The following is a 56,260-nucleotide window of genomic DNA, read 5'->3' on the forward strand; positions in this document are numbered from 1 at the left end:
ACGAAGAACTCCATCTCCATCTGCTCGAACTCGCGGGTGCGGAAGATGAAGTTGCCCGGCGTGATCTCGTTGCGGAAGCTCTTGCCGATCTGGCCGATGCCGAACGGCGGCTTCTTGCGCGACGTGGTCAGCACGTTCGCGAAGTTCACGAAGATGCCCTGCGCGGTCTCGGGGCGCAGGTAGTGCAGGCCGGTCTCGCTGTCGACCGGGCCGAGGTAGGTCTTGAGCAGACCCGAGAACGCCTTGGGCTCGGTCCACTGCCCCTTGGTGCCGCAGTCCGGGCAGACGATCTCGGTCATCGCCACGGCGTCGGGATCGTCGAGCTTGTGCTTCTCCGCGTACGCCTCCTGCAGGTGGTCCTGGCGGTGGCGCTTGTGGCAGTTGAGGCACTCGACGAGGGGGTCGGTGAACACCTCGACGTGGCCCGACGCCTCCCACACCTGGCGGGGCAGGATCACCGACGAGTCGAGGCCGACGACGTCCTCGCGGCTGGTGACCATGTTCCGCCACCACTGCTTCTTGATGTTCTCCTTCAGTTCCACGCCGAGCGGACCGTAGTCCCAGGCCGACTTGGTACCGCCGTAGATCTCACCGCATGGGTAGACGAGGCCACGGCGCTTGGCGAGGTTGGCGACGGTATCGATCTTGGACTTGGGTGCCACTTGGCTGCTCTCCATCTGGGTAATAGATGCGTGGTTCACGTGCGGATTTCGCCCGTCCAGCCTATCGGTAGCGACGGAGGCGTCCCACGTGCCCGGTTGACATGCATATTCATGCATATCAAAATGGAATTGATTTGCAATAAGGTGGCATGTCCGGGCCCGATCGGTGCCCGTCCGATCGCATGGGAGGAGGCGCACGTGAGTGTCGCCGACGCGGGCCACCTGCACCCCGGAACCGCCGATCACGGCGCCTGCTCCGAGACGGCCCCGGCACCGCTGCCGCCCAAGGAGACGCTCACCGCCGCCGGTGAGATCCTGCGGGCCCTCGCCGCGCCGGTCCGTATCGCGATCGTGCTGCAGCTACGGGAGTCGCAGCGCTGCGTCCACGAACTCGTCGCCGCACTCGGGGTCACCCAGCCACTGATCAGCCAGCACTTACGCGTACTCAAAGCCGCCGGCGTCGTGCACGGCGAGCGCAACGGACGTGAAGTGATGTACCGGCTCGTCGACGACCACCTCGCCCACATCGTCGTCGACGCCGTCGCCCACGCGGAGGAAGCATGACCGATAACGTGACCGACCCGACCGATCAGCGCGAGCGGGCCGGCCGGGCCGTGGTCGGCGTGCGCTCGACCAAGCAGCGCAGCGCCATCTCCGCGCTACTCGACGACATCACCGAGTTCCGTTCGGCCCAGGAACTGCACGACGAACTGCGCCGACGCGGCCAGGGCATCGGGCTCACCACCGTGTACCGAACGCTGCAGACCCTCGCGGAGGCCGGCACCGTCGACGTGCTCCGCACCGACACCGGCGAGTCCGTGTACCGACGCTGCTCCTCCGGGCACCACCACCATCTCGTCTGCCGCGCCTGCGGATTCACCGTGGAGGTCGACGGGCCCGCCGTCGAACAGTGGTCGCAGACCATCGCCGACACCAACGGCTTCACCGACGTCAGCCACACGGTCGAGATCTTCGGTACCTGTCGGGACTGCGCGCAAGCTCGCTGACCGCGGCACTCCGCCGACCGACCGAACCTTCACGGCGCGGCCCTCCGACACGTCGATCGGTGTAGCCCCTCACCTCGTGGCCACCTCGAGGTACTCGCACTGCGCTGAGCGCTGTCGAATCCGATTCGACGAAAGCGTGCATACCAAACAACTGGTTTGGGTACGTAGTCCACAACAGCGCTCGATCGCCAATCGTCGGGGCGGAGCGCGGAGGGGAGGACACCATGAATCGGAAAGCAAAGGCCGCGTTGGCCGCCGGAGCCGCTGCCATACTGCTGCTGGGTGGTGCCGGAACGTTCGCCTTCTGGCAGGACCAGACAGAATCGGGCGGCGGCACGATCACCTCGGGCACGCTGGCACTCAGTGAGTGCACCCCTACGTCGGGCTCGGGCTGGCGCGACGTCACCGGTGGCCGGTCCGTCGCTGTCGACCTACCGGATTTCCGGATCGTTCCGGGCGACACACTCGAGTACTCGTGCACCAGCACGGTCACGGCCAGCGGCACGAATCTGTCGGCGACGCTGGCCGCCGACACCTCCGAAATGTTCTCCGAAATCAGCGATCCGGCGCTGCAGGCGCAGCTGATCGACACATCTCTGACCGCCACCACGAACAGCGGAGCCGTGCTACCCGATGCGCAGGTGACCGACCAGAACGACGGGGAAACCCTCACCATCGCAGCCCGACTCACCTTCGACCCGGAAACCTCGGGCACGATTGCCCAGGGCACCAGCGTCACCCTGAACAACGTGCTGATCACGCTCACACAGAACTTGAACCCCGCGTAGTAACCAGTCGAATCGCAGTGGGGGTGAAGAGTGCGCAGCTTCAGGTGGCTCGCCGCCGCCAGTGCGGCGGTGGCGATCGTGGCGTTCGGGGCAGCCGAGCAGACGGGTGCGCTCTGGCGCGGTGAGACGCGGATCGACGGCGGCATCATCCGGTCCGGCACGCTCGCGTTACGGGTCGGTGGTGCGGCTCTACCGACGCAGGTTCAGAACTACCAGTTCACCAGTTTCGGGGGCACCGACCTTGGGCCGGGATCGGTGGTGCAGCGCGCCTTGACCGTTCGTAATGCCGGTGACGTCGATCTGCAGTATCGATTGCAGTCGGCACGGCAGAGCTCGGCGTCGCTACCGCTCACACTCGGGGTGTGGACGGTGGCGAGCGAGAGCGGTTGTCCCGCATCGTCACCGCCCGTCGGTGCCTCGCTCTACGAGGGGCCGCTCCCCTCCGCCCAGGCGCCACCCGCGCCGCAGTGGGCGCCGGTACTGCGACCGCAGGAGACGATGGTCTGGTGCCTGCGCGCCACGGTGGGTGCGGACGCCTCACCCAACGTGTCCACCGCGGTGTCCTTCGATTTCGCAGCGAGCTCGGTATGAGCGCGTCGGCGTCGGTCGACACCGACGAAAGTCGCACCCGGTGGCTGCGGAGCGTCCTCGGGTGGGTAGTCGCGCTGGCAATGTTCGCGCTGCTGGCGGCCACCGTCCTGGTCCCGGCCGTGGCGGGAGCGGAGCGGTTCACGGTCCTCACCGGATCGATGCGCCCGACGTATCCGCCCGGCACACTTGTGATCGTGCGGCCCTCCGAGGTCGACGGACTGGCCGTCGGAACTCCGATCACCTATCAACTGGAATCGGGTCGACCCGATGTCGTGACGCACCGCATCATATCGGTGCGCCACAATCCGAAAGGCGAGGTCTCGTTCCGCACCCAGGGCGACGCCAACGACAGCCCGGACCCGAAACCGGTACGGACCGAACAGATCCGCGGACAGGTCTGGTACAGCATCCCGTATCTCGGCTACGTCAACAACTGGCTCTCCGGGCAGAAGCGCGCCGTCACCGTTGCGGGCGCCATCGTCGTGCTCGTCGCCTACGCCCTGTTCAATCTCGTCCGAGACATCCAAGTCCGCCGGAAGGGGTGACCGGTGCGCCTCTTCCCCGCTCCGCGCAGGCACCGGATCGGCATCCGGGTGCGCGCACTGCTCTGTCTCGGCGGGCTTCTCGGGATCGGTGCGGTGGGCACCCTGGCCGCGTGGAGCGACAAGGCGACAGCCACGTCCGGCACGTTCGCCACCGGCACGATCAACCTTCAACTCGACAACACGAAGACCCTGGCGTTGAACACACTCGCCGCGCTCAACCTGCTGCCGGGTGAGAGCGTCGCGGCCGCCGTGACCGTGCAGAACAGGGGCACTCTGCCGCTCACCTACACGATGGCGGCGACCACCCCCACAGGGAGCTCGGAGGTCGCCGCGCACGTTGTGGTGGCCGCGTACTCCGGCGGTGCGGCGACCAACGGCGCCACCAACGGTTTACGCGCCGGTTCCTGCAGCGGCACCAAGATCGCGGAGTCCGCGCTCACGGCCGGCGGTTCCGCGCCGATGGTGTCCACGCCACGCCCCGTCGCCGCGCGCACCGGCACGGAAGCGCTGTGCGTGACCGTCCGGCTGGCGCCGTCCGCACCGGTGAGTGTGCAGAACCAAATGCTCAACACAGTGCGCCTGGTGTTCACGGCCGCCGCCGGGAGGCAATCATGAGACGGGTGATCCGCATAGCGCTGTGGGTGGGCGCGGTAGTCGGCAGCCTCTGCATCGTCGCCGCGGTGGCGGCGCTGGCGTTCGGGATCAAGCCACTGATCTTCCGCTCCGGCTCCATGGAACCCGAGATCGGCACCGGTGCACTCGCCTTCTCGCGCACCGTGGCGGCCTCCGATCTCCACCCGGGCGACATAGCGTGCGTCGAAGACCAGGCCGGGCAGCGGATCACGCACCGCGTGGTGGCGGTGGACGCGGTTGCGGGCGACACAGCCACGTTGCGGCTGAAGGGAGATGCGAACGCAGACGAGGACGTGCAGCGGTATCACGTGGAGACCGCGGGAAGGGTCTTCCTCCACGTCGAGAAACTCGGATATGCGGTGGTGTGGTTGTCGAGCCCGCCGGCCGTGTTCGCCGGTGGGATCCTGGTGGGCCTGCTGGTCGCAGTGGCCGTCAAACCCGACTGGCTCGATCACCGCCGGGGGGCTCGGGATGAACGGGGCAGCAGCCCGGCGCTCACGGCGGGAGCCGTGCTCGCGGCGGCGACGCTGACGCTCACCGGAGTGGTGCGGGTGCCGACCACCGCCGCGGCCTATGCCGACACCGCAACGGCGGTCACCGGCGGATTCGGAACGAAGGCGGCCTTCGTGCCTCGTATTGCGGCGACGAGCGGTACCAACACCTATGTCACCTGCAGCGACAAGAGCGTCTCCGGGCCGGACCCCGTCACCCTGTCGTGGTCGCATCTGGGCGCCCCGTACCGGTACCGGATCATTCTGCGGGACCTGGACGGGATGATCTGGCGCACATGGGACGTCACCCCCGCGAGCGGCAAGACCGGTGATCCGGTGTCGTTCACCATCGACGGCGCCGGCATGCCCTCACGCGCCGCGATCTGGCAGTACAACGCCGAGATCCATACGATGCTGCCCGGCCCGCCCGTCTCCTCGGGCGCCGTCTCCACCGACTGGCGCGGAATCGGCGTCTCACAGCACCTCCAACTGGGCAACGAGGACCTGTTCTGCAGCAACCGCGGCGAGCAGTCCGGCTCGCCGGCTTACGTTCCGCCCCCGGCGTCGGTGACGTGTGTGTCCCAACCGGCCGGGGCGCAGCCGGCACGCGCGGTCCTGTCATGGCCGCACCTGGGACCGCCGTACACGTACACCGTCTCGGTACGTAACGAGAACAACCGCAACATCGTGCTCAGGCGGACGGTGACCTCGGTTCCCGCACAGCCCGGTCAACTGGTCAACACCACCGTCTCCGGTTCGGACCTGGATTCCGGGACACTCTCCGGCACCGCTGCGGTCGCGGAGATCCGGACCCTGAGCGGCTCCGCGGAATCCGCGGGGTTCGTGACGCAGCGGCTCACCGTGAGCAGGACTGCGACCGCCTGCGCCGCCGCGGCTCTCACCAGATCGGCACCCGACGCGACGACCGGGACCTCGGCCCCCGATACGACGCCCCCGAGCACTTCACAGATACGCCCGACACGGACCTCGGACGCCGAACCGACAATCGGTACGTCACAGTCTCCGGCGTCTTCGACCACGACGCCCCCTGTTCCCGCGACTCCCCCATCGGAGCCGGAGTCGACCCCGCCGCCCACCGAACCGACAGCCGAAACCACCGTGCCCCCGATGCCTTCCACCACCGAACAGGTCGGTGCCACAACCACGTCGGACAGCGGACGGCAAGCTCGGCTCGTGCACGACGACCGGTGGTGGGTCCAGGTCGTCGACGGTTCCGGCGTCGAGGTCACACGTGTCTCGGCGGAGCCGGACACCCGGATGCACTGGTTGAGGGGAACCGACCAGCTGTGGCTCTCGTCGGCCGCCGGCCCGGTCTACCTGGACGGCACCACGAGTTGGAAACCGACGCAGCCGCAGAGTCCGGTCCCCGCAGAGATCGAGGAGGCGTTCACGTGACCGGCCGGCCGTGCGGCGCGAGTAGGGGGACTTTCGGTGGGGAACAACTGCGCGGCGATCGCCGCATTCGCCGTCTCCGCAACGACGGACCCTGGCCGAGATCGGCACTCGGCCGCGGAACCCTTACGCCAGCAGTCCCCCACGCGCGTCCTCGATGCCCGACAGCACGAGCAGCAGCATCGTCGCGAGTGGTGCATCGGTCAGGCCCGTGGCTGGGAAGGTGTAGCGCAGCACGACGTCCGCCAGATTCCCGCGCGTGATCATGCTGATCGATCCGAACTGCGCCTGCGCGTTACGCTCGGCGACCCGCTCGAGCAGCGCCGCGGTGTACGTCCGGTCCCACGCCAGCACCCCGGTCAGCGACAGTACGTCCAAGCCGTCGGCGAGAGTGACGGCGCGCAGCGAGCACAACGCGCCGCCGTACTCGAACCGCAGGGAACCGTCGTCGGATTCGACGGCGACGAAACCCGCGAGCGCCGCCCGCGCCCGCTCCTGCAACGCCTCGGCCGCGTCGGGGGCGCTCACTGGTACTTCACTCCCCCGAAGCGACGATCGCGGGACGCATACTCGACGCACGCAGCCCAGAGGTCGCGGCGGTCGAAGTCCGGAAACAGCTTCTCCTGGAACACCAGTTCCGCGTACGCCGCCTGCCAGATCAGGAAGTTCGACGTCCGCTGCTCGCCGGACGGTCGCAGGAACAGGTCGACGTCGGGCATGTCCGGCTCGTCGAGATACTTCGCGAACGTGGCCTCCGAGATCTTCTCGGGATCGATCTCCCCCGCCGCGGCGCGACGGGCGATCTCCCGGGCCGCGTCGGCGATCTCGGCGCGGCCACCGTAGTTGACGCACATGGTCAGCGTCATCACGGTGTTGTCCTTGGTGAGTTCCTCGGCGATCTCGAGTTCCTTGATGACGCTGCGCCACAGCCGAGGTCGGCGCCCCGCCCACCGCACCCGCACACCCATCTCGTGCATCTCGTCGCGGCGGCGCCGGATGACGTCCCGGTTGAAGCCCATGAGGAACTTGACCTCCTCGGGACTGCGCTTCCAGTTCTCGGTCGAGAACGCGTACGCGGACAGCCACTTCACGCCGATCTCGATGCATCCGGCGACTGTGTCCATCAGGACGTCCTCGCCGCGCTCGTGTCCCGCGGTGCGTGGCAGCCCGCGATCCTGCGCCCACCTGCCGTTGCCGTCCATGACGAGCGCCACGTGGTTGGGGATCAACTCGGGCTGCAGGATGGGTGCGCGGGCACCCGAGGGGTGCGGGAACGGCGGGCGGATCTCCCGATCAGGCTGAGCTCGAGGTTCGCGTCGTCGAATCACGCTCCCCATCCTGCCTGACCGCATCATCGTCCCCGACCGCCGCATGGGGTCGGTGACGTTCGATCAGCGGAAGGGTGCGCAACTGCCGTTCGAGGTGCCATTGCAGGTGCGCGGCGATCAGTCCGCTGGCCTGGCTGCGCATCGCCGGCGTCGCGAGCTCGGTGTCCTTCCACTGCCCGTGCGCCAGGGCGTCCATGAGATCGAGCACACCGGGCGACGGCGTGGCCGCACCGGGCGGTCGACAGTGCACACAGACGGCGCCACCGGCGGCGACATGGAACGCACGGTGCGGACCGGGCGCCGCACACCGCGCGCAGTCGGTGAGCGCCGGCGCCCAGCCCGCGTAGCCCATCGCCCGCAGCAGGTAGGCGTCGAGGATCAGTTCGACGGGCCGTGTCCGGTCGCCCACCGCCCGCAGCGCTCCGACGGTGAGGCTGTGCAGCCGCGGGACCGGCGCCTTCTCCTCACCGGCCAGCCGCTCCGCGGTCTCGAGGATCGCGCACGCGGTGGTGTAGCGGCCGTAGTCGTCGACGATGTCGGCGCCGAACGCGTCGACGGTGCTCACCTGGGTGACGATGTCGAGGTTGCGCCCGGGATGCAACTGCACGTCGATGTGCGCGAACGGCTCGAGCCGGGCCCCGAACTTGGACTTGGTGCGGCGCACGCCCTTGGCGACCGCGCGGACCAGTCCGTGCTGCCGGGTCAGCAGGGTCACGATGCGGTCGGCCTCGCCCAACTTGTGCTGGCGCAGCACCACCGCATAGTCCCGGTACAACCTCACGTGCCCAGTCTCCCACGCGGCACCGACGCTCACCCACAGGCGCGTCCGCCGAAACCACCCCGCAGAAAACTGCAACGCGTTACTGTTCGTTCGAACGAACGGAAGTGGCGTGAAGGGGCGACAGTGAGCACGGAACTGCGAGAACAGTGCGTCGAGCAGCACGCGCCCGGCCTCGAAGACCAGGTCACGGCCCTGGCTACGGGCCGCGGCACATCCGTCGCCGCGGTGACCGCCGCGCTCGACCGGATCGACGCCGGTCAGACAACGCTCAACGCCTTCCGGGTCGTCCGCCGCACTGCTGCCCTCGCGGAAGCGGCCGAGGCCGACCGCCGCCTGGCCGCCGGGGAACGCCTGCCGCTGCTGGGTGTCCCGATCGCCGTCAAGGACGACGTGGACGTCACGGGTGAGCCCACTGCGTTCGGATGCCCGGGCGACTTCCCGGCCAAGACCGCCGACTCCGAGGTGGTACGACGACTGCGTGCGGCCGGTGCGGTGATCGCCGGCAAGACCAACAGCCCAGAACTGGGCCAGTGGCCGTTCACCGGCGGCGCGTTCGGTCACACCCGCAATCCGTGGGCCCGCGACCACACGCCGGGTGGGTCTTCCGGCGGCAGCGCGGCTGCGGTCGCGGCCGGCATGGTGCCCGCGGCCATCGGATCCGACGGTGCCGGTTCCGTCCGCATTCCGGCGGCGTGGACCCACCTCGTCGGCATCAAACCGCAGCGAGGCCGCATCTCGACGTGGCCCGAGCCCGAATCGTTCCACGGCATCACCGTCAACGGCCCGCTCGCCCGCACCGTCGCCGACGCCGCCCTGCTGTTCGACGTCGTCGCCGGCAACCACGACGGCGACCTGCACAAGCCACCGCCGGTCACGGTGCGCGACGCGGTCGGTCGCGATCCCGGCCGGCTGCGGATCGCGCTGTCGCTTCGCATCCCGTTCACCGCCACCCCCACCGCGTTGCACCCGGAGATCCGGACCGCAGTGGGCCGCACCGCGCACACTCTGCGCCGGCTCGGCCACGACGTCGTCGTCGACGACCCCGAGTACGGCATCCTGTTGGGCCTCAACTTTCTTCCGCGCTCCCTGGCCGGCATCGAGGTATGGCTCGACCGCCTTCCCGATCGCAGCCTGGTGGATCCGCGCACCCGCGCCAACGGGCGCACCGGGCGCCTGCTCTCCGGGTGGCCGTTGCGCGCCGCGCGGGCCGCCGAACCGCGGATGCGGCGGCGGATCGGCGCGATCTTCGACGACTACGACGTGGTCCTGGCGCCCACCACCGCCACGCCCCCGCCGCGCGTCGACGCGATGGACGGCATCGGCGGTGTCGCTACCGACAAGGTGATCACCGCGGCATGTCCGTACACGTGGCCGTGGAACATCCTCGGCTGGCCCAGTGTCAACGTCCCCGCAGGCTTCACCACCGACGGGCTGCCGATCGGGGTGCAACTGATGGGCCACGACAACACCGAACCCCTGTTGGTTTCCCTTGCCGCGCAACTCGAAACCGTCGGCCGCTGGCACGAGCACCGGCCCGCTCGGTGGTGGTGACGGATGGGGGCGACGGCGGTGCGCGACCGCATTCTCGCGGCCGCGCTGCACATCGTCGGCACCGAAGGCGTGCCGGCGCTGACGAACCGGCGCATCGCAGCCGAGGCGGGCGTGGCGCTGGGCTCGATCACCTATCACTTCGCGACGCAGTCGGAGTTGCTGCACGCCGCTCTGACAGGTTTCGTGGCCGAGGAGACCGCGCGGCTGCGTGAGATCGCGGAAAGCTACCGCGACAACGGGATCAGCCTCGAGGACGCCGCGGCCGTCACCGAACAGGTTGCGCACGATCTCGGGTTCGCCGCCGAGCGGATCGCACCGTTCGAGCTCTACATCCAGGCCGGCCGCGACCCGGCGCTGCAAGCGGCCGCGACCGCATGCTTCGCGGCCTACGACGAGCTGACCGTGACGATCCTGACCGCGCTCGGCATCCCGGACCCGCAGTCACTCGCCGCCACACTGGTGGCAGTCATCGCGGGCCTGCAGTTGCGCCGCCTCGCCACCGGCGACGGCGGACAGGAGATCTCGGTGGCGGTGCTCCAACTGATCCGGGGCGCCTTCCTCCCGGCGCCGTGACGCGGGATCACTCGCCGACGGGGCCGAGGAGCCTCACCTCGCCCCGAGACGGTCGGTACCCCGCCACAGTTGCGGATGACGTGGACCCACATGTCGCGACAGCACGAGGAAGACGACGGCGATCAGGGGCAGCAGGAAGTCCGTGGGGAGCGCCCACACGTTCATCGGTTCGGTGTTGTCGTGCGCGACCCACTGCATGATGTGGCCGATTCCGTCGCCCCAGAACGAGACGAGCAGGACGAACACGGCCGCACTCATCCAGCCGCCCCGGTTGGCCTTCCACGCGCACGCGACGCCGGCAGCGCCGATCGCGATGTCCGCCCAGCCGACCTCCCACTGGAACATCGACTGCGTGTAGCCGATGCCGTCGGCGATCTCGTCCGACGTCGGCCCGATGTGGCCGATTCCGCCGACCACGGTCCACACGCCGCCGCCGACGACCGCCCACAGCGCGACCAGCCCGCACATCCGTCTCGGGGTGCGCCGCTCCGGATGCCGGTCGAGCGCGATGTGCACCGCGGCGCCGAGGACCAGCACACCCCACTGAATCAGGAAGAACCCCATGACATCACCTTCTCGATCTGAGAGGCCTGTGCAGGTCGACGGTTCGATCGTCGCACGCGCCGGGGCACCGCCGGGCCGAAAACAGTCGTGCCGAAAACAGTCGTGTCGCTCCCCCGACCGGGAGAGCGGCACGACGAGAACCAAAGCGACGGACGCTAGAAGCCGAGGCGCCCCAACTGCTTCGGGTCGCGCTGCCAGTCCTTCGCGACCTTGACGTGCAGTTCCAGGAAGATCTTGACGCCGAGCAGCTTCTCGATCTGCTTGCGGGCCGCAGTGCCGACTTCCCGCAGCCGGGCCCCACCCTTACCGATCACGATGCCCTTCTGGCTGGGCCGCTCGACGTACAGCAGTGCGTGGACGTCGAGAAGTTCGCCCTGCTTCTCGGTGCGCCCTTCACGCTCGCGCACCTCCTCGATGACGACGGCCAGCGAGTGCGGCAATTCGTCGCCGAGACCCTCGAGCGCCGCTTCCCGGATCAGCTCGGCCATGAGCGTTTCCTCGGGCTCGTCGGTGAGCTCGCCGTCGGGGTAGAACGCCGGACCGGGCTCCATCAGACCGGCAAGGACCTTCACCAGTAGTTCGACCTGCTCGCCGGAGACCGCCGACACCGGGATCACCTCGGCTTCGGGGCCGAGAAGCTTGGAGAGCGCCATCAGCTGCGCGGCGACACCGTCCTTGCCGACCTTGTCGATCTTGGTGACGATGCCGACCAGCTTGGTCTTGGGTGCCATCTGACGGACCTGCTCGAGGATCCACCGGTCGCCGGGGCCGATCTTCTCGTCCGCCGGGATGCACAGGCAGATGACGTCGACCTCGGAGTAGGTGTCGCGCACCAGGTCGTTGAGGCGCTGACCGAGCAGCGTGCGCGGCCGGTGCAGGCCGGGGGTGTCGACCAGAATCAACTGGGCGAAGTCGCGGTGCACGATGCCGCGGATGGTGTGGCGTGTCGTCTGCGGGCGCGACGACGTGATCGCGATCTTCTCGCCGACCAGCGCGTTCGTCAGCGTCGACTTGCCCGTATTGGGTCGGCCCACGAAACAAACGAAGCCGGAACGGAATTCGTTGTCGGTCATATCACTCCTGGTTCACGTTTCCGTCTTCGTCCATCTGGCCGGTGTCGCGGTGTTCGTCCGGTATCCGTTCGACGTGCACGGTGCTGATCCGCACCCGACCCCGCACGTCCGCGCCGCCCTCACCGCGCATCCGCAGCCCGGCCGTCTCGATCTGCGAGCCGGGCAGCGGTACCCGGCCCAGTTCGTAGCCGAGCAACCCGCCCACGGTTTCGACCTCGTCGCCGGGGATCTCCACGTCGAACAGTTCACCGAGATCCTCGACCGGCAGCCGGGCCGAGACCCGGTACGTGCCGTCACCGAGATCCTCGATCGGCGGAGTCTCGTCGGTGTCGTACTCGTCGGCGATCTCACCGACGATCTCCTCGATCACGTCCTCGATCGTCACCAGCCCGGCGATGCCGCCGTATTCGTCGACCAGCACGGCCATGTGGTTGCGGTCGCGCTGCATCTCGGCGAGCAGGCTGTCGAGCGGTTTCGAATCGGGCACGAACACCGCCGGGCGCATCACCTGCGCCACCTTCACACTGCGGCCGCCGTCGGACGAATAGTACGTCTGCTGCACCAGGTCCTTGAGATACACGACGCCGAGGACGTCGTCGACGTTCTCGCCGATCACCGGGATCCGGGAGTGGCCGCTGCGGACCGCGAGCGTCGTCGCCTGCCCGGCCGTCTTGTCGGCCTCGATCCACACCATCTCGGTGCGCGGCACCATCACCTCGCGTGCCGAGGTGTCGCCGAGTTCGAACACCGACTGGATCATCCGGCGTTCCTCGTCGGCGACGACGCCGCGCTCCTGCGCCAGGTCCACCAGCTCGCGCAACTCGATCTCCGACGCGAACGGGCCGGCCCGGAATCCCCGGCCCGGGGTGAGTGCGTTACCCACCAGGATCAGCAGCCGGCTCACCGGGCTGAGCAGCGTGCCGAGCGCACCGAGCGGAACCGCCGCCGCCAACGCCAACGGGTAGGCGTGCTGCCGGCCCAGGGTGCGTGGCCCCACACCGATCGCCACGTAGTCGACGAGGACCATCGCCACGATGGTCACCGCCATACCCCACATGGGGCCGAGCAGGTCGATCAGCGCCCCCGCAAGCAGGACCGCGGCCGCGATCTCGCACAGGATCCGCAGCAGCACCATGAGGTTGACGTACCGCGGACGGTCCGAGACGATCCGGACCAGCCGCATCGCTCCCGGCCGTTCGTCCTTCGCCATCTCCTCGACGCGCGCCGGTGACAGCGTGTTCAGCGCCGCGTCGAGCGCCGCGAAGAGACCGCCGAGCGGCACCAGCACGACAGCGACGAGCACCAGGACGACTGCGTCGTTCACGTGTCGATCACCGTCCGCCGAGCGTCACTGCTCGGTGCCGTCGAAGAAACCGGCCTTGCCGAGCAGCTGCTGATCACGCGCCGCGAGTTGCGCCTCGCGCTCGGCACGTCGCAGGTCCTCGTACCAGTCGGCCAGCAACTGGTTCTGCAGGCCGAACATCTCCTTCTCCTCCTCCGGCTCGGCATGGTCGTATCCGAGGAGGTGCAGGACGCCGTGCACGGTGAGCAGCGCCAGTTCGTGATCGAGCGAGTGCCCGGCCTTCTCGGCCTGCTCGAGCGCGAACGACGGGCACAGCACGATGTCGCCGAGCATCGACGGGCCGGGTTCCGGGGCGTCCGGCCGTCCACCGGGCTCGAGTTCGTCCATCGGGAAGGACATGACGTCGGTGGGACCGGGCAGATCCATCCACCGCATGTGGAGGTCGGCCATCGTCGACGAATCCACGAGCACCATCGACAGCTCCGCCGCGGGATGCACGTCCATGCGCGCGATCACGAACCGGGCGACGCTGATCAAATCCTCGTCGGAGACTTCCATCCCCGATTCGTTGGAGATCTCGATACTCATCTACGTCGTTCCTTCGTCGGCCGCGGGCATGCGGGAGCCGTTGTTCGCGGAGACAACCCTACCGCCGGTGCGAGCGCGGCTGGACCGCCCGCCGCTGTGCCCGATTGCCCAGCGGGAGATCCCCGTTCCGGGTCGACTCGAACCGGTCGTAGGCATCGACGATGTCGGAGACCAACCGGTGCCGGACCACGTCGGAGCTGTCGAGTACCGCGAAGTGGATGCCGTCGATGTCACCCAGGATCTCGGTGGCCGCCCGCAGCCCCGACCGTGCCCCACCGGGCAGATCGACCTGGGTGATGTCGCCGGTCACGACGATCTTGGACCCGAAGCCGAGCCGGGTGAGGAACATCTTCATCTGTTCGGCGGTGGTGTTCTGCGCCTCGTCGAGAATGATGAACGCGTCGTTGAGGGTGCGACCCCGCATGTACGCCAGCGGCGCGACCTCGATGACGCCGGCCTGCATCAGCTTCGGGATCGCCTCGGGATCCATCATGTCGTGCAGCGCATCGTGCAGCGGACGCAGGTACGGGTCGATCTTCTCGTGCAGCGTGCCTGGCAGGAAGCCCAGCCGCTCACCGGCCTCGACCGCGGGACGCGTCAGGATGATCCGCGTCACCTGCTTGGTCTGCAGCGCCTGCACCGCCTTGGCCATCGCCAGATACGTCTTACCGGTACCGGCGGGCCCGACACCGAACACGATGGTGTTCTCGTCGATCGCGTCGACGTAGCGCTTCTGATTGAGCGTCTTGGGCCGGATCGTCTTGCCCCGACGGGACAGGATGTCCAGGCTCAGCACGTCGGCCGGAGAATCCGACAGCCCCTGCGTGAGCATGCCGTGGGTGCGCCGTACCACGTCCGGGGAGATCGGCTGATTGCGACGCACGAGGGACGTCAACTGCTCGAGCACCCGCTCCGCGAGCGCGACGTCCGCAGGCGTTCCGGTGAGCGTGACGGCGTTCCCCCGCACATGGATATCGGCGTCGAGCACCTGCTCGAGAGCGGTCAGATTCTCGTCGGAGGACCCGAGCAAGGGCGGGACCACCTCGGGCGGAAGTTCCATGCTCGAGCGCACATTGCGCTGAGCCGGCTGTGCGGGATCCTGCGGGGTGTCGCGCAAACGCGACCTGCCGTTCTCGACTTGTTCACTCACGTGCGCGCTATGGCCTTCTTCCAGGTCCGATGGGTCGACGACCGGGTCGTCGCGTGTGCCCAAAGTCTAGCGCCAGCCGCCGACAGCGCCCACCGAGTTACCCGCCGGCCTCCTCACCGGGTGCGTCGGCGTCCGCGAGCCAGTCCGCCGCCTCCGAGACGACGGCGACGGCGTCGTCCGGCGGCAGCCCCAGCAACACCAGCCCAGCGGTGGCGAACGTCTCACCCCGGTCGGAGATCGCACCCCGGTTCGCGTGCTCGAGGAGCGTGAGCGTCATGCCCTCGTACATCGCGACCAGGAGCTCGGCGGACAGGTACGACGAGAACATCCCCTCGCGCTGTCCACGCTCGACATTGCCCACCGAGATCGTGCGCAGCGGTTCGAGGAGGTCGTGGATGCGCTCCTCCCCGAGCTCGCGCCGGGCGAACGACAGCAGCACCCGGAACCGGTCCCCGATCGGCCAGGTCCGCAGCGCCAGCACCGCGACCGCCAGGTCGGCCCGCTCCGGTGCGGGCGGCCCGGACGCCAGGCTCGAACAGATCGCCCCGGACGCCTCGGCCACCAGACCCTCGATCAGGGCTTCCCGGTTGGGGAAGTGCGAGTACACCGTGCGGCGAACGACGCCGGCCGCCTTCGCCACGTCGTCCATGCTCGCGTCCGGATCCGCCGCGAACGCGGAGATCGCCGCCTCCAGGATGCGGGCGCGATTGGCGCGCGCCTGGGAACGGACCGGCACCGGAGACTGGGAACTCACCGAACCATCCTCCCCCGAAGGCGCCGTGTGATGTGCACCACCGCGGCATTGCACACCGGTGTGCAACTAACTAACTTGCACATCAATGTGCAACATCGCCGGCGTGCTCGCGCCGGGGCGGGAGGGAATTCGAGGATGACGATCACACTGTCTCGGCTGCCGGGAGTCGCCGGCACTCCGGTCGAACGGATGGATCAGCCGTACCCACGCCGCTGGGCCGCCCTCGGGGTGCTGTGCCTGAGCCTGCTCATCGTCGTCATGGCGAACACCGCGCTCATCGTCGCCGCGCCGGACATGACCCGCGACCTGCAGCTGACGAGCTCGGATCTCCAGTGGGTCATCGACGGTTACACCGTCCCCTACGCCGCACTGATGCTGCTGTTCGGCGTCATCGGTGACAAGTACAGCCGACGCGGGGCCCTCTTCGCCGGCCTGCTCGTCTTCGGCGGTGGCGCGGTGTTCGGAAGCCTCGCCGACAGCACCACGTCGGTGATCGCGGCCCGGATGGTCATGGGCGTCGGCGCCGCGATCATCATGCCCGCGACGCTCTCCCTCCTGGTCGCGACGTTCCCTGCCGCCGAGCGCGCCCGCGCCATCGCCGCGTGGGCGGCCACGTCCGGTCTCGCCATCGCCCTGGGACCGCTGCTGGCGGGGTGGTTGCTCGAGACCCGCTCGTGGCACTCCACCTTCCTCATCAACGTCCCGATCGCGGCTCTCGCGATCGTCGCCGCGCTGGTTCTGGTGCCGCCGTCGAAGGCCCACGGACTGGGTCGCATCGACTGGATCGGCGGATTGCTGTCGGTCGTGACGATCGGCTGCCTCGTCTTCGCGATCATCGACGGGTTCCACTTCGGCTGGGGTGCATCGGCACTCATCGCGTCGGCGATCTCGGTGGTCGGCCTGATGCTGTTCCTCGCGTGGGAACTGCGGCACCCGCAGCCACTGCTGAACGTGCGCAAGCTCGGCGAGCGGGCCGTGGGCGGCGCGTCACTGGCGGTGATGCTCGTGTTCCTGACGGCGTTCGGCGCGATGTTCTTCGTCGCCCAGCAATTCCAGTTCGTGCTCGGCTTCGGCCCCCTCGACACCGGTGTCCGGCTCCTGCCGCTGGCCGCCGCCGTCTCCGTCGGTGCCGCGGCCAGCGCCCGGCTGACGCCGCGCATCGGCGCCCGGGCCGTCGTCGCCGGCGGCATGCTCGTCGCGGCGGCGGGCGTCCTGCTGCTCGTCCGCGTCGACGGCGCCTCGACGTACCTCGACTTCGTCCCCACCCTGGTGCTCCTGGGCATCGGTGTGGGCCTGGCGGTTTCACCCGCGACCGACGCCATCATGGGGAGCTTCCCGGACAAGGACCTGGGCGCCGCCGGCGGACTCAACGACACCGCGATCGAGCTCGGCGGGTCGCTCGGCATCGCGATCCTCGGCTCGGTGCTCGCCTCCGCCTACAAGGATGGGATCGCCGGCTTCCTGGCGGCGCTACCGGTTCCGAAACTCACCGGGGCGCAGGCAGATCTGGTCGCCCAGGGGTTGCAGGCGTCGGGCGAATCGGTGGGCGGCGCAGCGATCGTCGCCGAGGAACTGGCGAAGAACCCGTTCGGCGCCGCCCAGGCACAGCCACTCATGGACGCCGCGACGGTCGCGTTCGCCGACGCGATCTCCCGGGCGAGCCTCGTCGGCGGTCTCGCCCTCGCGGTCGGCGCGGTGGTGGTCGCCGCGATCCTGCCGAGCCGAACCGCCCCGGGTCAGGACTGAGTGCCCAGCAGGACCTCGCGGGAGAGCTTCCAGCTCCGCGTGTTCGGGTCGAGGAAGGCGAAATGATCCTCGCCCTCGACCAGCGTCAGCTCCACGGGGTCGCCGGCGGCGCGGGCGGCGTCGGCGTACCGGGACGCGATCTTCGCCGGCACCTGGGCGTCCTCGGTGCCGTGGAGGACGACGACGGGAACCCCGATCGGCACGCGATGTTGCGGTGACGCCGACCGGTAGAGCTCGGGATCGACGTCGAACGGCACCCCGAACAGGTCCTCGATGTAGCTGATCCGGCGGCCGCGCTCGGCGGCCGACGCCAGATCCAGCGCACCGGCCTGCGACACGAACAGCTCCGGCCGGACCGCCGTATCACGTTGCCCGGCAAGCCACACCGCGAGCTGACCGCCCGCCGAGTGACCGACTACGCGCACGCGGTCCAGATCCAACGGCACGGGCGACGCTTCGGCGACCGGTCCGGCGATCGCGTCCAGCGCGGCCACGACGTCGGCCGACATTTCGGGCCACCGTCCGCCCGCGCCGATCCGGCGGTACTCGATGTTCCACACCGCGACGCCGCTGCGGGCCAGTTCCACCGCGAACGAGGTCCCGAGATTGAGGTGGTACTGCCCGCTCCAGTAGCCGCCGTGGATCACCATGACGACCGGCACCGGACCGTCCCCCGCGCCCTCGGGCGCGTAGAAGTGACCGAACTGCTGCGGTTCGGGTCCGTACTCGATGCGCGTCCGGGGCATGGATCTCACTCCTGTGTCGTGGGCGGCTGCGCCACCCGTGCGCCTTTTCGGTAGCGGGAGGTACCAAAAAGGCGCACGGGCACGAAGTGCCTTCAGTCGATGGGCGCGGACGACCAGCGGTCGGTGAGCACACCGATCGCCCCGAGCGCCACCGCGGCCGCCGTCGAGGTGCGGAGCACCGTCGGCCCGAGCAGGACGGCGGTGGCTCCCGCACCGGTGAGGGCGGCGATCTCGTCGTCGGACAGTCCCCCTTCGGGGCCGACCACCAGCATCACCTCGGGCGCGTCCCGCAGCGGCAGCGACGCGAACGGCGACTTCGCCGACTCGTGCAGCACTGCCACGACGCCACCGCGTCCGACGACCTCCCGCACCCGCTCCAGTACCTGCTGCGTGTGGTGCAGGTCGGCGACCTCGGGCACGAACGAGCGCCGGGCCTGCTTCGCCGCCGCGATCGCCGCGTTGCGCCAGCGGGTGACGCCCTTGTGGATCTTGGCGCCCTCCCAGCGGGCGACGCAGCGCGACGACTGCCACGGCACGACGACGTCGATCCCCGCCTCGGTGGCAAGTTCGACGGCCAGTTCGGAGCGTTCGGCCTTCGGTAGCGCCTGCACCAGGGTCACCTGCGGCGTGGGCGGCTGCTGGTCGAGTCGGGCTGTCACCTCGAGGTCGAGGCGGTCCTTCCCGGCGGCGGTGACGACGGCGTCGGCGAGACCGCCGCGACCGTCCGCGAGCAGTAGACGCTCACCCGGCTTGATGCGCCGCACTGTCGCGGCGTGCCGGCCCTCCGGCCCGTCGAGCACTGCGGGACGGCCGACGTCGGGCAGGGGGTCGAGATAGAAGACGGTCGCAGCCATCGGGTCCGACGCCGATCAGCGGCCGCTGAAGGCGTCGCGCAGCCGGGAGAACAGGCCGCCGCTGTTCTGCGATCCGGTCGAGACGACCTCGGCCTGATCGCGGTCGCGGTGATTCTTGAACTCCTGCAGCAGCTTGCTCTGCTTGCCGTCGAGCCTCGACGGGATGACCACCTCGAGATGCGCATGGACGTCGCCGCGCACCGTGGAGCGCAGCTTCGGCATGCCGTGGCCACGCAGGACCGACACCGATCCGGGCTGCGTACCCGGGTCGACGGTGATCTCGGTGGGACCGTCGATGATGGTGTCGAGCGTGACGGTGGTGCCGAGGGCCGCGTCGACCATCGGGACCCGGATGGTGCAGTGCAGATCGTCGCCGTCGCGGACGAACACCTCGTGCGGCTGCTCGATGACCTCGACGTAGAGGTCACCGGCGGGGCCGCCGCCGGGGCCGACCTCGCCCTGCGCAGCAAGGCGGATGCGCATGCCACCCGAGACACCGGCCGGGACCTTCACGGTGATGTCGCGGCGGGCGCGGACGCGGCCGTCTCCACCGCACTTGTGGCACGGATCCGGGATGGTCTCGCCGACGCCACGGCACGTCGGGCAGGGACGCGAGGTCATGACCTGGCCCAGGAACGAGCGCTGCACGGACTGGACCTCGCCGGCGCCGCCACACGTCTCGCAGCGGACCGGCTGGGAGTCGCCGTGCGTGCCCGAACCGGTGCACCCGTCGCACAGGATCGCGGTGTCGACGGTGATCGTCTTCGTCACGCCGGTGGCGCACTCGGCGAGGGTCAGCTTGGTGCGCAGCAGGGAGTCCGCGCCGGGCTGCACCCGCCCACGCGGGCCGCGCGCGGTTCCGCCGCTGCCACCGAAGAACGCCTCGAACACGTCGCCGAGACCACCGAACCCGGCCCCGCTGAAGCCGCCCGCTCCGGCCGAGGCGCCGGACTCCATCGGGTCGCCGCCGAGATCGACGATGCGGCGCTTCTCGGGATCCGAGAGCACCTCGTAGGCCGTGGAGACCTCACGGAACCTGGCCTGCGCCGTCTCGTCGGGATTGACGTCCGGATGCAGTTCACGGGCGAGCTTTCGGTATGCCCGCTTGATCTCCTGATCGCTCGCCTTCGGTCCGACGCCGAGCGTGCCGTAGTAATCCCGTGCCACTTTGGGTATCTCGTCCTTCTCTACATCGTTCGCATCAAACGGTGAGCGTCGCCCGGCACCGGTCGGTCCCGGCCCGGCCACGTGGCGCCCGTCCGCGCACTACCGCTCGGCGAGTACTTCGCCGATGTACCTGGCAACGGCAGCCACCGAGGCAATTGTTCCCGGGTAGTCCATCCGGGTGGGGCCGAGGACCCCCACACCGCCGAACACGGTACCGGCCGTGCCGTAACCCGTGGAGATCACCGAGGTGCCCCGCATCTCCTCGACCTGTGTCTCCTCACCGATACGCACGGTGACCCGGCCGGCGTCCTGCGTCGCCGCGATCAGCTTGAGGACCACCACCTGCTCCTCGAGCGCCTCGAGGACGGAACGCAGTGAGCCGGGCAGCCCCGCCTGCATGGTGAAATCGGCCGCGTTGCGTGTCAGGTTCGCGGTCCCACCCAGGACCAGGCGATCCTCGGGGTGTTCGACCAGGGTCTCTACCAGCACCGTGGCCGAGCGGATCACCGCGTCGCGCAGATTCTCGGGCGCATCCTCGGCCAGTTCGGACACCGCGATGGAAGCTGCGGCCAGCCGCTTCCCTTCGAGCGCACCGCCGAGTAGCGCCCGCAGCCGGGACAGGTCCTCGTCGTCGATCACGTCGCCGAGTTCGACGATTCGCTGGTCGACGCGTCCGGAGTCGGTGATCAGCACCATCAGCAGGCGCGCCGGCGTGAGGGCCACCACCTCGAGGTGACGCACCGACGATGCCGACAGCGTGGGGTACTGCACGACGGCGACCTGCCGGGTGAGCTGCGCGAGCAGCCGCACCCCGCGCCGAAGGACGTCGTCCAGGTCGACACCGGACTCGAGAAACTCGAGAATCGCGCGGCGCTCGGCCGCCGAGAGCGGCTTGACGTCGGCGATCCGGTCGACGAACTGGCGATAGCCCTTGTCGGTCGGTACCCGGCCCGAACTGGTGTGCGGCTGGGTGATGTACCCCTCGGCCTCGAGGGCCGCCATGTCGTTGCGGATGGTGGCACTGGAGACGCCCAGGTTGTGACGTTCGACCAGGGCCTTCGACCCGATCGGCTCCTGCGTCGAGACGTAGTCGGCGACGATCGCCCGGAGTACCTCGAATCGTCGTTCCTCCGTGCTCGCCACCGCCACCCACCTCCGTTTCGCGCTGCGGCCCGGGTTGTCCCGGAGCCGTGCATCCCGCCCTGCGCGGGATCCACCTCGGTACCCAGTCTAATGGCCCCGCCCGGACGGAACTTCGCAGGCCGCGCCGGACATTCGAGGCACACGGAACAATTGCCTCGTAGGCCGTACTGTGGTCACCGGTCGGGCCGCAGGACCCGTCCTACGGTCGAGAACTACGGGCGGTGAACATGATCTTCAAGGGTGTCAGGGAAGGCAAGCCGTATCCGGATCACGGATTGACGCTGCGCGACTGGGCCCAGATACCGCCGCGGCAGGTGCGCCTCGACGAGATCGTGACGACCACCCGGGTGTTGCAGCTGGACCGGCTGCTGGACGAGGATTCGACATTCTACGGCGACCTGTTCCCCCACGCCGTGCTGTGGGAGGGGACCATCTACCTCGAGGACGGCGTCCATCACGCCGTGCGCTCGGCCCTGCGCAACCGCGTCGTGCTGCACGCACGGGTCTACGACTACGACGCGGCACCGACCGAGTAGGTCGGCCCCGGGTCAATCCAGGATGTCCCGGACCACGGCGTCGGCGAGCAGCCGCCCACGATCGGTGAGCACCAGGTGGGCGCCCTCGACGCGCGCGAGTCCGTCCGCCACCACCCGCTCGGCGGCACCGCGTTCACTGTCGCCCAGATCCGACAGCGACAGCCCGGTGCGTAGCCGAACGGTCAGCATGACGCGTTCCACGTGCGCGTCCTCGGCGGTGAGCGTCTCGCTGCCCCCGACCGGGAGTTCCCCCGCCGACAGCCGGTCCGCGTAGCGCGCGGGATGCTTGACGTTCCACCACCGCACCCCACCGACGTGGCTGTGCGCGCCCGGGCCGGCACCCCACCAGTCGCCGCCGTCCCAGTAGCCGAGGTTGTGGCGGCAGCGCGACGCATCGTTCGCGGCCCAGTTCGACACCTCGTACCAGTGCAACCCCGCGTCGGCGAGACGCGCGTCGATCCGTTCGTAGCGGAAGGCCAGGACGTCGTCGTCGGGTGCGGGCAGTTCGCCACGGCGCACCCTGCGGGCCAGCGCGGTGCCGTCCTCGACGATCAGCGCGTACGCGGAGACGTGGTCGACGCCCGCGCCGAGGACCGCGTCCAGCGACGCATCGAGGTCGCGATCGGTCTCGCCGGGGGTGCCGTAGATGAGGTCGAGGTTGACGTGGTCGAACCCGGCGGCCCGCGCCTCACGTGCGGCGGCCACCGCCCGGCCCGGAGTGTGGGTGCGGTCGAGCACGCGCAGCACGTGCTCGGCGGCCGACTGCATGCCCAGCGAGATCCGCGTGAAGCCCGCCTCGCGCAGCCTGCTGAAGAACTCCGGCGACGTGGACTCCGGGTTGGACTCGGTGGTCACCTCTGCGCCGTCGGCGAGGCCGAAGCTCGCCTGTACCGCCCCGAGGACCTCGGCGAGGCCGTCGCCGCCGAGGAGCGAGGGCGTACCGCCGCCGACGAACACCGTGTCGACCTTCGGAGCGCCGGTGATCTCGGCCGCCGACGCGAGCTCGCGCTTCAATGCCTCGAGCCAGGACTGCGGCGACGCCGACGTGCCGAGTTCCCCCGCCGTGTAGGTGTTGAAATCGCAGTACCCGCACCGCGTGGCACAGAACGGGACGTGGACGTAGATGCCGAACGGCCGTGTCCCCACTCCTTCGAGCGCCGACACGGGAAGTTCCAGGCGTGTCGATTCGACATCGACCACTGATCCACTCACGTCTCCAGTGTCCCAGCCATCCGATCTGCCGCCACGAACGCCCGCCCATCAGGACATTTCCCGGAATTTTCGGGGAAATATGCTCCCGGTGGTCGGCAGACGGCAAATCCCGTGGCAGAATGGCCCGCATGACAGATACCGGGGTGCGATTGGTGGCGCGGCGCCACGTCGACCTCAAGCGTGTCTGTAGCTGTTGTTGTCTGTCCTGCGGCGTGTAGCGGCCAGCGTTTCCCTGCCCTGAAGCAGCGGCGCTCGCCTGCGTTCGTCTCCCCCCGTTAGGCCCGTAACCCGGCCGGCCGAGGACGACCCCGCGAGGAAGCAGCCCTCCTCTCCCTGTCTTCGACCGGTGCACCGTGAGATTCACGAAATTCAGGAGCACCCATGACGTCGACCACCGACGCCGAATCTGCCGTGAGCCCGCCGGCGCGCACCGCGCGTCCGAAAAAGCGTGTCTCCGAGGGCCAGTGGGCCCTCGGCTACCGCGAGCCGCTCAACGCGAACGAGCAGATCAAGAAGGACGACAACCCGCTCAACGTCCGCACGCGCATCGAGAACATCTACTCGAAGCAGGGTTTCGACAGCATCGACAAGGCCGACCTGCGCGGCCGCATGCGCTGGTGGGGCCTGTACACGCAGCGCGAGGAGGGCTACGACGGCACCTTCACGGGTGACGAGAACATCGACCTGCTCGAGGCGAAGTACTTCATGATGCGGGTGCGGTGCGACGCCGGCGCCCTCACCGCCGCGCAGTTGCGCACGATCGGCGAACTCTCGACCGAGTTCGCCCGCGACACCGCCGACCTCTCGGACCGCGAGAACGTCCAGTACCACTGGATCGAGATCGAGAACGTCCCCGAGATCTGGCAGCGGCTCGAGGCCGTCGGTCTCGCGACCACCGAGGCGTGCGGCGACTGCCCTCGCGTCGTGCTCGGATCCCCGCTGGCCGGCGAGTCGTTCGACGAGATCCTCGACCCGACCCCGGCGATCGACGAGATCGTCCGCCGCTACATCGGCGATCCCGAGTACTCGAACCTGCCGCGCAAGTTCAAGACCGCGATCTCCGGGCAGCAGGACGTGGTGCACGAGATCAACGACGTCGCGTTCGTGGGCGTGAACCACCCCGAGCACGGTCCGGGCCTGGACCTGTGGGTGGGCGGCGGCCTGTCGACGAATCCGATGCTGGCGCAGCGCGTCGGCGTGTGGGTGCCGCTCGACGAGGTCCCGGACGTGTGGGAGGCCGTGGTCTCGATCTTCCGCGACTACGGCTACCGCCGGCTGCGCGCGAAGGCGCGGCTGAAGTTCCTGATCAAGGACTGGGGCATCGAGAAGTTCAGGGAAGTTCTCGAACAGGAGTACCTGAAGAGGCCCCTCATCGACGGCCCCGCGCCGGAGAAGCCCGAGCGCCCGATCGACCACATCGGCGTCCAGAAGCTGCGCAACGGCCTCAACGCGATCGGGTTCTCCCCCATCGCCGGCCGCGTGTCGGGCACCATCCTGACCAAGGTCGCCGCCGCGGCCGAGGCGGTCGGCTCCGACCGCATCCGCTTCACGCCGTACCAGAAGCTGATCGTGCTCGACGTGCCCGACGACAAGGTCGAGGAACTGATCGCCGAACTGCAGCCCCTCGGCCTGCACGCCCGGCCGTCGCACTGGCGTCGGAACCTGCTGGCCTGCAGTGGTATCGAATTCTGCAAGCTGTCGTTCGTGGAGACCCGCAAGCGCTCGCAGGTGCTCGCGCCGGAACTCGAGGAGCGGCTCGCGGACATCAATGCCCAGTTGGACGTCCCGATCACGATCAACATCAACGGCTGCCCCAACTCGTGCGGCCGGTCCCAGATCGCCGATATCGGGTTCAAGGGCCAGTTGGTCGACGACGGCGAGGGCAACCAGATCGAGGGTTTCCAGGTGCACCTGGGCGGCAGCCTCGGCCTGGACAGCGCCTTCGGCCGGAAACTGCGCCAGCACAAGGTGACCAGCGCCGAACTCGGCGACTACATCGACCGGGTGGTGCGCAACTTCGTGAAGCACCGCAACGAGGGTGAACGCTTCGCACAGTGGGCAGTTCGAGCAGACGAGGGGGATTTGCGTTGACGATCGACATCACCACGGCAACCCAGGACGAACTCCGGGCACTTGCCGCGCAGGGCGCAGCGGAGCTGGACGGCGCGTCCGCGCGGGAACTGCTGCAGTGGACCGAGGACACGTTCGGGGCCGGGGCGAGCGAAGCGACGGGGTATCGCAACAGCTACATCGTCGCGTCGAACATGCAGGACGGCGTGCTCGTTCACCTTGCCGCACAGGTTCATCCGGGCGTGGACGTGCTCTTCCTCGAGACCGGATACCACTTCCCCGAGACCATCGGCACCCGTGACGCGGTGGAGCAGGTGTACGGCGTCAACGTCATCAACGCGCAGACCGACGTCTCGGTCGCCGAGCAGGACGCGGCCGAGGGCAAGGACCTGTTCGCCCGCGAGCCCAACCGCTGCTGCGCGCTGCGCAAGGTCGCGCCGCTGAAGGCGACGCTGAAGAACTACCGGGCGTGGGTCACCGGCATCCGCCGGGTCGAGGCCCCCACCCGGGCGAACGCGCCGTTGATCTCGTTCGACGAGGCGTTCGGACTGGTGAAGATCAATCCCATCGCTGCATGGTCGGACGACGACATGCAGGCGTACATCGACGAGCACTCGATCCTGGTGAATCCGCTCGTCGACGAGGGGTATCCCTCCATCGGGTGCGCTCCGTGCACCGTCAAACCTCTCCCCGGCGCCGATCCGCGCAGCGGTCGGTGGGCCGGTTCGGCCAAGACAGAATGCGGGTTGCACGCCTCATGACCATCGACATCTCCCTCCCCGAGCCGCGGCTTCAGCTCGACGGCAACAAGTTCGACACCCTCGACGCCCTCGAGTCCGAGGCCATCCACATCTTCCGTGAGGTGGCCGGCGAGTTCGAGCGGCCCGTGATCCTGTTCTCGGGCGGCAAGGACTCGACGGTGCTGCTGCACCTGGCGATCAAGGCGTTCTGGCCGGCCCCGCTGCCGTTCGCGCTGCTGCACGTCGACACCGGGCACAACCTGCCGGAGGTGCTGGACTTCCGCGACCACGTCGTCGCGAAGTACAACCTGCGCCTGCACGTGGCCAAGGTGGAGGACTACCTCGCCGACGGCCGCCTCACCGAGCGCCCCGACGGGATCCGCAACCCGCTGCAGACCGTGCCGCTGCTCGACGCGATCGCCGAGCACCGCTTCGACGCCGTGTTCGGCGGAGCGCGCCGTGACGAGGAGCGGGCCCGCGCCAAGGAGCGGATCTTCTCGCTGCGCAACGCGTTCGGGCAGTGGGACCCCAAGCGTCAGCGTCCCGAGCTGTGGAACCTGTACAACGGCCGGCATTCCCCCGGCGAGCAGGTCCGCGTCTTCCCGTTGAGCAACTTCACCGAACTCGACATCTGGCGCTACATCGCGCGGGACAACGTCGAACTGGCGAGCATCTACTACGCCCACCAGCGTCCGGTGTACCAGCGCGACGGCATGTGGATGACCCCGGGCGTGTGGGGTGGCCCGGCCGAAGGCGAAGAGCTGCAGACGCTGTCGGTCCGCTACCGCACCGTCGGTGACGGATCCACCACCGGCGCGGTGCTGTCCGAGGCCGCCGACAACGAGGCCATCCTGGCCGAGGTCGCGGCGTCCCGGCTCACCGAGCGCGGCGCCACCCGCGGCGACGACCGAGTTTCCGAAGCGGCCATGGAAGACCGCAAGCGAGAGGGCTACTTCTGATCATGAGCGACCTGCTACGACTCGCTACCGCGGGCAGCGTCGACGACGGCAAGTCCACTCTCGTGGGCCGGCTGCTGTACGACACCAAATCCGTTCTGGCCGACCAGATCGACGCCGTCACCCGCGCGTCGGTCGACAAGGGCCTGTCCACCCCCGACCTGTCGCTACTCGTCGACGGCCTGCGTGCCGAGCGCGAGCAGGGCATCACGATCGACGTCGCATATCGCTACTTCGCGACACCGCGCCGCTCGTTCGTGCTGGCCGACACCCCGGGCCACGTGCAGTACACCCGCAACACCGTGTCGGGCGCGTCCACCGCGCAGTTGGTGATCCTCCTGGTGGACGCGCGCAAGGGCGTCATCTCGCAGACCCGTAAGCACGCCGCGGTGCTGGCGCTGCTCGGAGTGCCGCGACTGGTGCTGGCGGTCAACAAGATCGACCTCGTCGAGGATCCGGCGCAGGTGTTCGCCGACATCACGGCCGAGTTCCGTTCGCTGACCGGATCTCTCGGCTGGGACGACGCCGACGTCCAGGCGATCCCGGTGTCCGCGCTACACGGCGACAACGTCGCCGTGGCGTCGGACAACACGCCGTACTACGACGGGCCGACGCTGATCGAGCATCTCGAATCGGTGCCCGTGGACAGCGACAACGAGGGCAAGCACGCCGTGGGTCTGCGGTTCCCCGTGCAGTACGTGATCCGTCCGCGCACCGCCGAGTTCCCCGACTACCGCGGCTACGCCGGTCAGGTAGCGGCCGGTTCGGTCGTTCCCGGCGACGAGGTGGTGATCCTGCCGTCCGGAACCCGGACGACGGTCACCCGCATCGACACCGCCGACGGCGAACTCGACGTCGCGCACGCGGGCCGCAGCGTGACGCTGGTGCTCGCCGACGACGTCGACGTCTCCCGCGGCGACACCATCGCGGCGCCGTCCGGCGCGCCGGAGCCGATCGACCAGTTCGACGCCACCGTGTGCTGGCTCGCCGAGAAGCCGCTTCGTCCGGGCGCACGCCTGCTGCTCAAGCACGGCACCCGCACCACGCAGGCCATCGTCGGCGCGCTCGTCGAGCGCCTCGACGAGCAGGAACTGACGTCGGAGCTGTCCCCGGAAACCCTCGAGCTCAACGAGATCGGCAAGATCTCGGTGCGTGTCGCGGAACCGATCGTGGCCGACGACTACACCGTCAACCGGCACACCGGCAGTTTCCTGCTGATCGATCCCGCCGGCGGCAACACGCTCGCGGCCGGTCTGGTGGGCGACGCCATCGCCGCGGTCGAGCTCGGTGAGCGGGTCTGACACCGTGACTCCACTGATCGCCGTCGCACACGGCAGTCGTGATCCCCGATCCGCTCGGGTGGTCACGGCTGCCGTGGCGGCGATCCGCGCGCAGCGGCCGGACGTCGACGTCCGGTTGTGCTTCCTCGACCTGAACACGCCGTCGGTGGACCAGGTCGTCGACGCCGTCGCCGCGGAGGGGCATACCGCTGCAGTGGTGGTGCCCCTGCTGCTCGGCAGCGCGTTCCATGCCCGCGTGGATCTGCCCGGGATCCTGGCCGCTGCCCGCGCACGGCACCCGCAGCTGACGCTCGTCCAGTCCGACGTCCTGGGCCACGACCGCCGCCTCGTCGACGCGGTGCGGGACCGGATCACCGAGACCGGTGTCGCCACCGACGACACCCGCGCCGGAGTCGTGCTCGCCGCGGTCGGCTCGTCCGATTCGCGGGCCAACGATCGCACCCGTGCACTGGCCGGCGTCCTCGCCGACGGCAACCTGTGGGCGACGGCCGCCTGCTTCGCAACCTCCGCCGAACCGACCGTCGGACAGGCGATCTCACAGCTGCGCTCGCGAGGGGTCGAGCGCATCGTGATCGCCCCGTGGTTCCTGGCGCCGGGACGCCTCACCGACCGTCTCGGCGCAGCCGCACTCGACGCCGCTCCCGACGTCGTGTTCGCCGAGACGATCGGCGCACACCGGAACGTCGCCGAAGTTGCGCTCGATCGGTACCGGACCGCCCTCGGCGCAGCGGACTCGTGGCGACTCTCCGCCTGACGTTTACAGTGAGTCGGTGACGACCGACAAGCACAGCGCGGCGAGTGCCGCATCGCTGCGCGGCAGGTGGAGTTCCGAGACCACAGCCCAGCTCGCGCGCCAGTTCGTCGATCAGGCCGGATTCGTCGGACGCACACACGAGATCACGTCCCCGTTCGGAACCGACGACGACGGTCGTGTGGACCTGCGCGGCGTGAAAATGGCTCGCGGATACCCGCTCTCGATCAAGTACCTCACGCTCGAGCGGCTCGACCTGAGCTACGCCCGAGGAACCCTCCACTTCGTCGAGACCGAGGTGAGCGACAGCCGCTTCGACGGAATCTCCGCGTCGGGCAGCACGTTCGACCGATTCTTCGCAAGGTGCAGTTTCAGATCGGCGCGCCTGACGCGGGCACGGATCGGGCGGCGATTGACCGACTGCGACTTCACCGGCGCATCGATGCGCAAACTCACACTCGGAGAGAACACCGTGTTCGAGCGGTGCACGTTCCGCGGAGCAGACCTCACCGACGCGAAGCTGGTGGGCGGCCGCTTCGTCGAGTGCACATTCGCCGACACCACGTTCTCGGCGCTCACGACCTTCGACCGCTGCGACTTCCGGGGCACCCTGCCCGAGCTCGGACCCGCGCGCCGAATCCGGTGCACCCACGGCGGCCGTCCCCTGTCCGACAGCTGGCCGGGTCAGGCGTACGCCGACGACCTCGAAAGTGACTACCTCGGGCGTTACGGGCGCGCAGTGCAGGCGGGGACCGCGGAGACCATGCCACTCGACCCCGAGTCACCGCCCGGGCACGCCACGCGCTAGGCGTTGTCGGTTCGGAAGCCGAGACCGCGCTCGCCCAGCGAGTCGGTCAACACCCGGAGCGCTTTGGGACCGACGCCGTGGAGCGCGAGGAGATCCTTCGCCGAGTGCTGCGCGACGGCCTCCAGCGTGGTGATGCCGGCTTGCGCGAGCGCCCGGGTAGCCGGACGCCCGATCCCGGCAGGGAGATCGCCGGTGATGTCGCTGGGTGGGGTCATGCACGTCATCGTAGGGAGCCGTACCCGTGGCGTCGACCACAATCCCTTTACCTCGAGTCAACTCGAGGTTCTAGCGTCGTCAGTGACACCCCCGCCTCGACGAAGGACCTCGCGTTGACGACCACTGCCCCGAACCCCCTGCTCGGCGAAGACTTCCGGCGCGCCTTCCGGGGTTACCCCGCGGGCGTCGCGATCATCACCGCACAGGGTGCCGCCGGCCCGGTGGGCATCACCTCGTCGTCGGTCGCGTCGATCTCCGCCGATCCCGCCGTGCTGGGCTTCTCGCTACAGGCCCTGCGGGGTTCTGCCGCCGAGATCGCGGTGGCGTCGAGCGTCCTGGTGCACCTGCTCACCGCCGACAACGTGGCGCTGGCCCGTCGGTTCGCGGCGTCCGGCAACACCCGGTTCGGCGTCGACACGGCCTGGTCGACACTGGGATCGGGTGAGCCACTCCTGCACGACACCGGCACAGTGCTGCGCTGCACCCCGCTCACGCGTACCGAGGTCGGGCAGGCACTGGTCGTCACGGCCGCTGTGACGGAGATCCACGACGCCGAGTCGCTCGCGGCTCCCCTGGTGTACCAGAACCGCTCGTACCACTGCGTGAGTGCCTGGACCGCACTCCCCTGATCCAACGTTCGTTCGGACGCAGGTCGGTCCCGACCGCTACGGGAAAAATCTGACGAAAACCATTACCTCAGATTTACTCTCGTGATCATGCAACCGACTCTCCGCCGCCCGTATCGACGGGCCGGCGCCGCCGCCCTGGCGACTGCGACATCCCTGGTGCTCGCCGCCACCCTCGCACCGACAGCCTCCGCAGCGATTCCCGTCCCGAATGCAGGGTCGTCGATCGGTGACGGGTGGGAGACGCGAGCCGTGGCCCGGGCCGCATCGAAGGTGGTCGGCCACAGTGCACCCGGCATGTCGATCGCGATCGTCAAGCGCAACCCCGACAAGCCCGACGAGGCGATCACCACCACATACCACTTCGGGTTGGCGGACAAGGAGAATCAGCGCCCGGTCGGTCCGCAGACTCAGTTCGAGATCGCCTCGGAAACCAAGACGTTCACCGCGGGACTGCTCGCGAAGCGGATCGACGAAGGCCTCTCCACTCTCGGCGATCTCGCCCAGGACTACGAGCACGACGTCACGTTCCCGACGATGGACGACACGGTCGTCACGCTCGGGGATCTCGTCACCCACCGGTCGGGGCTCACCGACGACCCGGGCAACCTGAATGCCGGCTGCCCGGGAGGCGGCGACCACGGGTGCTCGGACGCGAAGGCGCTCTACAACCGCACCCTGCTGTGGGAGGGGCTGGAGGCGCCGGGTGCGCTGGCGAGCGCACCGGGATCGGAGTGGATCTACTCGGACTTCGGTTTCGGAACCCTGGGCACCCTGATGGCCGATGCGTACGCACCGGGTCACGCCGAGCCCCGCTTCGCCGACGTGGTCCAGCGCGAGCTCACCGGTCCACTCGGCATGACCGGGACCGTCATCGAAAGCCCCACCCCGGACCTGGCCGTGCCCTACGCGAACGGCAGCCCGACCGACCTCTGGAACAACACCGGTGCGCTGGCCGGCGGCGGCGGTCTGATCAGCACGGCGGCGGACATGGCGAAGTGGGTGGCGGCCACCCTCGGCTACGGGGACGAGCCGCTGGTTCCGGTTCTGCAGTCGATGCTCGATCCGATCCCGGGCGTGGCGCCGACCAAGATGCCGAACATGCAGATGGGCATGGCCTGGCAGCTGTTCCCCCCGCAGAACGGGATCAACCGCCCGTACGCGTTCAAGGACGGTGGCGCCTCGGGAATGACCAGCGCCACCTACCTCGTGCCGTCCGAGGGATGGGGTGTGACGGTCATGGCGAACGGCGACTCGGAGCACACCGACGGGGTCGCCCTGGACCTGATGCGTGAGCTCGCCCCCGACTACCCGGCGCCGCCGGAGAGCGGCAGTGGCTCACTGTCGTTCGGCTCGCTGGGGTCCTGACCCGTCGGACGACGACGAAAGCCCAGCTCCACCTTGGCGGAGCCGGGCTTTCGTCTTTGCTCGGCGGACTAGCTTGCGATGTCGCTGGGCCGCACGTACACGGTCTCGCCCTCGCGCAGACCGAGCGCCTCGGCGTCGCTGCGGGTGATCTGCGCCGACAGCTCCTGCGCTCCGGTCTTGGGCTGCAGCTCGACGCGGACCTCGAATCCGAGGTGCACGACGCGGGAGACCGTGGCCGCGAACGACTGCGGCAGCTGGTTGCGGTCCAGGCGCAGATCGTGCGGGCGCACGAGCTGCCCGTTGAGCCGGGCGACCGGGCCGAGGAACGACATCACGAAGTCGTTGGCCGGGGTGTCGTACAGCTCCTGCGGGGTGCCGACCTGCTCGATGCGGCCCTTGTTGAGCACCGCGATCCGGTCGGCGACGTCCAGGGCCTCCTCCTGGTCGTGGGTGACCAGCACCGTGGTGACGTGCACCTCGTCGTGCAGGCGGCGCAGCCACGTCCGCAGGTCGTCACGCACCTTCGCGTCGAGCGCGCCGAACGGCTCGTCGAGCAGCAGCACCTGCGGATCGACGGCGAGCGCACGGGCGAGGGCCATGCGCTGACGCTGTCCGCCGGACAGCTGTGCGGGGTAGCGGTGCTGGAAGCCGTCCAGCCCGACGATCCCGAGCAGATCGTCGACCTTCTTGGTGATCTCCGCCTTGGGGCGCTTGCGGATCTTGAGCCCGAACGCGACGTTGTCCCGCACGGTCATGTGTTTGAACGCCGCATAGTGCTGGAACACGAAGCCGATGTCCCGCTTCTGCGGCGGCACGCCGGTGACGTCCTTGCCGGCGATCGTGATGGTGCCCGAGTCGGGATGTTCGAGGCCGGCGATCGACCGCAGCAGCGTCGACTTGCCCGAGCCGCTGGGGCCCAACAGGGCGGTCAGCGAGCCCGACGGGATGTCGAGGGTGACATCGTCGAGCGCGGCGAAGTCGCCGTAGTTCTTGCGCGCACCGGTCACGGTGATCATGTCGTGCTCCTCTTGCGGTCGAGCAGAGTCATCAGCAGCAGGGTGATCAGGGCGATACCCATCAGCAGCGTTGCCGCCGAGTAGGCCCCGAAGGTGTTGTGGTCGTCGATGTAGCGGGAGTGCACGAGCAGGGTCAGGGTCTGCGATTGGCCGGGAATGCCGGACGAGACCATGATGACCGCGCCGAACTCGCCGAGCGCGCGGGCGACGGTGAGGACGACGCCGTAGGTCAGGCCCCACCGGATGGCCGGCAAGGTGATCCGGCTGAACGTCTGCCACTTCGACGCGCCGAGCGTCGCGGCGGCCTGCTCCTGTTCCTCACCGATCTCGTGCAGCACGGGTTCCACCTCGCGCACCACGAACGGGAGGGTCACGAAGATGGTGGCGATCACCATGCCCGGCAGCCCGAAGATCACCTTGAAACCGGTCGATTCGATCCCACCGAACCAGCCGTTCGCCCCCCACAGCAGGATCAGCGAGACACCGACGACGATGGGCGAGACCGCGAACGGCAGGTCCACCACCGACTGCAGGAGACCGCGGCCCGGGAAGCGTCCGCGCACCAGCGCGAGCGCCGTCACGATGCCGAACACCACGTTCAACGGGACCACGATCGCCACGATGATCAGCGACATGTTGAGCGCCGAGATGGCGGCCGGGGTGCTGATCGCGTGGAAGAACGCGACGAAGCCGTTCTCGAACGTGCGGTACAGGATCACTGCGATGGGCAGGACCAGCAGGACGAAGAGGTAGGCGAGGACGATGGTCCGCAGACCGATCCGCGCCTTCGGGGACAGCTTCACTGGGCGTGCTCCTCTCGGCGCTGGTTACGGGCCGCGAACAGGCGCAGGACGAACAGCGTGACGAACGCGATCGCCAACAGTGCCACCGACACGGCCGCGGCGCTGACCGGACGATCGATCTCGATCTGCTGTTGGATGTACTGCGACGCCACCTGCGTCTCGCGGGGAATGTTGCCGCCGATCAGGACGACGGAGCCGTACTCGCCGATCGCCCGGGCGAACGCCAGCCCGGCACCGCTGATGACCGCCGGCGCCAGCGTCGGCAGCACCACCGAGCGGAAGATGGTCCAGTTGTTCGCACCCAACGACGCGGCCGCCTCCTCGACCTCTCGGTCGGCCTCGATCAGCACCGGCTGTACCGAGCGCACGACGAACGGCAGCGTCACGAAGGCCAGCGCGACGATCAGACCCGGCTGCGTGGCGTTGAGGTGGATACCGACGGGGCTCTGCGGCCCGTAGAGCGAGAGCAGCACGATGCTCGCGACGATCGTCGGCAGCGCGAACGGGAGATCGATGAGTGCGCCCACGATTCGCTTGCCGGGAAACTCGTCGCGCACCAGCACCCAGGCAATGGCAGTGCCCATCACGACGTTGATCACGGCGACGATCGCGGAGACCACCACCGTCACCCGCAGCGCCGCCAGCGCGCCGGGAGCGGTGACCGCGTCCCAGAAGCCGGCCCAGCCGTTCTCGAACGACGTGACCGTCAGCGCCGCCAACGGAAGGAGCACGATGACGCTGAGCCAGAGGCCGGCGATACCGATGCCGAGCGGCCCGACGGCACCGGTGACGGCAAACCTGCGCCGCGAGCGGGTCTTCGGTTTCGGTGAGGGTCTCTGCGCCGGCTGTCGGGCCGGCTGAGTCGTCACGGTCGTCATCACTTGGTCGCGTTCTCGTAGATTGCGGCGATCCGTCCCGAGTCCTGCTCGAACAGATCCTGGTCGACGGCGTCCCAACCACCGAGGTCGGCGATGGTCCACAGCTTCTGCGGCTCCGGGAAGTCCGCGGCGAACTCGGCCAGCACGGCCTGGTCGACGGGACGGAACCCGGCCTGTGCCCACTGACGTTGCGCTGCAGGGGTGTAGAGGAACTCACGGAACGTGACGGCGGTGGACGCGTTGCGGCCCGTGGAGACGACGGCAACCGGGTTCTCCACCTTGAACGTCACAGCGGGCGTGACGTGCTCCACCGGATCGCCCTTACGCTCGGTGAACAGCGCCTCGTTCTCATAGCTGAGCAGCACGTCACCGGTGCCCTGCAGGAACATCTCGGTCGCCTCGCGTCCCGACTTGGGCTGCACCTTCACGTGCTCGCTCACGAGCTTGCCGAGGTAGTCGAGTCCCGCCTGCGGGTTCCGGCCGCCCTCGCTCTCGGCGGCGTACGGCGCCAACAGGTTCCACTTCGCCGAACCCGAACTGAACGGGTTGGGGGTGACCACCTCGATCCCCGGACGCAGCAGATCGTCCCAGTCGCGGATGTTCTTCGGATTACCCTCCCGCACGACGAGAGTGACGACCGACCCGAACGGGACACCGCCGTATGCGTCCTGGTTCCAGGAATCGTCGACGAGACCTGCCTCGACGAGCCGGGTGATCTCCGGCTCGACGGAGAAGCTCACCAGATCGGCCTGCGCGCCGTCCCTGACCTTGCGGGACTGGTCGCCCGAGGCACCGTACGACGGATTGAACCGCACGCCCTGACCCTCGTCGGTCTCCGCGAACGCCGTGGTGACCTTGTCGTAGCCCGGCTTGGGGACGCCGTATGCGAACAGGTTGATCGTGCCGCCACTGCCGTCGGCACTGCCGTCGCCGCCACCCATGACGTCACTCGAACCGCCGCTACACCCGGCGAGCGCCACCGCGGCGACGGCGACGAACGCAGCCACGAGGGGGCGGGACCGATGGTTCATAGGGACTTACCTTCCTACAGTGCCGGCAGATGCAGAAGAGCTCGCAGCAGAGCGGACCGACCGGACGGTCGGGCGGCGGGAGCTATCGGGGCGCAGGGGGGCGTTCGCGGCACGCAGGGCGGCGGGGTGACTCGGGGAAGAGCTACGCGTTCGGACCGAACACGAGTGTCACGACTGGGCGAACACCGACGAGGTGATCAACAACAGTCGACGTCGGCAACTGCAAGTCGGCCGACAGCGATCAACGCCAGTTCATGGCGGACCTGGTGGGCGACGACTACAAACACGCGGCAGACTTTAGCAGAGCGCCGAACCGCCGTCCGAATCGCTTTTCTGGTGACCGGGACGGCCGTAGTCGGGCAGGCCTCAGCGGGTGAAGTACCAGGCGATGACGACCAGGACGATAAGTGCGATCAGAGCCAGGGTCACGCGTGAGCGCGGCATCAGGAACCCTCCACCTTCGAGCGCGCGTCCGCGCAGACATCCGACGCGGCCGGTTCGGCACGACCGACTGCCGCGAACACCGCGGACAACACGCGGTCGAGCATCCAGGCGATACCGAAGCAGGCCGGGATCATCACCGCGAGCACCAGGAGAACCTGGGGAATGAACGGCAGGCCGGCGATCCACAGTTCGGCGCCGTCCCACCAGTTCGCGAGTTGATCCACCCGACCACCCTAGCGGCTGGCAAGGTGCGGACCGAACGCGGCGCAATGTGCGTGCCGCGTCCGGTCCCGTGTCCTCACCGTGCCTGCGCGCGAGCTACTTGGTCGCGTTCTCGTAGATCACCGCGATGCTGCCGGTCCCCTGCTTGAACAACTCGGCATCGACGGTCTTCCAGCCCCCGAGGTCGGCGATGGTCCACAGCTTCTGCGGCTGCGGGAAGTCGGCCGCGAACTCCTGCGCCACGGCCGGGTCGACGGGACGGAAACCCGCCTCCGCCCACAGTCGCTGGGCGTCGGCGGTGTAGAGGTAGTCGCGGAACGCGGTCGCCTGGGCCGCGTTGGGGCTGTTGGAGATGACCGCGGCCGGATTTTCGATCTTGAACGTCGCGGGCGGAGTGACGTGCTCCACCGGGTCGCCGTTGCGCTCGGTGAACAGCGCCTCGTTCTCGTAGCTCAGCAGCACGTCACCGGTGCCCTGCAGGAACATCTCGGTCGCCTCGCGTCCCGACTTGGGCTGCACCTTCACGTGCTCGCTCACGAGCTTGCCGAGGTAGTCGAGTCCCGCCTGCGGGTTCTGGCCACCGTCGCTCTTCGCGGCATACGGCGCCAACAGGTTCCACTTCGCCGAACCGGAACTGAACGGGTTGGGGGTGACCACCTCGATACCCGGACGCAGCAGATCGTCCCAGTCCTGGATGTTCTTCGGATTGCCCTCGCGGACGACGATCGTGACGACCGACCCGAACGGAATTCCGTTGTAGGCGTCCTTGTTCCAGTTCTCGTCGACAAGGCCGGCGTCCACCAGTCGGGTGATGTCGGGTTCGACGGAGAAGTTCACGAAGTCGGCCTGCGCGCCGTCCTTGACCTTGCGGGACTGGTCGCCCGAGGCACCGTACGACGGATTGAACCGGACCCCCTTGCCCTCCTCGGTCTCCGCGAACGCCGCGGTGACCTTGTCGAATCCGGGCTTGGGCACCGCATACGCGAACAGGTTGATCGTGCCGCCGCTGCCGTCGGCGGTCTCGGTGCCGCCGACGACGTCACTGGAACCGCCGCTGCACGCGGACAGCGCGACCGCGCCGAGCGCGACGAGTGCGGTCAGGAACGAACGGGAACGATGCCTCATGAGGGATTGCCTTCCTACCAGGCTCACGGATGATGGTGATGACGTACGGAATCGGTCCGGCACACGCCGGACCGTACTCAGAGATCGGACGGATGTCCTGCATTGGAAGGGCGTTCGTGACGAACCGGGCGCGCAGCACGCCCCGGCCGGTCCACCGACGAAGAAGAGCGAAGCGCGCGGCCGCGGGCCGGATTCGACGGAATACGAACGCCCGGAAAGGGCGTCAGCGACAAAGAATGTCGGCAACCGCCAGATCGCCGACGGCAATCAACGCCAGTTCATGGCGGACGCGGTGGGCGATGGCAGCAGACACGCCGCAGAGAGTAACAGACACCCGCAGTCGCGGCGAGCCGCACCGCTCCGCTCCCCCGCGCGGCGCGGTCGAAACATGGACGGCGGCGTGCGCGCGGGTCGATGATGAGGAGATGACGTCGCAGGCCGAGCAGTCAGTCACCGGACCGTCGGGCGATTCGGACGAGATCGCGCCGGAGCACCGCAGCGTCTATCCGCCGATCGACGACTACGCATTCCTCTCCGATTGCGAGTCGAACTGCCTGATCGCCCGGAACGGCTCCGTCGAGTGGATGTGCATCCCGCGACCCGACTCGCCCAGCGTGTTCGGGTCCATCCTGGACCGCAGCGCCGGACACTTCCGGATCGGGCCGTACGGCCAGAACGTGCCGGCCGCGCGCCGCTACCTGCCGGGCGGGCTCATCCTGGAGACGACGTGGCAGACGCAGACCGGGTGGCTCATCGTCCGGGACGCCCTCGTGATGGGACCCTGGCACGCGAACGAGCAGCGTTCGCCGACGCGTCGGCGCACGCCGTCGGACTGGGATGCCGAGCACGTGCTGCTGCGGACGGTGAAGTGCGTCAGCGGCACCGTCGAGTTGGAGATGAGCTGCGAACCCGCCTTCGACTACCACCGCGCCCCGGCCCGGTGGGAATACACCGGCAAGGTGTACGAGGAAGCCACGGCGACGTCCCGCGCGTCCTCCACCGACCACCCGACACTGCGCCTGACGTCGAATCTCCGGCTCGGCCTCGAGGGGCGCGAGGCCCGCGCCCGGACGCGAATGGTGGAGGGCGACAACGCCTTCGTCGCCCTCTCCTGGTCCGATCTGCCGGCCCCGCGTACCTTCGCCGAGGCGGCGGACCGGATGTGGCAGACCACCGAGTGCTGGCGGCAGTGGGTCACGATCGGCCGGTTCCCCGACCATCCTTGGCGTGGCCACCTGCAGCGCAGTGCGCTGACCCTCAAGGGCCTCACCTACGCCCCCACCGGCGCCCTGCTCGCCGCCCCCACCACGTCCCTGCCCGAAACGCCCGGCGGCGAACGGAACTGGGACTACCGGTACGCCTGGGTGCGCGACTCGACCTTCGCGCTGTGGGGTCTCTACACGCTCGGGCTCGATCGGGAGGCCAACGACTTCTTCTCGTTCATCTTCGACTCGTCCCAGTCCGACGACGGCGACCCGGCACCCCTGCAGGTGATGTACGGCGTCGGCGGCGAGCACACGCTCGTCGAGCAGGAACTGAGCCACCTCAAGGGTTACGACGGGGCCCGGCCGGTCCGGATCGGCAACGGCGCCTACAACCAGAACCAGCACGACATCTGGGGCACGATGCTCGACTCGGTGTACCTGCACGTCCGTTCCCGCGACCAGGTCCCCGAGACCCTGTGGCCGCTCCTCAAACGTCAGGTCGAGGAGGTCGTCGAGAACTGGCGCCGGCCCGACCGCGGCATCTGGGAGGTTCGCGGCGAACCCCAGCACTTCACGTCGTCGAAGATCATGTGCTGGGTCGCGCTCGACCGCGGCGCCAAGCTGGCGACGTTGCACGGCGAGAAGGCTTATGCGGCACAGTGGGCCGACATCGCGGACGAGATCCGAGCCGACGTCCTCGCCCACGGTGTCGACGATCGTGGGGTGCTCACCCAGCGGTACGGCAGTCGGGCTCTCGATGCGTCGTTGCTGCTCGCTCCCCTGCTGCGCTTCCTGCCCGCCGACGACGAGCGCATCCGGGCCACCGTGCTGGCGATCGCCGACGAACTCACCGAGGACGGACTGGTGCTGCGCTACCGAGTCGAGGAGACCGACGACGGACTGTCCGGCAAGGAGGGCACTTTCACGATCTGCTCGTTCTGGCTCGTCTCGGCCCTGGTGGAGATCGGGGAACTCGAGCGCGCCAAGCAGCTGTGCGAACGTCTGCTCGGGTTCGCCAGCCCACTCAAGTTGTACGCCGAGGAGATCGACCCCAAGACCGGCCGGCACCTCGGTAATTTTCCGCAGGCCTTCACCCACCTCGCGCTGATCAATGCGGTCGTGCACGTCATCCGAGCGGAGGAGGCCGGCGACACCGGCACCTTCCAGCCCGCTCACGGGCCGTCCTGACGTGGGAACGGCCGCTTCTGTCGGTGACCTGTGTCACGATCGGCGCATGTTGGATCACCTGGGAATTCAATGCGTCGACATCGAAGCCGGTGCTGCGTTCTACGACGCCGTGCTCGCGCCTCTCGGTGGGAAGCGGGTCGTCGAACCCGCTCCCGGCGTCATCGGTTACGGCGTGCCGCCACACCCGGACTTCTGGATCAGCCCGCTGGTCCCGGCCGATGCCGGCTTCCGCGAGAACCATGTGGCGTTCGTCGCGGACACCCGAGCCGCGGTCGATGCCTTCTACGCGGCCGCGGTCGAAGCGGGTGCAGAGGTTCTGCATGCACCGCGCGAATGGCCGGAGTACCACCCCGGCTACTACGGCGCGTTCGTGCGCGATCCCGACGGCAACAACGTCGAGGCGGTCTGCCACCGCCCCGAGTGACGGCGTTCGCTCAGTAGGTGCGGCGTAGCAGGCGTTCGGCGTCGGCGGCGATGGTGCGGACCACGTCGCCGGCGGGTTGCTCAGTCGTGACCAGACCCGCTGCCTCGCCGGCGTAGACCACACCCTGGGTCGCGTCTGCAGGGTCGTAAGCGGCAGCGAGCGTTTCGTTGTCGGCGCCGCGACCGTGCCACTCGGCGGTGTAGTCGTTGGCGAGGGCACGGCCGCCCCACCTCGCCGGCCAGGGCTGATCGCGCGCCTGATCGAAGATCGACGTGTAGACGGTGTCGGCACTGCCGGCCTCGATCAGCTTGCGGCGGGCGTATTCCGGCCCGATCGTCTCCGGGCTCGCGAGCAGCGCGGTGCCGATCATCGCGCCCTCGGCGCCGGCGGCGATCACCGCCGCCAGTCCACGGCCGGTGCCGATTCCGCCCGCCGCGAGGACGGGCAGGCTCGTCGCGTCGAGGACCTCCTGCAGCAGCGGCAGGGTGCCGATCCGTCCGGTGTGGCCGCCGGCCTCACCGCCCTGAGCGATGACGAAGTCGACGCCCGCCCGCTCGACCACGTGCAGGTCGTCGAGCGTGTTCACCTGGGAGACGGCGAGCGCACCCGCGGCGTGGACCCGTTCGACGTACGGTGCCGGATCGCCGAACGACAACGACACCACGCGCGGGCGCTCGGCGAGCGCCGCGTCGAGCAGTGAATCGTCGGCGTCGAGAGACCACGTCATCAGCCCGATGCCGAGCAGCCCGCCGCCGATCTCGCGAGCGGTCGCCGACTCCTCGGCGATCCACTCGGGCGTCGCGTAGCGCGCCGCGCCCAGCAAGCCCAGACCGCCGGCGCGGGTGACCTCCCCCGCGAGCCGTCCGCCCGCGCGGCCGCCCATCGGGGCACCGAAGATCGGCACCTCCAGCCCGAGCTCACGGGTCAACCAGGTGCCGATCATCGAGTGTTCCTCCTACTTGCCGTCCGGCTACTTGCCCTTGGGCTTGTCCGCCACCGACTCGTTGGACAGCGCCGCAACGAAGGCTTCCTGCGGGACCTCGACGCGACCGATGGTCTTCATCCGCTTCTTGCCCTCCTTCTGCTTCTCGAGCAGCTTGCGCTTACGGCTGATGTCGCCGCCGTAGCACTTGGCGAGCACGTCCTTGCGGATCGCCCGAATATTCTCGCGCGCAATGATCTTCGAGCCGATCGCAGCCTGGATCGGCACCTCGAACTGCTGACGGGGGATGAGCTCGCGCAACTTGGTGGTCATCTTGTTTCCGTACGCGAAAGCGGCATCCTTGTGCACGATCGCGCTGAAAGCGTCGACGGTCTCACCCTGGAGCAGGATATCCACCTTCACCAGCGCGGCCTGCTGCTCGCCCGACTCCTCGTAGTCGAGGCTCGCATAGCCCTTGGTCCGCGACTTCAGAGCGTCGAAGAAGTCGAACATGATCTCGCCCATCGGCAGCGTGTAGCGCAGCTCGACGCGCGTCTCCGATAGGTAGTCCATGCCCCCGAGCTCGCCGCGCCGCGACTGACACAGCTCCATGATCGCGCCGGTGTACTCGCTCGGCGCGATGACGGTGCACTTGGCCATCGGCTCGTACACCTCGCGCACCTTGCCCTCCGGCCAGTACGACGGGTTGGTCACCTCGTGCTCGGAGCCGTCCTCCATCACCACCCGGTACACCACGTTCGGCGCGGTGGAGATGAGGTCGAGCCCGAACTCGCGCTCGAGACGGTCGCGGGTGATCTCCATGTGCAGCAGACCGAGGAAGCCACACCGGAAACCGAAGCCGAGAGCGACCGAGGTCTCCGGCTCGTAGGCCAGGGCGGCGTCGTTGAGCCGCAGCTTGTCCAGCGCGTCACGCAGCACCGGGTAGTCGGAACCGTCCATCGGGTAGAGACCCGAGTACACCATCGGCTTGGGATCGCGGTAGCCGGTCAGCGGCTCGGATGCGCCGTTGCGGAACGTGGTGACGGTGTCGCCGACGCGCGACTGCCGCACGTCCTTCACACCGGTGATGAGGTAGCCGACCTCGCCGACGCCCAGACCTGTCGTGGCCTTGGGCTCGGGCGAGATGATGCCCACCTCGAGCAGTTCGTGTGTGGTGCCGGTCGACATCATGGTGATCTTCTCGCGGGGACGGATCTTGCCGTCGACCACACGCACGTAGGTGACGACGCCACGGTAGGCGTCGTACACGGAGTCGAAGATCATCGCGCGTGCCGGACCGTCCGCATCGCCGACCGGGGCCGGAACCTGCTTCACGACCTCGTCGAGCAACTCCTTCACACCGACGCCGGTCTTCCCGGAAACCTTCAGCACGTCCTCGGCCTCGCAGCCGACGATGTGGGCGATCTCGGCCGCGTACCGCTCGGGGTCGGCGGCCGGCAGGTCGATCTTGTTGAGCACCGGGATGATGGTGAGATCCTTCTCCATCGCCAGGTACAGGTTGGCCAGGGTCTGCGCCTCGATGCCCTGCGCGGCGTCGACGAGCAGGATCGCGCCCTCACAGGCCTCGAGCGCGCGGGACACCTCGTACGTGAAGTCGACGTGGCCGGGAGTGTCGATCAGGTGCAGCACGATCTCTTCGGTCGTGCCGTCCTCGTTCTGGACGGTCCACGGCAGACGGACGTTCTGCGCCTTGATGGTGATGCCGCGCTCGCGCTCGATGTCCATGCGGTCGAGGTACTGCGCGCGCATCGCGCGCTCCTCGACGACGCCGGTGAGCTGCAGCATCCGGTCCGCGAGAGTCGACTTGCCGTGGTCGATGTGCGCGATGATGCAGAAGTTCCGGATCTTCGACGGATCCGTGAACGTCTTCTCCGCAAAGTTGCTGCTCAAGCCCAATTCCCTCGTCTCACTCGCGCACTGACATCGGCCCGGTCCGGTCGCCCGTCCCGCACTGGTCCCGCACCAGGATCGCATCGACAGCGTCCCGTGCCCTCCCATCATCCCTTGACCGTGGGTGGGCGTACACATCGAGGGTCACGGCAGGCCACTTGCCACCAACGTACTGAGCCGTCCCGGGGACCGGCGCCCCGAGCCTGCCCCTCCCGGAGACAGCGAACGCCCCGAGGATCACTCGAGGCGTTCGGCGGCTCGCTTCCCCCGAGCCACCTGTCGCAATCTACCCGCGGGGTCCGACAGTGGGCCTCCGCCGATCGGCTCGGGCACGGCCACGGTGGCCGTCGACCCATTCGACGTCGTGCAACAACACGAAGACCCCGCACCAGGGGGTAGCGCGGGGCCTGCGTGTGCGCCGTAGACGGGCACGTCCATAAACATACCGCGAGTACGTTTCGGTCGGGGTGCATCGTCGCGAAAATGCGAAGTCCCCGGGTTCGACGCCAGCTCGGTTCCCGGGCGCCGACGGTCTCCGGCGTTAAGCTCGGCTGTCATGGCGAGCACTTGGGGCAGCATCGGCAGGAAGCTCGGCGACTTCGCCGTCACGCAGGGCCCGAAGCTCCTGCGCCAAGTGCAGAACACGCCGGCGGTCAAACGCGCGACCGCGGCGCTCGCGGGCCCACCGTCCGGGGTGCCGGGTCGGCCGGTATCGCGTCGGACGTCACCGACCGCGCACCGCGCCCGCCGAATCGAGTACGCCCCCGATCTCGACGGCCGCGCCGATCCCGGCGAGATCGTCTGGACGTGGGTCACGTACGAGGAGGATCCCGGCCAGGGCAAGGACCGGCCGGTGCTGGTCGTCGGCCGGGACGGCAACACGTTGCTGGGACTGATGCTCTCGTCGAACAGCGAGCGCGACGACGAGCCGAACTGGCTGGCGCTCGGCACCGGCCCCTGGGATGCGGACAGCAGGCCGAGTTGGGTGCGACTCGACCGGGTCCTCGACGTTCCCGAGGCGGGCATCCGACGGGAGGGCGCCGTTCTCGACGTCGATCGTTTCGAGACGGTGGCCGCCCGCCTACGCGCCGACTACAGCTGGCACTGACACCTTCCACGACACGGCAGGGGCCCGGCGCATGCTCGCGCCGGGCCCGTGCCCTGTCGCGTCAATCGTTCAGTCGGTTGTACCGGCCGAACAGTGCCCGGTAGATGACGGCACCCAATGCGCCGCCGATGAGTGGGAAGACGATGAACAACCAGACCTGCCCCATCGCACCCGGCTGGTACGCCGCGACCGCGAAACTCCGGGCGGGGTTGACGGACGTGTTGTCGATCGGAATCGAGATGAGGTGGATGACGGCGAGAGTGAAGCCGATCGAGACGCCCGCGAGCGGGACATCGGACAGCTGATCCGTCGAGGCGAGGACGACGAACACCAGCAGTGCCGTGAGAACGATCTCGACCGTCATCGCCGCACCGATCCCGTAACCGGGTTCGACGAGCTTGCCGAGCGGACCGGTCTGGGCCGACGGGCTGTGGACACCCCAGCCGTTCGCGGCCAGACCGTCCTCCCGACGGTTGTAGCTGGGGACACTCTGCGCTATCGCGTACACGGCCAGACCGGCCACGAGACCGCCGACGACCTGGGAGAGCACGTAGAAGCCGGCCCTGGCGGCCGTCACCCGACCGAGAATGTAGTGCCCCAGCGTGACGGCAGGATTGACGTGGCAACCCGAGATGGGGCCGATCGCGTAGACCAGGAACATCAGCGTCAGGCCGAACGCGAGTGCGATGCCGAGCTGACCGACCGTGCTACCCGAGAACACCGCTGTGCCGATCGCCGCGAACACCAGCACGAAGGTTCCGACCCCCTCGGCCAGGTACTTCTTGAGGTCGGAGATGTGTTCCTTCTCCGCGATTTCCTGTGCTGTCGACATTCACACCCTCACTTCCGAACCGAAGAGCGCCTGATGTTTCCGAACGGACGTTACGTACATCTCGGTCTCGTTTCGGCACATTCGGTACTCTCCGAGTCCGAATCGGTATGCGCGAGAGTGCGTTCCGACGGACCGCCAGCGGTGGTCGCGAGCACCGACCCCGCCGACACCCCGGCCACCGACCCGCATCAGCGTGTGGGTATGCTTTCCAAGCCCTGGACGGCCACCGGTTTGAGAACACCACACGGGTACTGGTAGTGTCGTCGGTCGGCGCATCCGTGCGCCCAGAGCTTTCCGACAGAAACCAAAGACGACAGGATTTTACGCGTGGCCAACATCAAGTCCCAGGTGAAGCGGATCCGCACCAACGAGCGCAACCGACTCCGCAACCAGTCGGTCAAGTCCTCGCTGCGTACGGCGATCCGTTCCTTCCGCGAGGCCGCGGCAGCCGGTGACAAGGACAAGGCCAACGAGCTCCTCGTCGCCACCAGCCGCAAGCTCGACAAGGCAGCCGGCGCCGGCGTCATCCACGCCAACCAGGCAGCCAACAAGAAGTCGGCGCTCGCGAAGGTCGCCAACTCTCTCTGACAAGTTTCTGACGGTTCCACCGTCGCAAGCTCTGTGGAAATAGCCCCCGATCGATGATCGGGGGCTATTTCTTGTTGTCGTCTCGGTCCTGTCGTCGCCCCGACCACGGACCGAAAACCTGCATTCGGTGCGGGCCGAAGGGGCCCGCACCGGTGGTTCAGCGCCCGCCGTGCAGCGCGACGATTCGCTGCACCGCCGCTTCCACCGCGTAGTCGGCGTCGGCTGCTTGTCCCTTGACCTCGGCGTTGAGCCGGGCGACCACCTGCAATGCCTCTCCGATCGAGGCCGGATCCCAGCCGCGGACCTGCGCCTGCGCCTTCTTGATCTTCCACGGCGGCATGCCCAACTCCGACGCCATTCGGAACGGGTCGCCGCGACCGGCCGAGCCCACCCGGGCGATCGTGTGCACCGCGTCGGCGAGGGCGTCGGCGAGCAGCACGTGCGGCACACCCCGGTGCATCGCCCACCGCAGCGACTCCATCGCGCCGCGCCGATCCCCCGCCACCGCCTTGTCGGCGACGTCGAATCCGGACACCTCGGCCTTGCCCGAGTAGTAGCGCTGGACGGCGGACGCATCGATCTTGCCGCCGGTATCGGCCACCAACTGCGAGCAGGCGGCGGCGAGCTCACGGAGGTCGGACCCGACGGCCTCGACGACGAGTTCGATCACTTCCGGCGACACGCGCACGCCCGCCGTGCGGAACTCCCCGCGCACGAAGTCCACTCGCTCGTTCGCCTTGAGCTTGGCGCACTGGTGCACGACGGCGCCGGACTTCTGCAGCACGCCCGCCATCGCCTTTGCGCGACCGCCGCCGGAGTGGAGTACGACCAGCACGACGCCCTCGGGGAGGTCGGCGGCGGCGTCCTGCACCAGCGCGACGGCATCCTTACCCGCCTCGGCGGCGGCTTCGAGGACCACCACCCGGTCCTCCGCGAACAGTGACGGGCTGAGCAGTTCCGCCAGTTCCGGCGCGCTCGCGTCCCCGGCGCGCAGTCGCGAGACGGGCATGTCCTGACCGGCCGACCCGGCAGCCTCCCGCACGGCGGCGATCACCGAGGCGACCGCGCGTTCGACCAGGAACTCTTCGTCACCGAGGACGAGGTGGAGCGAATCGGGCCGCGTTGAGGTGCTCACCGCACGATGTTCCCACGAGAATGCCCGACGACGGCAAGCGCCCCGGACCCCGAGCGCGCCACCGCCACATCGCCGTCCCGGTCGGTGCGCACGGTCACCGCGCCGAGCGCCGCGAGCCGTTGGAGGATGCCGGGATTCGGGTGCCCGAAGGTGTTGTCGGCCCCCACGCTCACGAGCGCGACCCGCGGCCGGACCGCGTCGAGGAACTCCGGACTCGTCGTGCGGGACCCGTGGTGCGGGACCTTGAGCACGTCCGCACGCAGTGGGATCTTCGACCGCAGCAGCGCGCGTTGACCGTCCTCCTCCACGTCGCCGGTGAGCAGGAGGCGCCCCGCCGCCGTCTCCGCCATCAGCACGAGAGATGCGTCGTTGGCGCCGTCTTCCGCGGCCGCCGGTGTCCGGGGTTCCGGGAGCAGCGGCCCCAGCACGGTGATCCGAACGGCACCCACCGTCAGTTGGCGTCCGGCCGCCAGGCGCACCAGCGGCACGTCCGCGCGCGACGCCGCCGCGGACACGAACCGAAATCCGCCCTCCGGCAGGCTCGCCGGTCCGATCGCCACGGCCCCCACCGACCGCCCGTGCAGGACCGCGTCGAGTCCGCCGTAGTGGTCCGCATGCAGGTGCGTGACGACGAGTAGCGGGATCTCGTCGATGCCCAGCCGCCGCAGGCACCGGTCCATCGGACCCGGCTCCGGACCCGCGTCCACCACCACGGCCCTCCGCCCGCCGGCCGACAGCACCAGCCCGTCGCCTTGCCCGACGTCGCACGCCACCAGGGCCCACCCCGACGCGGGCCAGCCGGGCTGGTGGAATCGCGTCGGAACCCACACTGCCGCGACGCCGACCGCGACCGCCAGCAGCATGCGTCGCGACCACGGGTGGCGCGCGGCCAGGACCGCGACCGCGATCCCGACGGCCACGATCACCGCGCCCCCGAGTCCGTTGCGAACGGCGAGGTTTCCGCCCGGTACCGCCGCCGCGCGGTCGGCGACCTCGAGCAACCACCAGAGCGGGGGCCCGGCGACGCGGACGAGCAGGGTGGCCGCGGGCAGCCACACCACAGCCAGCACCGCCGTCGCCGCACCGACCACTGTGATCGGCGCGACCGCCGGCGCCACCAGCACGTTCGCGACGATCGAGACGATGCTGACCGTGCCCGACATCGCCGCCACCAGCGGCGCGGTCACCACGAACGCTGCGAGTGCGACGGCGCACATCTCGGCGAGCCAGCGCGGCCAGCCCCGTGCCCGCAGCCGCGCCACCAGAGCCGGCGACACGACGACCAGACCTGCGGTCGCGAACACCGACAGCGCGAATCCGAAATCGACTGCGAGCGAGGGCGACAGCGCCAGCAGGACGACGACGGACGCGGCGAGCGCCGGAATCGCCTGCTTGCGTCGACCGGTGACCAGCGCCAACAGCGCGACGCAGCCCATCGCGGCGGCGCGCAGCACACTCGGCGACGGCCGGGCGATGACGACGAAGGCCACCAGCGCGATCCCCGCCAGCAGCGCACCGGTGCGGGGCCCCAGGCCGACACCGCGGACCACGAGAAGCACCGCACCCAGGACGATGGATACGTTCGCCCCGGACACCGCTGTCAGATGGGTGAGTCCGGCGGCGGTGAACTCGTCCTTGGTCTCCTGCGCGAGCCCCGAGGTGTCGCCGACCACCAGGCCCGGCAACAGACCCGCCTGGTCCGCCGGGAGGGCGGAGCCGGCAGCGGACGCCAGTCGGTCCCGGACCACCCCGGCCCACCTCTGGATGGCCGGCGGCTCGGCGACGTGCTGCGGCGATCCCGTCGCCCGCACCACGGCCACCGTGAGATCGCGGCGCTCGGGCTCGGCGAGCCGGCCCCGCAGGGTCACCCGCTGCCCGGGCAACAGGCCGGCCCACTGCTCTCCCTCGGCGAACATCAGTATCGACCCGCCCGCCCGCAGCACGGTCCGGTCGGTGCGGACCTCCTGTAGCGAGGCGCGCAGCATCAGCTGACGCTCCCCTCCGAAGCTCTTGCCGCGCAGCACCTTCGGGTCGTCGCCGAGTTCGACGACGAGCGTCGCGGAGCCGCCGCCCGCCGTCAACGCGGCCAGGGGGTGTGTCTCGACGGCGTGCGCTCGCACGGCGACGGCCGCGGCGAAGCCCGCACCGAGCAGTGCCGCCGCGACCACCCCCACGCCGATCCCCAGCACAACCGACGGGCCGGCGCGACGCCGTCTCCACACGAGAAGCGCGAGCACCGCTCCCACCGCGGCCGACACGATCGCCGACACGGCGGCCGGCCGCCACCCCGCCAGCAACCCGACCAGGGTTGCACCCCAGCAGGCGGCCGCCGACGGGACCAGACGCAGATCGAACGGGTGGTCCCGCTCGCTCACAACGTCACCAGGTCGCGTAGCTTCGCCAGTCGCGCGGGTCCGATGCCGTCGACCTCGCCCAACTGCTCGACATCGGTGAACTTGCCGTTGCTCTGCCGCCACGACACGATTGCCGCCGCGGTGACCGGCCCAACACCGGGCAGCGAATCGAGCTCCCCCTCGCCCGCGGTGTTCAGGTTCACCTTCCCGGCGGCCTTCCCGCCACCGCCGGCTGCGCTCCCCGGCGCCGCACCGGGGCCGACGCGGGCACTGCCGACGGTGGTGGGACCGCCGTCCGGCGGCATCGCCCCGACCAGGATCTGGTCGCCGTCGTCGACCCGTTCGGCCATGTTCAACCCCAGGACGTCCGCGCCGGGGCGTGGCCCGCCCGCGGCGGCGAGCGCGTCGGCGACCCTGGATCCGGGCGGAAGCCGAACCAGCCCGGCCTGATTGACGAGACCGACCACGCTCACGACCAGTTGCGCGTCCCCGACGGGTTCCGCCTCGACCGCCGGCGCCGGCAGGCCGGCGTCCTCGTCGCCGACGGCCTCCGGCTCGCGCACCTCGACGACCGGCAACGGTGGAACCGCCTGCGCGGTGGGACGATCCCGCCACACCGCCACACCCGCAACTCCGGCGGCGATCAGCCCTGCGAGGACGAGGACCGCTGCGCCCCGGCGGCCGAGGGCCAGGCGTGACCGCGGTGAGAAGCTCGTGGGCTCGTCCTGCTCCGGCGCATCGCCGCGTTCGAACAGCCAGCCGGGAGCCCGTTCGTCGGCGGCGTCGAACGCGGAGCCGTCGCTGTGGGACTCGGCCGCGGTCCGCGGCACCGCCGTCTCGGACGCCGTCACCAGTCGACTGCGCACCGTCGCTCGATCCTGATCGCTACCCATGGGGAGAAGCTAGAACCCGTATCCGGCAGGACAGCGGCCGAATCAGCCGACGAAAAGAAACCTGTGGATCAACGATCAGCTGTGGATGACGGGCTCGAATCGCCCTCCGCTGCAGGTAGATCTGCCCCGCCTGGGCACACCACCACACCGACCGCACCCGGACCGACGTGCGCGCCGAGGACCGCACCGATCTCCGTGACGACAACCTCGCTCAGATCGGGAATCCGATCCTTCAGCTGCGCCACCACGTCCTCGGCCCGTTCGGCGGCATGGGAATGGTGCACGGCGACCGCGGCCGAACCCTCCCCTGCCTCCATCACGGCGGCGTCGACGAGTTTGGCGAGCGCCTTGCTCGACGTCCGGGTCTTCTCGCGGAGGACCAGTTTGCCGTCGACGACGTGCAGGACCGGCTTCATCGCGAGCGCCGTACCGAGCAGAGCCGCGGCCGTGCCGATCCGTCCGCCTCGACGCAGGTGCTCGAGACGGTCGACGACGATGAACGTCCGCCCCCGCGCTGCCACCTCCACGGCACGCTGGTAGACCACCTTGAGGTTGCCCCCGGCGCGTGCCACCCGGGCGGCCGCCAGCGCCGGGAACCCGAGGCCCATTCCCGTCGACTCCGAATCGACGATGCGCACCTTCTCGCCGAGCTTCTGTGCGGCCTGCCGGCCTGCCTCCCAGGTGCCGGAGAGACCGCGCGAGATGTGCACCGCGACCACGCCGTCGCCGCCGCTCTGTTCGAGCGCCGCCGCGTACGCATCGGTGAGCTCCCCGGGCGACGCACCGGACGTCGTCACCCCGGACAGGTCGTCCGGAACCGGGTCGACGCCGTCCAGGAGATCGCGGCCGCCGCTGAGCAGATGCAGCGGGACCACCCGGATGCCGAAGCGATCGACCAGTTCGGGCGACAGACAGGCCGACGAATCGGTCACGACGACGACGGGCACGGCGCTACTCCGCTCCGGATTCGGTGGACGGCACCGGACGTCGGACGTTCTTGATCGCGTCGATCATCGCCGCGGCCACCTCCTCGTGGGCGTCCCAGCCCCAGTGGATACCGTCCGGGTTGGCGTGGTCGGAGAAGACGTTGTCGCGCACGGCGGCCGCCAGATCGACCATCGGCACCCCCTTCTGCGCGGACCACGCCTCGAGGGCCCGCACCGCGGGTTCCCGTCCGGCGTGCACCCGACCGTACGCGTCGCAGCGATGCACCGACGGATAGGTGCCGATCACCGGGAGGTCCGGCCGGATCGCAGCGAGCGCGTCCCGGCAGCTCTCGAGATATTCGACCGACAGCCGCGGCGGCAGAGCGACGGGTCGGCCCAGCTTCGACAGCCGCGGCTGCAGCCACTGGTAGCCGGTGCGGACGACCCGTCGCAGCGCCGGCGGACGGATGTAACGCAACTGCTCACGCAGTGCCGTCGGCAGCGGCGACGGCAGGGAATCCATGCCGCCGACCGCGAACACCACGGCCCCGGCCTGTGGTACCGCGGCCCACACCCGCGGGTCCTGCGTGATCGCCCACCAGGCGTCACGACTGGTCCAGCCGATGCGCGCCACCAACTCGACCCGCCAGCCCAATTCCTTCGCGACCAGGCTCGGCCAGATCCTCGGGTGATCGGCGGGGAGTCCGCCCTTCGGTCCGTAGTAGGCGAGCGAATCCGCGACCACCAGCAGGACCGGCTGCTCCGGCTCGGACGCGGTCACGACGGCGCCGCCGTCAGATGCCGACTCGACGGCGCCGCCGTCAGAGCACGTCGCCGGCGACGTTCGCCGACGCGTTCCACACATCCAATCGCCATACCGGTTCCGTACCCTCCCCGTGTCCGCTGAGCTGCACCCAGCTGGTGTTCCCGAGTCCTCCGAGCACCGGCCAGCGATCGGCCGGAAGGTCGAGCAACCGCGCCGTCAGCGCAGCGATCAGCCCACCGTGCGCGACGAGCACGAGGGGGCGCTCCGCGCCCTGTGCGCCGTTCCGGTAGTCGGAACTACCAGAAAGGCGCACGGGTGCGTCAGCGCCTACGCCCCAGTTCTCGTGGCGCGCGAGCAGTTCCTGCACCACCGGCAAGCTGCGGGCGGCGACGTCGATCCGGCTCTCCCCGGCAGGCGGCGCCCACTCGGCGTCGGTCCGCCACCGCGCCCGCGCGCCCGGCGAGATCTCGTCGACATCGGTGTGGGTGAGCCCCTGCCAGTCGCCGAGATGCGTCTCCCGCAGGCGGCTGTCGGTCTCGACGGACAGCCCGACGTGGTCGCCCAGCGCGAGCGCGGTGTCGTGCGCGCGGCGCAGGTCGGACGAGACGATCGCGAACGGCTGCTTCTCGGCGAGAGCCTGCGCGGCAGACTTCGCCTGCGCCCGCCCCAGATCGGACAGGTCGGTGTCGAGCTGTCCCTGCATCCGGTTGCTCGCGTTGTATTCGGTCTGCCCGTGCCGCAGCAGGATCAGCCGCCTGACCGCGGGCCCGGCTGCGGCCGCCGTCACTGCTCCGACTCCCCCGCCTCGTCGGCCGGCTCGTCGAGCGACAGGCTGCGGGGCTCCACGCCCTCGACGGGGATCACCGGGCAGTCCTTCCACAGCCGGTCCAGCGCGTAGAAATTGCGCTCGTCGGTGTGCTGGATGTGTACGACGATGTCGACGAAGTCGATCAGGGCCCAGCGGCCCTCGCGCGCTCCCTCGCGGCGCACAGGCTTGTGCCCGGCCTCACGCAGCTTGTCCTCGACGTTGTCGACGATCGCGTTGACCTGACGTTCGTTGGCCGCCGACGCGATCACGAAGCAGTCCGTGATCACCAGCTGCTCCGAGACGTCGAGCACCACCACGTCCGAGGCCAACTTCTCGTCGGCCGCCAGTGCCGCGATTCGTGCCATCTCGATGGCGTCGTTCGATGCGCTCACTCAGTGTTCTCCCGGTTCTGCTTGTACTGAAGATTGTGAAGGGTCTGCGGCCGGGTGTCGCGCCGGGACCGGCTCCGACATCGTGACCGCCCCGTCCAGCCGCTCCACCCCGTGCGGTCGGTACAGGTTTCGCTTGCTGATGTACTGCACCACCCCGTCCGGCACGAGGTACCAGACCGGCCGGTGCTCGCTGGCGCGCAGCCGGCACTCGGTGGACGAGATCGCCAGCGCGGGGATCTCGATCAACGTCACCGCATCGCGCGGCAGCCGCTCGAGGTGCGACGAGAGGTGCTCGGTGTGCAGCTCGTAGCCCGGCCGCGAGACGCCGACGAATTTCGCCAGCGCGAACAGCTCCTCCCAGTCCTGCCACGACAGGATGCTCTCGAGTGCGTCGGCACCCGTGATGAAGTAGAGCTCCGCGTCGGGGTGCTGGGCCCGCAGATCCCGCAGGGTGTCCACCGTGTAGGTGATCTTGCTGCGGTCGACGTCGACACGACTCACCGAGAACCTCGGGTTCGACGCCGTCGCGATGACCGTCATGAGGTAGCGGTCCTCGGCCGGACTGACGTCGCGGTCGTCCTTCTGCCACGGCTGTCCCGTGGGCACGAAGATCACCTCGTCGAGAGCGAATCGATCGGCGACCTCACTGGCCGCCACGAGGTGGCCGTGGTGGATCGGATCGAAGGTGCCACCCATCACGCCCAGGCGGCGCCGCGGGGCGATAGCTGTCGGCTGCTGCACGAGGATCCAGCTTACGGGCTGCCGCGGCGCACCCGGTCACACAGGCAGCAAACCGGCGACCACTGCCGCCAATTGCTGCGCGGAGCGGCACTCGTGCATGTCGATCACCTCGTTGTAGACGAGCGCCGCGGAATCGCCGGTCCCCCACTGACCGTGCGGTTCCGGGTTGAGCCAGTGCGCGTGCTTCGCGACGGACACCAGAGCCTCGAGGGCCGGCAGGCCGGGATCGCGATAGTTGTTGCGGGCGTCACCGAGGACGAGCAGAGAACTCCGTCCGGTGAGGGTGTGCGCGTATCGCTCCGCAAACACCCCGAGCGAGTGCCCGTAGTCGGAGTGCCCGTCGTAGGTGATCAGTTCGGCCTCGCGGATCATCCGCGACATCGACACCCCGAGATCGGCCCCGGTGTCGAAGAACCGGGTCACCTCGTCCGTGGTGTCGATGAACGCGAACACCCGCACCCGCGAGAACTGCTCCCGCAGGGCGTGCACCAACAACAGTGTGAAGTGTGAGAAGCCGGCCACCGACCCCGAGACGTCGCACAGCAGCACCAGTTCGGGGCGGGCCGGGCGGGGCTTGCGCTGCACCAGATCGATCGGCACCCCGCCGGTCGACATGGACTTGCGTAGCGTGCGCCGCAGGTCGATCGCGCCCGAGCGAGCCCGGCTGCGTCGTACCGCCAAGCGGCTCGCCAACAACCGGGCCAGCGGGGTGACGCTGCGCCGCAGGGCCACCAGTTCGGAGTCGGATGCCCGCAGGAAGTCGACCTCTTCGGCAAGCTTGGGCACCCCGTAGTTCGCCACCCGCTCCTTGCCGATCCGCTCCGCCGACCGGCGCCGGGTCTCGGACTCCACCATCTTCCGGAAGTCCATGATCCGCTGGACCGCGGCGCGCTTGGCGACCTCGGACGCGTAGTCGCCGCCCGACTTCCCTTCCTGCGGCTGGTTGCCCAGCAGGCCCGACAGGATCTTGTCGAGGAGCGTGTCCGGCGCGACGTTCCGCAGCGCCTGGTACGCCGAGAACGACGGGCCGTTCGTCGACTCGTACCTGCCGATGTCCTCGACCATCTGCGCGACGAGCGCCTCGAGCTGTTCGAGCGCCTCCGACGAATCGTCCGAGAGGAGTTCGGCGAGCAGTTCCTGCAGCGCGTCGAAGTCGATCTCGCCGTCCGGGGTCCGGGGAATGCTCGGGGCTTCGTCCGCACCCTGACCCCGCAGGCCCACGCCGGCCGGGAACCACAAGTCGAACAGCGCGTCGAACGTGGCCCGATGGGTGGGGCGGCGCAGCAGCGAACACGCGAGTCCCTCGCGCAGCGCCTCCCGATCCAGCAGATCCAGGACGGACATCACCCGGCCGGCGTCGACCGTCTCGGACGGCCCGACCGAGATGCCGCGCCGACGCAGCGCCTCGACGAAGTCGACGAGATGACCGGGGATTCCGTGCGGCGCGGGCGGGCCGCCACGACGGTTCGCGGGCGAGGTGACCATCGGTCGGGTCCTCTCAGTTGAGGCGCAGTTCGGCGGCGGCGCGCTGCTGATCCGCGCGGTGCTTGAGCACCACACCCATCGTGGCGCGGACGGCGTCGTCGTCGAGGGTGTCGAGTCCGAGCGCGAGCAGCGTCCGACCCCAGTCGATGGTCTCGGAGACCGACGGCACCTTCTTGAGCTGCATGCCGCGCAGCACGTTGACCGTGCGGACCAGCTGCTCCGCGACGGCCTCGGGCAGTTCGGGCACCCGGCTCGCCAGGATCCGTCGCTCGAGGTCGGCGTCGGGGAAGTCCAGGTGCAGGAACAGGCAGCGCCGCTTGAGCGCCTCGGACAACTCCCGCGTCGCGTTCGAGGTGAGTACCGCGAAAGGCTTTCGGGTGGCGGTGATGGTGCCGAGTTCGGGGATCGTGACGGCGAAGTCGCTGAGCACCTCGAGCAGCAGGCCCTCGATCTCGACGTCGGCCTTGTCCACCTCGTCGATCAACAGCACCGTCGGGTCCTCACGGCGGATCGCGGTCAGCAACGGCCGCGACAGGAGGAACTCCTCCGAGAACACGTCCTGCTTGGTCGCGTCCCAGCTGTGATCGCTGCCGGCTTGAATGCGCAGGATCTGCTTCGCGTGGTTCCACTCGTAGAGCGCGCGCGACTCGTCGACACCCTCGTAACACTGCAGCCGCACCAACTCGGCCGCCGACGTCTGCGCGACGGCCCGCGCCAGCTCGGTCTTACCGACCCCGGCCGGGCCCTCGATGAGCAACGGCTTGCCCAACCGGTCGGCGAGGAACACCGCGGTCGCGGTCGCCTTGTCGGCGAGGTAACCGGTCTCGGCGAGCCGTTCGACGACGTCGTCGACACTCGCGAACAGCGGCGGTGCGGTCGGCAGGGCGCGGTCCACGCTCAGTCCTTTCGGGCCGTCAGGCCGGTCGGGTATGACCGTCTCCCCAGACAGTCCACTTGGTCGAGGTGAGCTCGCCCAGACCCATCGGGCCGCGGGCGTGCAGCTTCTGCGTGGAGATCCCGATCTCCGC

General features: G+C 69.1%; 61 protein-coding genes (2 of these 61 running past the window's edge). 23 read left to right on the forward strand and 38 right to left on the reverse strand.

Going from position 1 to position 56,260, the window contains the following annotated elements; translation table 11 throughout:
- Positions 1-662, reverse strand: partial view of a glycine--tRNA ligase gene (locus PSS76_RS16805; RefSeq protein ID WP_337456372.1) — the 5' end (the start) only. 730 nt of this gene lie to the left of the window's left edge; only the first 662 of its 1,392 coding nucleotides appear in the window; it begins with the start codon at positions 660-662; its stop codon lies beyond the left edge, outside the window.
- Between the two features lie 198 nt (positions 663-860).
- On the opposite strand from PSS76_RS16805, the gene PSS76_RS16810 reads away from it, so the two are divergent.
- The 7 genes from PSS76_RS16810 to PSS76_RS16840 all read left to right on the forward strand — a co-directional run bounded on the left by PSS76_RS16810 (position 861) and on the right by PSS76_RS16840 (position 6,133).
- Positions 861-1,226 carry an ArsR/SmtB family transcription factor gene (locus PSS76_RS16810; RefSeq protein ID WP_037085107.1) on the forward strand — a complete coding sequence of 122 codons (366 nt, stop codon included), beginning with the start codon at positions 861-863 and terminating at the stop codon, positions 1,224-1,226.
- Complete coding sequence (locus PSS76_RS16815) at positions 1,223-1,669, forward strand: Fur family transcriptional regulator (RefSeq protein ID WP_084961486.1); 447 nt, start codon at positions 1,223-1,225, stop codon at positions 1,667-1,669. The genes PSS76_RS16810 and PSS76_RS16815 overlap by 4 nt, the downstream gene beginning before the upstream one ends.
- A 224-nt stretch (positions 1,670-1,893) precedes the next feature.
- Positions 1,894-2,457: an alternate-type signal peptide domain-containing protein gene (locus tag PSS76_RS16820; protein WP_081186701.1), complete on the forward strand. Its 564-nt coding sequence runs from the start codon at positions 1,894-1,896 to the stop codon at positions 2,455-2,457.
- 30 nt (positions 2,458-2,487) lie between these two features.
- Entirely contained in the window at positions 2,488-3,048 is a 561-nt protein-coding gene (locus PSS76_RS16825; protein WP_084847291.1) for a hypothetical protein, read from the forward strand.
- Entirely contained in the window at positions 3,045-3,593 is a 549-nt protein-coding gene (locus PSS76_RS16830; RefSeq protein ID WP_005512345.1) for a signal peptidase I, read from the forward strand. Before PSS76_RS16825 ends, PSS76_RS16830 begins: the two co-directional genes overlap by 4 nt.
- A 3-nt stretch (positions 3,594-3,596) precedes the next feature.
- On the forward strand, positions 3,597-4,208 hold the full coding sequence (locus tag PSS76_RS16835) for a TasA family protein (protein ID WP_005512344.1): 612 nt from the start codon (positions 3,597-3,599) through the stop codon (positions 4,206-4,208).
- Positions 4,205-6,133, forward strand: a complete 1,929-nt coding sequence (locus PSS76_RS16840; protein ID WP_337456373.1) for a hypothetical protein — start codon at positions 4,205-4,207, stop codon at positions 6,131-6,133. Before PSS76_RS16835 ends, PSS76_RS16840 begins: the two co-directional genes overlap by 4 nt.
- A 123-nt stretch (positions 6,134-6,256) precedes the next feature.
- Here PSS76_RS16840 and PSS76_RS16845 read toward each other — a convergent pair whose 3' ends face one another.
- Genes PSS76_RS16845 through recO form a run of 3 tightly spaced genes read right to left on the reverse strand, consistent with a single transcriptional unit; the run spans position 6,257 to position 8,239 of the window.
- Entirely contained in the window at positions 6,257-6,658 is a 402-nt protein-coding gene (locus PSS76_RS16845; protein ID WP_106851553.1) for a YbjN domain-containing protein, read from the reverse strand.
- On the reverse strand, positions 6,655-7,467 hold the full coding sequence (locus tag PSS76_RS16850; RefSeq protein ID WP_337456374.1) for an isoprenyl transferase: 813 nt from the start codon (positions 7,465-7,467) through the stop codon (positions 6,655-6,657). The genes PSS76_RS16845 and PSS76_RS16850 overlap by 4 nt, the downstream gene beginning before the upstream one ends.
- On the reverse strand, positions 7,424-8,239 hold the full coding sequence (gene recO, locus PSS76_RS16855; RefSeq protein WP_080559314.1) for a DNA repair protein RecO: 816 nt from the start codon (positions 8,237-8,239) through the stop codon (positions 7,424-7,426). The genes PSS76_RS16850 and recO overlap by 44 nt, the downstream gene beginning before the upstream one ends.
- Before the next feature lie 123 nt (positions 8,240-8,362).
- Between recO and PSS76_RS16860 the strand changes: the two genes are divergently transcribed.
- Together PSS76_RS16860 and PSS76_RS16865 are read left to right on the forward strand one after the other, a co-directional pair.
- The gene (locus PSS76_RS16860; RefSeq protein ID WP_081181927.1) at positions 8,363-9,790 is read left to right on the forward strand and encodes an amidase; all 1,428 of its coding nucleotides are present in this window, start codon (positions 8,363-8,365) and stop codon (positions 9,788-9,790) included.
- A 3-nt stretch (positions 9,791-9,793) separates the two neighbouring features.
- Positions 9,794-10,363 carry a TetR/AcrR family transcriptional regulator gene (locus PSS76_RS16865; RefSeq protein ID WP_081181931.1) on the forward strand — a complete coding sequence of 190 codons (570 nt, stop codon included), beginning with the start codon at positions 9,794-9,796 and terminating at the stop codon, positions 10,361-10,363.
- Between the two features lie 33 nt (positions 10,364-10,396).
- Here PSS76_RS16865 and PSS76_RS16870 read toward each other — a convergent pair whose 3' ends face one another.
- The 6 genes from PSS76_RS16870 to PSS76_RS16895 form a co-directional block, all read right to left on the reverse strand.
- Positions 10,397-10,927, reverse strand: coding sequence for a DUF6790 family protein (locus tag PSS76_RS16870; protein ID WP_064059048.1), 531 nt, complete (start codon positions 10,925-10,927; stop codon positions 10,397-10,399).
- 155 nt (positions 10,928-11,082) lie between these two features.
- Positions 11,083-12,000 (reverse strand): GTPase Era, encoded by a 918-nt coding sequence (gene era, locus PSS76_RS16875; protein ID WP_064059049.1) that lies wholly within the window; start codon positions 11,998-12,000, stop codon positions 11,083-11,085.
- A gap of 1 nt (position 12,001) precedes the next feature.
- Positions 12,002-13,324, reverse strand: coding sequence for a hemolysin family protein (locus PSS76_RS16880; RefSeq protein WP_005512334.1), 1,323 nt, complete (start codon positions 13,322-13,324; stop codon positions 12,002-12,004).
- 24 nt (positions 13,325-13,348) lie between these two features.
- Positions 13,349-13,891 (reverse strand): rRNA maturation RNase YbeY, encoded by a 543-nt coding sequence (gene ybeY / locus PSS76_RS16885; protein ID WP_005512333.1) that lies wholly within the window; start codon positions 13,889-13,891, stop codon positions 13,349-13,351.
- Between the two features lie 58 nt (positions 13,892-13,949).
- A complete protein-coding gene (locus PSS76_RS16890) occupies positions 13,950-15,041 on the reverse strand; it encodes a PhoH family protein (protein ID WP_005512332.1) in 1,092 nt (363 codons plus the stop codon).
- Between the two features lie 97 nt (positions 15,042-15,138).
- A complete protein-coding gene (locus tag PSS76_RS16895; RefSeq protein WP_005512331.1) occupies positions 15,139-15,795 on the reverse strand; it encodes a TetR/AcrR family transcriptional regulator in 657 nt (218 codons plus the stop codon).
- 135 nt (positions 15,796-15,930) lie between these two features.
- Here PSS76_RS16895 and PSS76_RS16900 point away from each other — a divergent pair, with 135 nt between their 5' ends.
- Positions 15,931-17,541, forward strand: coding sequence for an MFS transporter (locus tag PSS76_RS16900; RefSeq protein WP_013416468.1), 1,611 nt, complete (start codon positions 15,931-15,933; stop codon positions 17,539-17,541).
- Here the strand turns inward: PSS76_RS16900 and PSS76_RS16905 are convergent.
- The 4 genes from PSS76_RS16905 to hrcA form a co-directional block, all read right to left on the reverse strand.
- Positions 17,532-18,287: an alpha/beta hydrolase family protein gene (locus PSS76_RS16905; protein ID WP_069856533.1), complete on the reverse strand. Its 756-nt coding sequence runs from the start codon at positions 18,285-18,287 to the stop codon at positions 17,532-17,534. The two genes, PSS76_RS16900 and PSS76_RS16905, sit on opposite strands and share 10 nt — an antisense overlap.
- 92 nt (positions 18,288-18,379) lie before the next feature.
- Positions 18,380-19,141, reverse strand: a complete 762-nt coding sequence (locus PSS76_RS16910; RefSeq protein ID WP_005512326.1) for a 16S rRNA (uracil(1498)-N(3))-methyltransferase — start codon at positions 19,139-19,141, stop codon at positions 18,380-18,382.
- A gap of 15 nt (positions 19,142-19,156) precedes the next feature.
- Positions 19,157-20,308, reverse strand: coding sequence for a molecular chaperone DnaJ (dnaJ, locus tag PSS76_RS16915; RefSeq protein ID WP_005512325.1), 1,152 nt, complete (start codon positions 20,306-20,308; stop codon positions 19,157-19,159).
- A 99-nt stretch (positions 20,309-20,407) separates the two neighbouring features.
- Positions 20,408-21,451, reverse strand: a complete 1,044-nt coding sequence (hrcA, locus tag PSS76_RS16920) for a heat-inducible transcriptional repressor HrcA (RefSeq protein WP_022596695.1) — start codon at positions 21,449-21,451, stop codon at positions 20,408-20,410.
- A gap of 227 nt (positions 21,452-21,678) precedes the next feature.
- Here hrcA and PSS76_RS16925 point away from each other — a divergent pair, with 227 nt between their 5' ends.
- Positions 21,679-21,987 carry a type II toxin-antitoxin system VapB family antitoxin gene (locus PSS76_RS16925; protein ID WP_013416472.1) on the forward strand — a complete coding sequence of 103 codons (309 nt, stop codon included), beginning with the start codon at positions 21,679-21,681 and terminating at the stop codon, positions 21,985-21,987.
- A 12-nt stretch (positions 21,988-21,999) separates the two neighbouring features.
- On the opposite strand, the gene hemW is transcribed toward PSS76_RS16925, so the two are convergent.
- Complete coding sequence (hemW, locus tag PSS76_RS16930; RefSeq protein WP_022596697.1) at positions 22,000-23,187, reverse strand: radical SAM family heme chaperone HemW; 1,188 nt, start codon at positions 23,185-23,187, stop codon at positions 22,000-22,002.
- 393 nt (positions 23,188-23,580) lie between these two features.
- Here hemW and PSS76_RS16935 point away from each other — a divergent pair, with 393 nt between their 5' ends.
- The 6 genes from PSS76_RS16935 to PSS76_RS16960 are packed head-to-tail and all read left to right on the forward strand — an operon-like array spanning position 23,581 to position 29,825.
- Complete coding sequence (locus PSS76_RS16935) at positions 23,581-25,290, forward strand: nitrite/sulfite reductase (RefSeq protein ID WP_069856536.1); 1,710 nt, start codon at positions 23,581-23,583, stop codon at positions 25,288-25,290.
- Positions 25,287-26,030 carry a phosphoadenylyl-sulfate reductase gene (locus PSS76_RS16940; RefSeq protein ID WP_005512320.1) on the forward strand — a complete coding sequence of 248 codons (744 nt, stop codon included), beginning with the start codon at positions 25,287-25,289 and terminating at the stop codon, positions 26,028-26,030. Before PSS76_RS16935 ends, PSS76_RS16940 begins: the two co-directional genes overlap by 4 nt.
- Positions 26,027-26,968 (forward strand): sulfate adenylyltransferase subunit CysD, encoded by a 942-nt coding sequence (gene cysD, locus PSS76_RS16945; protein ID WP_005512319.1) that lies wholly within the window; start codon positions 26,027-26,029, stop codon positions 26,966-26,968. The genes PSS76_RS16940 and cysD overlap by 4 nt, the downstream gene beginning before the upstream one ends.
- Before the next feature lie 2 nt (positions 26,969-26,970).
- On the forward strand, positions 26,971-28,266 hold the full coding sequence (locus PSS76_RS16950; protein ID WP_005512318.1) for a sulfate adenylyltransferase subunit 1: 1,296 nt from the start codon (positions 26,971-26,973) through the stop codon (positions 28,264-28,266).
- Between the two features lie 4 nt (positions 28,267-28,270).
- Positions 28,271-29,020 carry a sirohydrochlorin chelatase gene (locus PSS76_RS16955; RefSeq protein ID WP_044991231.1) on the forward strand — a complete coding sequence of 250 codons (750 nt, stop codon included), beginning with the start codon at positions 28,271-28,273 and terminating at the stop codon, positions 29,018-29,020.
- Positions 29,021-29,036: 16 nt separating this feature from the next.
- On the forward strand, positions 29,037-29,825 hold the full coding sequence (locus tag PSS76_RS16960; protein ID WP_337456375.1) for a pentapeptide repeat-containing protein: 789 nt from the start codon (positions 29,037-29,039) through the stop codon (positions 29,823-29,825).
- Here PSS76_RS16960 and PSS76_RS16965 read toward each other — a convergent pair.
- Positions 29,822-30,040 carry a helix-hairpin-helix domain-containing protein gene (locus PSS76_RS16965; RefSeq protein ID WP_233281775.1) on the reverse strand — a complete coding sequence of 73 codons (219 nt, stop codon included), beginning with the start codon at positions 30,038-30,040 and terminating at the stop codon, positions 29,822-29,824. The two genes, PSS76_RS16960 and PSS76_RS16965, sit on opposite strands and share 4 nt — an antisense overlap.
- A 114-nt stretch (positions 30,041-30,154) precedes the next feature.
- Here PSS76_RS16965 and PSS76_RS16970 point away from each other — a divergent pair, with 114 nt between their 5' ends.
- Complete coding sequence (locus tag PSS76_RS16970; protein ID WP_005512314.1) at positions 30,155-30,670, forward strand: flavin reductase family protein; 516 nt, start codon at positions 30,155-30,157, stop codon at positions 30,668-30,670.
- Positions 30,671-30,757: 87 nt separating this feature from the next.
- Positions 30,758-32,035: a serine hydrolase domain-containing protein gene (locus tag PSS76_RS16975; RefSeq protein WP_236721628.1), complete on the forward strand. Its 1,278-nt coding sequence runs from the start codon at positions 30,758-30,760 to the stop codon at positions 32,033-32,035.
- A 68-nt stretch (positions 32,036-32,103) separates the two neighbouring features.
- Here PSS76_RS16975 and PSS76_RS16980 read toward each other — a convergent pair whose 3' ends face one another.
- The 8 genes from PSS76_RS16980 to PSS76_RS17010 form a co-directional block, all read right to left on the reverse strand.
- Positions 32,104-33,051 (reverse strand): sulfate/molybdate ABC transporter ATP-binding protein, encoded by a 948-nt coding sequence (locus PSS76_RS16980; protein WP_022596709.1) that lies wholly within the window; start codon positions 33,049-33,051, stop codon positions 32,104-32,106.
- Positions 33,048-33,854, reverse strand: coding sequence for a sulfate ABC transporter permease subunit CysW (gene cysW, locus PSS76_RS16985; protein ID WP_005512311.1), 807 nt, complete (start codon positions 33,852-33,854; stop codon positions 33,048-33,050). Before cysW ends, PSS76_RS16980 begins: the two co-directional genes overlap by 4 nt.
- The gene (gene cysT, locus PSS76_RS16990) at positions 33,851-34,732 is read right to left on the reverse strand and encodes a sulfate ABC transporter permease subunit CysT (protein ID WP_337456376.1); all 882 of its coding nucleotides are present in this window, start codon (positions 34,730-34,732) and stop codon (positions 33,851-33,853) included. Before cysT ends, cysW begins: the two co-directional genes overlap by 4 nt.
- The gene (locus PSS76_RS16995) at positions 34,732-35,763 is read right to left on the reverse strand and encodes an extracellular solute-binding protein (RefSeq protein WP_221278040.1); all 1,032 of its coding nucleotides are present in this window, start codon (positions 35,761-35,763) and stop codon (positions 34,732-34,734) included. Before PSS76_RS16995 ends, cysT begins: the two co-directional genes overlap by 1 nt.
- A 197-nt stretch (positions 35,764-35,960) precedes the next feature.
- Complete coding sequence (locus PSS76_RS23925) at positions 35,961-36,050, reverse strand: Ms4533A family Cys-rich leader peptide (protein WP_443147378.1); 90 nt, start codon at positions 36,048-36,050, stop codon at positions 35,961-35,963.
- A gap of 156 nt (positions 36,051-36,206) precedes the next feature.
- Positions 36,207-36,431: a hypothetical protein gene (locus PSS76_RS17000; protein WP_005512307.1), complete on the reverse strand. Its 225-nt coding sequence runs from the start codon at positions 36,429-36,431 to the stop codon at positions 36,207-36,209.
- A 94-nt stretch (positions 36,432-36,525) separates the two neighbouring features.
- The gene (locus tag PSS76_RS17005) at positions 36,526-37,554 is read right to left on the reverse strand and encodes a sulfate ABC transporter substrate-binding protein (RefSeq protein WP_337456377.1); all 1,029 of its coding nucleotides are present in this window, start codon (positions 37,552-37,554) and stop codon (positions 36,526-36,528) included.
- A gap of 223 nt (positions 37,555-37,777) precedes the next feature.
- Positions 37,778-37,867: an Ms4533A family Cys-rich leader peptide gene (locus tag PSS76_RS17010; protein ID WP_313957197.1), complete on the reverse strand. Its 90-nt coding sequence runs from the start codon at positions 37,865-37,867 to the stop codon at positions 37,778-37,780.
- 112 nt (positions 37,868-37,979) lie between these two features.
- Between PSS76_RS17010 and PSS76_RS17015 the strand changes: the two genes are divergently transcribed.
- On the forward strand, positions 37,980-39,947 hold the full coding sequence (locus PSS76_RS17015) for a glycoside hydrolase family 15 protein (protein WP_084844246.1): 1,968 nt from the start codon (positions 37,980-37,982) through the stop codon (positions 39,945-39,947).
- Between the two features lie 46 nt (positions 39,948-39,993).
- Positions 39,994-40,371, forward strand: coding sequence for a VOC family protein (locus tag PSS76_RS17020; RefSeq protein ID WP_013416484.1), 378 nt, complete (start codon positions 39,994-39,996; stop codon positions 40,369-40,371).
- Between the two features lie 10 nt (positions 40,372-40,381).
- On the opposite strand, the gene PSS76_RS17025 is transcribed toward PSS76_RS17020, so the two are convergent.
- Both PSS76_RS17025 and lepA read right to left on the reverse strand, forming a co-directional pair.
- Positions 40,382-41,314: an NAD(P)H-dependent flavin oxidoreductase gene (locus PSS76_RS17025; protein ID WP_064078093.1), complete on the reverse strand. Its 933-nt coding sequence runs from the start codon at positions 41,312-41,314 to the stop codon at positions 40,382-40,384.
- Between the two features lie 27 nt (positions 41,315-41,341).
- Complete coding sequence (gene lepA, locus PSS76_RS17030) at positions 41,342-43,288, reverse strand: translation elongation factor 4 (protein WP_013416486.1); 1,947 nt, start codon at positions 43,286-43,288, stop codon at positions 41,342-41,344.
- Between the two features lie 472 nt (positions 43,289-43,760).
- Here lepA and PSS76_RS17035 point away from each other — a divergent pair, with 472 nt between their 5' ends.
- The gene (locus PSS76_RS17035) at positions 43,761-44,312 is read left to right on the forward strand and encodes a type II toxin-antitoxin system PemK/MazF family toxin (protein ID WP_064059060.1); all 552 of its coding nucleotides are present in this window, start codon (positions 43,761-43,763) and stop codon (positions 44,310-44,312) included.
- Between the two features lie 61 nt (positions 44,313-44,373).
- Here PSS76_RS17035 and PSS76_RS17040 read toward each other — a convergent pair whose 3' ends face one another.
- Complete coding sequence (locus PSS76_RS17040) at positions 44,374-45,144, reverse strand: aquaporin (RefSeq protein WP_005512291.1); 771 nt, start codon at positions 45,142-45,144, stop codon at positions 44,374-44,376.
- A gap of 327 nt (positions 45,145-45,471) precedes the next feature.
- Between PSS76_RS17040 and rpsT the strand changes: the two genes are divergently transcribed.
- Entirely contained in the window at positions 45,472-45,732 is a 261-nt protein-coding gene (rpsT, locus tag PSS76_RS17045; protein WP_005512288.1) for a 30S ribosomal protein S20, read from the forward strand.
- 157 nt (positions 45,733-45,889) lie between these two features.
- Here rpsT and holA read toward each other — a convergent pair whose 3' ends face one another.
- From holA to PSS76_RS17100, 11 genes are all read right to left on the reverse strand, one after another.
- Positions 45,890-46,867, reverse strand: coding sequence for a DNA polymerase III subunit delta (gene holA / locus PSS76_RS17050; RefSeq protein ID WP_005512287.1), 978 nt, complete (start codon positions 46,865-46,867; stop codon positions 45,890-45,892).
- Complete coding sequence (locus PSS76_RS17055) at positions 46,864-49,242, reverse strand: ComEC/Rec2 family competence protein (RefSeq protein ID WP_084869539.1); 2,379 nt, start codon at positions 49,240-49,242, stop codon at positions 46,864-46,866. Before PSS76_RS17055 ends, holA begins: the two co-directional genes overlap by 4 nt.
- A complete protein-coding gene (locus PSS76_RS17060) occupies positions 49,239-50,114 on the reverse strand; it encodes a ComEA family DNA-binding protein (RefSeq protein WP_081181974.1) in 876 nt (291 codons plus the stop codon). Before PSS76_RS17060 ends, PSS76_RS17055 begins: the two co-directional genes overlap by 4 nt.
- Positions 50,115-50,182: 68 nt before the next feature.
- Positions 50,183-51,061 (reverse strand): DegV family protein, encoded by an 879-nt coding sequence (locus PSS76_RS17065; RefSeq protein WP_013416490.1) that lies wholly within the window; start codon positions 51,059-51,061, stop codon positions 50,183-50,185.
- Positions 51,062-51,065: 4 nt separating this feature from the next.
- Positions 51,066-51,821: a diglucosylglycerate octanoyltransferase gene (gene octT, locus PSS76_RS17070; protein ID WP_005512283.1), complete on the reverse strand. Its 756-nt coding sequence runs from the start codon at positions 51,819-51,821 to the stop codon at positions 51,066-51,068.
- A 40-nt stretch (positions 51,822-51,861) separates the two neighbouring features.
- Entirely contained in the window at positions 51,862-52,593 is a 732-nt protein-coding gene (locus PSS76_RS17075; protein WP_022596732.1) for a histidine phosphatase family protein, read from the reverse strand.
- Complete coding sequence (rsfS, locus tag PSS76_RS17080) at positions 52,590-53,006, reverse strand: ribosome silencing factor (RefSeq protein ID WP_005512281.1); 417 nt, start codon at positions 53,004-53,006, stop codon at positions 52,590-52,592. Before rsfS ends, PSS76_RS17075 begins: the two co-directional genes overlap by 4 nt.
- Positions 53,007-53,702, reverse strand: a complete 696-nt coding sequence (gene nadD, locus PSS76_RS17085) for a nicotinate-nucleotide adenylyltransferase (RefSeq protein WP_022596734.1) — start codon at positions 53,700-53,702, stop codon at positions 53,007-53,009.
- Positions 53,703-53,783: 81 nt separating this feature from the next.
- Positions 53,784-55,232 (reverse strand): vWA domain-containing protein, encoded by a 1,449-nt coding sequence (locus PSS76_RS17090; RefSeq protein ID WP_084869536.1) that lies wholly within the window; start codon positions 55,230-55,232, stop codon positions 53,784-53,786.
- A gap of 13 nt (positions 55,233-55,245) precedes the next feature.
- The gene (locus PSS76_RS17095; protein ID WP_005512277.1) at positions 55,246-56,127 is read right to left on the reverse strand and encodes an AAA family ATPase; all 882 of its coding nucleotides are present in this window, start codon (positions 56,125-56,127) and stop codon (positions 55,246-55,248) included.
- Positions 56,128-56,146: 19 nt separating this feature from the next.
- Positions 56,147-56,260 carry the end of a glutamate-5-semialdehyde dehydrogenase gene (locus tag PSS76_RS17100; RefSeq protein ID WP_084979452.1) on the reverse strand. Its footprint extends 1,170 nt past the window's final position, so the window shows 114 of its 1,284 coding nt (coding positions 1,171-1,284); its start codon lies beyond the right edge, outside the window — the gene reads right to left on this strand; the stop codon is at positions 56,147-56,149.

The sequence above is a fragment of the Prescottella sp. D32 genome (assembly GCF_037287305.1).
Taxonomy (GTDB): Bacteria; Actinomycetota; Actinomycetes; order Mycobacteriales; family Mycobacteriaceae; genus Prescottella; species Prescottella equi.

Excerpts from the sequence above, each read along its gene's own strand:
- PSS76_RS16815 (WP_084961486.1), top strand. The coding sequence starts at position 1,223 with ATGACCGATAACGTGACCGACCCGACCGATCAGCGCGAGCGGGCCGGC.
- PSS76_RS16820 (WP_081186701.1), top strand. The coding sequence starts at position 1,894 with ATGAATCGGAAAGCAAAGGCCGCGTTGGCCGCCGGAGCCGCTGCCATA.
- PSS76_RS16830 (WP_005512345.1), top strand. The coding sequence starts at position 3,045 with ATGAGCGCGTCGGCGTCGGTCGACACCGACGAAAGTCGCACCCGGTGG.
- PSS76_RS16840 (WP_337456373.1), top strand. The coding sequence starts at position 4,205 with ATGAGACGGGTGATCCGCATAGCGCTGTGGGTGGGCGCGGTAGTCGGC.
- PSS76_RS16850 (WP_337456374.1), bottom strand. The coding sequence starts at position 7,467 with ATGGGGAGCGTGATTCGACGACGCGAACCTCGAGCTCAGCCTGATCGG.
- PSS76_RS16865 (WP_081181931.1), top strand. The coding sequence starts at position 9,794 with ATGGGGGCGACGGCGGTGCGCGACCGCATTCTCGCGGCCGCGCTGCAC.
- PSS76_RS16870 (WP_064059048.1), bottom strand. The coding sequence starts at position 10,927 with ATGGGGTTCTTCCTGATTCAGTGGGGTGTGCTGGTCCTCGGCGCCGCG.
- era (WP_064059049.1), bottom strand. The coding sequence starts at position 12,000 with ATGACCGACAACGAATTCCGTTCCGGCTTCGTTTGTTTCGTGGGCCGA.
- ybeY (WP_005512333.1), bottom strand. The coding sequence starts at position 13,891 with ATGAGTATCGAGATCTCCAACGAATCGGGGATGGAAGTCTCCGACGAG.
- PSS76_RS16900 (WP_013416468.1), top strand. The coding sequence starts at position 15,931 with ATGACGATCACACTGTCTCGGCTGCCGGGAGTCGCCGGCACTCCGGTC.
- PSS76_RS16905 (WP_069856533.1), bottom strand. The coding sequence starts at position 18,287 with ATGCCCCGGACGCGCATCGAGTACGGACCCGAACCGCAGCAGTTCGGT.
- PSS76_RS16910 (WP_005512326.1), bottom strand. The coding sequence starts at position 19,141 with ATGGCTGCGACCGTCTTCTATCTCGACCCCCTGCCCGACGTCGGCCGT.
- PSS76_RS16925 (WP_013416472.1), top strand. The coding sequence starts at position 21,679 with ATGATCTTCAAGGGTGTCAGGGAAGGCAAGCCGTATCCGGATCACGGA.
- PSS76_RS16935 (WP_069856536.1), top strand. The coding sequence starts at position 23,581 with ATGACGTCGACCACCGACGCCGAATCTGCCGTGAGCCCGCCGGCGCGC.
- cysD (WP_005512319.1), top strand. The coding sequence starts at position 26,027 with ATGACCATCGACATCTCCCTCCCCGAGCCGCGGCTTCAGCTCGACGGC.
- PSS76_RS16950 (WP_005512318.1), top strand. The coding sequence starts at position 26,971 with ATGAGCGACCTGCTACGACTCGCTACCGCGGGCAGCGTCGACGACGGC.
- PSS76_RS16965 (WP_233281775.1), bottom strand. The coding sequence starts at position 30,040 with ATGACCCCACCCAGCGACATCACCGGCGATCTCCCTGCCGGGATCGGG.
- PSS76_RS16975 (WP_236721628.1), top strand. The coding sequence starts at position 30,758 with ATGCAACCGACTCTCCGCCGCCCGTATCGACGGGCCGGCGCCGCCGCC.
- PSS76_RS16980 (WP_022596709.1), bottom strand. The coding sequence starts at position 33,051 with ATGATCACCGTGACCGGTGCGCGCAAGAACTACGGCGACTTCGCCGCG.
- cysT (WP_337456376.1), bottom strand. The coding sequence starts at position 34,732 with ATGACGACCGTGACGACTCAGCCGGCCCGACAGCCGGCGCAGAGACCC.
- PSS76_RS16995 (WP_221278040.1), bottom strand. The coding sequence starts at position 35,763 with ATGAACCATCGGTCCCGCCCCCTCGTGGCTGCGTTCGTCGCCGTCGCC.
- PSS76_RS17005 (WP_337456377.1), bottom strand. The coding sequence starts at position 37,554 with ATGAGGCATCGTTCCCGTTCGTTCCTGACCGCACTCGTCGCGCTCGGC.
- PSS76_RS17015 (WP_084844246.1), top strand. The coding sequence starts at position 37,980 with ATGACGTCGCAGGCCGAGCAGTCAGTCACCGGACCGTCGGGCGATTCG.
- PSS76_RS17020 (WP_013416484.1), top strand. The coding sequence starts at position 39,994 with ATGTTGGATCACCTGGGAATTCAATGCGTCGACATCGAAGCCGGTGCT.
- PSS76_RS17025 (WP_064078093.1), bottom strand. The coding sequence starts at position 41,314 with ATGATCGGCACCTGGTTGACCCGTGAGCTCGGGCTGGAGGTGCCGATC.
- lepA (WP_013416486.1), bottom strand. The coding sequence starts at position 43,288 with ATGCGATCCTGGTGCGGGACCAGTGCGGGACGGGCGACCGGACCGGGC.
- PSS76_RS17035 (WP_064059060.1), top strand. The coding sequence starts at position 43,761 with ATGGCGAGCACTTGGGGCAGCATCGGCAGGAAGCTCGGCGACTTCGCC.
- PSS76_RS17040 (WP_005512291.1), bottom strand. The coding sequence starts at position 45,144 with ATGTCGACAGCACAGGAAATCGCGGAGAAGGAACACATCTCCGACCTC.
- PSS76_RS17060 (WP_081181974.1), bottom strand. The coding sequence starts at position 50,114 with ATGGGTAGCGATCAGGATCGAGCGACGGTGCGCAGTCGACTGGTGACG.
- nadD (WP_022596734.1), bottom strand. The coding sequence starts at position 53,702 with ATGGGTGGCACCTTCGATCCGATCCACCACGGCCACCTCGTGGCGGCC.
- PSS76_RS17090 (WP_084869536.1), bottom strand. The coding sequence starts at position 55,232 with ATGGTCACCTCGCCCGCGAACCGTCGTGGCGGCCCGCCCGCGCCGCAC.